The organism is Pseudomonas iridis (assembly GCF_017980685.1).
Lineage (GTDB): Bacteria > Pseudomonadota > Gammaproteobacteria > Pseudomonadales > Pseudomonadaceae > Aquipseudomonas > Aquipseudomonas iridis.
In genome coordinates, this window is sequence record NZ_JACXXO010000026.1 from 1 (window position 1) to 56,147 (window position 56,147).

Consider the following 56,147-nt stretch of genomic DNA (forward strand, 5'->3'; position numbering starts at 1 on the left):
GTCTGCTTACGTTTGCCGGCGTACTCAGCATCGGCGAAGGACATCTGTTTCATCGGGACTCAACCGTTCGATTCCTGTGAGGCGGGTATTTCACCAAATCTGGAAGCCTTTTTCAGAGTTTCCCTAGGGGTCATGAGAAAAACTCTTTTGCATATTAAAATTATTTTTTGCTCGTTAGTGGCATTTAGTTCGTTGGCACAATCTGCAAGTTTCGATTGCAGTAAAGCCTCGTCGGATGTTGAAAAAAAGATCTGCAATACGCCTTCTTTGTCAAAGCTGGATGAGCAGTTAAGTGAAGTGTTCAAGCCTCTAAAAAAACAACGTACTTTCCAAGTGCTTGAAAGTGAATGGCTAGAGAATGTGCGCAACACCTGTGAGTCAGTTGAGTGTCTAGAAGATGCTTACAATGAGCAAATTGGATTTCTGTCACCGTTACCATTGCCTGGGGCCAGTGCTTCAAATGAAGTCAAAATTTTGCCCGCTGATAAAATTTATGCTCAATCCAGTCGTCCTTGGAGAACTGTTGAACTGGCGGGCCTTCCGAATGGCAAAGATGTCGTTGAGCGTTCTTGATTTCAGCGGAAGTAATATCTGGAATGTTGCACGTTGTAGCATTCGAGGGGCATTACGATGTTCCTAATTCTATCTATAGAGGTAGTTTGTATGAATACATTGATAGGCATCCGATTGTGCAGCCAATCACGTACACGATAGCAAAGGACATAGGATTTCAGGGGGCGTTCAACTTAGGAGACAATGAAGAAGGGGAGCGATACGCTGGAATTATGGGCGGCACCTTTTACTATCGCGAAAAAATAGCAAGAAACCAGCTAAGAGGTATGGCTTATAAAGTTGGGTCAGGCACTCAACCGCAGGAAACCAGTTTGCTACTTCAGCAATGGTCGAACACTTTCGAGAATGCCAAAAGTGGTTTGCTATTTCAGGGTGATGAGGTATTTGGAGAGCTGAAAGCTTATTATCCAAACACTCCTGGGTACGAGACTATTGCACCAGTCGATAGACCCGAGGTGGGTTGGAATATTTTCAGCCCGATTTGGAGCAAGTCGCGTCCTATTTTGTATTTCAAGAATGGTGATGAAACGATTTGGCGTGCCAGTGTAGTGGATAAAACACTAATTAAAATTGTTAGTGCAAGTGATCGATTCGTTATTAAAAATCCTACGCCTGTTGATTTGAATGGTCGTGAAGCTGTTGTGTATCTCGAAGATTACATACTTAAGATAGCTATTGCGCCCGAATGAGTAGGGCATGATTTCAATAGGCAGTATTCAGCTTTTTAATGTGTAGGGATCTTGCTATGGCTAAGCTCATGGTGTGTATGTCTTTTTACGTGCTGATAACTTCTTCATCGTTACTCACGCATGCAGCATTTGCTCAAGATGCATGTGTCGATATCACTACGAACTCCCAGAGTGAAAGATGTTCTGTGAGTGCCAAGGCTGCTGCAGATGCGCAGTTGAATACCAGCTATCAAGAATTGATGGTTCGGCTCGAAGGTGGATATCAGACCGATCCAATTCTTGCGGCGAGCCAAAAGGCAACGGTTCAGGAGGCTCAGCGCGCCTGGATCAAACTGCGCGATACCGATTGCCAGGTCGATGCGTTGGAGACGGAACCGGGCTCTTCGGCGCATGTGGCAGCGGTGAACAATTGCATCGCCAGTATGAGTCGTGACCGTTCAGTGTTTTTGGACAATATCGCGTCCGATACCGGGAGTGGCCCGACAATTAGACGTGGCTCGTGCCCTACGCAATACTTTGCACAGTTTCTTCCAGCATTCTCCGCTAATGCCGAATCGCAGAAGCGACTAACTGCGCAGGCCGTGAAGCTGCTGGTATTAAAGGGGACGTCGGATATTGGGCGGATTGTGACTTACGTTACTGCGGAGGTGGGACGCGATATGGCGTTTCCCTTAATGGTGGCTGTGCCCGATGGGAAAGTGGAAGGAATAGAGATCGAGAAGGTGGATGACCGCCACGTTAACGTTGTGGATAAACGCGCCGGTAACAGCAACATCAAGATTTTCAACTTTTCGCGGAATTCCTGCTGGACGCTTGATGGGGTTGAGGACTGGTCGATTCCTGAAAAAGAGCTTTCTGTAGCCAGTACGCGGAAAATGAGTCGCGCGGAGAATTTCTGTTGGCAGCGCGGACAAGGATTTGCTGGCTTGGGCGGCCTTAAGCAATACCGACTGACAGGAGAACTTTTTGAGGCGACTTTGGAAAATTACCTGTGCGCGGCCGCTTCAGGTGATCCTATATCTAGTTCGGCTGCGGCCGGGCTGAGTCTGTCAGGTATGGCCCCGCAATTGGAATACGACAAAGTTGAGGCTCTTTTCAAAGCAGCAGCCGTTGATTCACCGAGCGGTGCTGAGTCGTTGGCTGGCTTCTATTGTTTTGGCAATGAATTGGCCGGTTCAGGACCCTGCCAGCGCCCGCTGGACGTTGAAAAAGAGTTGATTCGTGCTACCACCATGGGATCAACCCATGCTTTCGTTTCGTTAGGCGATTATTGGAAAAGCGGCGATCTAGGAAAGAAAGATACTCCTCGCGCCTTGGCCTGTTATCAGCTTGCTGCCGACAAAGGTAACGACTCGGGCATCAATGCGATTAAGCGACTTCAGTCCGAAGTGGCCGAACCGATAGTGGCCAGCAGTCGCTTTTAGTGCGGTTAAGTGAAAAAGGGCGTTTACAGCGCCCGACGCCTTTTCACCGCGATGTGATCAAACGCGTTCCGCCATCATGGCTAACGCGTTTTCATATGCGCTGAGCCAGAATCCGCAGCGCTTGAACGTTTAATACTTGAGCATCTGACGACCGCGATTTTCCTTTAAACTCCCCACCCCCAAGGAATGCGCTCAGGACACGGAATGCCAGCCCCCTCGACCTCGCTTCGCCCAGCGCTAGTGCTCTGGTTATACGCCGCCGCAATCGTGCACATTCTCGCCGGCCTTACCCTGACCTGGGCCGGGCATTCCGGATTACTCGACGGCTATCTGCAAGTTCTCGAACTGGCATTCTGGGGCGCCGACGCAGTACCCGCCGCCGGCCACGAACAACAAGTCTGGTGGCTCGCACTCTTCGGCGCGACGCTGCAAAGCTATTCGCTGTACATGCTCGCGCTGGTGCACCTCGGCAATCGCTCGAAAGCGCCGATGGTGTGGGGCTGGTTGATCGCCGGCATCCTGTTGTGGGCGCCGCAGGATATGTGGCTGTCAGCGCAACAACAGGTCTGGTCGCATCTGTGGCTCGACGGTTTTGCACTGTTGCTGCTGTTGCCCCCGCTGGTCTGGCTGTATCGCCATGACCGCAAAAAATCCCGTCCAGAAAAAGCACCGAACGAGTCCAACCCGTTTACCGGCAGCGCCTACAAACGAGTGCTGATCACCGGCGGAACCGGGTTTATTGGCGAGGCGGTGGTCAATCAATTACTCGACGCCGGCCACACCGTGAGTGTGCTGGCGCGTGATCCGTTGAAAGCAGCCAATCTGTTCGACGGTCGCGTTCGCAGCGAGCAGTCCCTGAGCGAACTCAGCCACGACGACGCCTTCGACGTGGTGATCAATCTCGCCGGCGCCCCTGTCGCCGGCCCACGCTGGACTCCCAAGCGTCAGACGCAACTGCTCGCCAGCCGAGTCGGCACCACCGAAGCGCTGATGACCTGGTTGCAGAACACCAAGCAAAAACCGGCGCTGTGGATTCAGGCCTCGGCCATCGGTTTCTACGGCGTGCGCGATGCCAGCGAAAACCTCGACGAACACGCCAACAAGGGCGACGGCTTCATGGCCGAACTCTGCGCGCGTTGGGAAGCCGCCGCGCAACCGGCCACCGAGTTTGGCGTGCGTCAGGTGGTGATGCGCCTCGGCGTGGTGTTCGGCCCCGGCGGTGCGTTGACGCCGTTGCTGCTGCCGTTCCGCCTGGGTTTCGGCGGGCGCATGGGCGATGGTCGGCAGATCATGAGCTGGGTGCATCGCGACGATGTGATTCAGGTGATCGCTCGGGCCTTTCACGATGAAAACCTGCGCGGCACCTACAACATGGTCGCCCCGGAAACGATCAGTCAGGCAGCGTTCGCCGAGAACGTCGGCAAGGTCCTCAAACGCCCGGTGTGGTTCCACATTCCGGCGGCGCCAGTGCGTGCATTGGCGGGGGAGATGGCGCAGTTGTTCTTCGACGGTCAGCGCGTGGTGCCGCAGCGTTTGACCGAGGCTGGCTACACATTCCGCTATCCAACCCTCGACGCCGCTCTGCGCGATCTGACCTGAGGATCGCTCATGAGCAAGCCCTTGATGTACTTGCTGGCCGGCAACGGCAGCGCCGCCGATTGGTGGGACGATGCGCTGCCGCACTTTCAGCGCTACGACGTGGTGCCGCTGGAATTGCCGGGCTTCGGCGCCAATCCGCAGCCGCCCTGTGAGGATCTCGCGGACTACGCGCAGACGTTGCTGGCGATGACGGAGCAGGGCAGCGCGATCATGGCGGTCGGGGTTAACGCGTTGCTGGTGCTGCATGCGTTGCAACGTCGGCCCGGGCACTTTTCCCGCAGTGTTTTGCTGGCGCCGGTCGGTGCGTTTTTGTGGCAGCGGCGGCTGCCGGCATTGATGTCGCCGCTGCCGATTCGCAAGACCATTCACTGGCTGCTGTCGAACAAACCCACGCTGTTCGCGCACAAGTTTTCCAACCAGACCTGGACTCCCGCGCAGTACCAGCGCATGGGCGCCGGCTATGCGCGCTGTCGTGCGTTTGTGCCGCACTGGGATCTGATTCGCGCCGATACCGCGTTGCCGCTGCTGGAGTGGATCAGCGATCCGGTCGAGTTGGTTTGGGGCGATCAGGACGCTGTGCTCGGCATCGAGCAAGCGGCGGCATGGTCGGCGATTCTGGCCCGCGCTGATCTGACCATCAGCCTCAAACCCGGTTGGGGGCATTACCCGTGGATCGACGCGCCCGCGCAGTTCGCGCAGTGGCTGGAGTCGGGCGAGCGCGGGTTTATCGCGCACACCAAGGGCGGGCGTTTGCGCCTGGCTGAACTGGCGCGGCAACCGGTGCCGGCGGCACTGACGCTCAACGATTGCGCTGATCCGCGCCTGCCTGCGTTTCTCGCCGCCCAACCCGACGTGACCTGGGCGGTGCGCTCCTCCAGTTATGGCGAGGATCAGGCCGACTCGGCGAATGCCGGTTTGAGCACCACCTATCTGCGCGAGCCGACCGCCAACGTGCCAACACGCATCGCCGAACTGACGGCCGAAGGTGTCGAGGAAGTGGTGGTGCAGCGCTTCATCACTCCGGTGGTTTCCGGGATAGCTTTCGTGCGACATCTCTCGGTAGAACTCGAATGGGTTGAAGGCCATCTCGAATCGCTGGCCGACGGTCACGTCAGCCCTTCGCGAGCAACGCTTTCGCGGCTCGGCGATGCGTGGCGAAGCGGCGCGTTCACGCCATCCCACGGCTTGACCGAAGAGCGGCTATGGCAATTTCTGCAAGACGTGTTGCGGGTGTTCCACTACGTCCCCGGCGACGTCGAATGGGCCTGGGACGGCGCGCAACTGTGGCTGCTGCAATACCGGCCGATCAGCGATTACGGTTGGCGCCGGCACCTCACCGCCGCGAACATTGCCGAGATCCTGCCACCGCAACCGAGCGTTTTTGTCGAGTACGCTCAGCGCCGCGCGGCAGCGAGTATTCCGGCGATCATGGCGCGGTGGGATGCGCGAGTGTTGCAGGACAACGAGCCGTTCACTGCCGTGTTCGGCGGCGCGTCCTACATCAACAACGACCTGTTCCTCGCCCGACTCGCCGACTGGGGCATCAGCGCCAGCAACTACGCCGGTGAAGTCGGCGGCGCGACCCCGCATCTGCCGTGGCAACCGCTGAAAATGCTGCGTTCGCTACCGCTGTTCCTGCGCATGCAACGCGTCGCTCGCGGTCATCTGCTGACGCTTGAGCGCGGCTTGCAGCGCTTCGATCAGGAGCTGGCCGAACTCGTCGCCCAAAGTGTCGACGGCCAACAACTGGCGGACTGGTTCACCCGGTTTTACGTGTTCGTAGTGCAAGGCAATCTGTGCATCGCCACGGCACTGGCCAGCAGCGGCGGCGACTGGCTCGGGCGCCCGCCGACCGCGTACGACAACCTTGAAAACAGTCCGCATCGATTGCCGTGGGAGACCGATCCGGCCACCCCTCGGCCGACGGCGAGCGAGTTGCCGCTCCAGCCATTCCCGCAATGGTCACGGCTGATCCGCCTCGCCAACGCGACCGGCCTGCCGGGCCTGCGCGGTTACTACCTGCAAGTGCGCGAGTGGTATCGCGACAATCTGATGCGCATCTTCTTCCGCGTGCATCACGCGATGCCGCTGGCGGATCGCGAGCACTGGTTCACGGCGCATCCTGACGTTCGAAGCCGCGACGGCAGTTTCTGGCAGGACGGCCGAGAAGGTGCGGAGCAGGCCACCGGGTTCATGATTTATCCGGGGCAGGTGCGGGGTATTCTGGGCGAGGATATTTTGCTCGAAGACACCCTCGATCCGGGGCGGCACGCGCATTATCAAGCGGCGCGGGCAGTGATTGCGCGGATGGGTGGGCGGCTGTCGCATGGCTCGACGTTGTTGCGTGAGTTGCGCAAGCCTTCGGCGGTGATGCCGCAAGTGGATACGGCGTGGGTGGGGTGTGAGGTGGTGTATCGGGATGGGGAATTGGAATTGATGGATTCGAAGGATATGAAGTGAAACCATCACCTTTGCCAGTAAGCCTTCAGTTACGGAGTGACAGCGTGAAAGGATTTTCGGTTCTTGTCGGCAGCCTGTTGTTGGCCACCGCTTCAATAGCATTCGCCGCCGACCCGGACTTCGAGGATTACCCCGTCACGCCAATTTTCAGCGGCCCCCACCATGCGCTGGTGCCGCAGGAAAACAGCAATCCGGTGATGGACAGTGCGCGAGCGAAGGCCTTGAAAGGCAAGGTCAACTTCGCCGGCCATTACATCCTCAATCCGTTGGGTTGTGGCGGCGGTGCCGTCTGCGCCGAAGTCCTTGATGCACAAACCGGAGAAGTCGCTGGCGGCTTGCCGAATGCTTACGACGGCAGCACGTTCGCCATGCTCTACCAACCCGACAGCCGCTTGATCCTTATTTCCGGCATCACCCTCGACGGTGAAGAAGATGCCCAGGGGAATTCGCTGGAAAGCGTCAACCGGGATCGCTATTACGAGTTTGTGAACAACGAATTCCGGCTGCTGACGATGACAGACGCAGAAACGCCGCCGCTTGATTAAGGATGATGGGATGAGCCTTTTCTCCAATCGACTCGTGTTCAGTGCGCTTCTGCTTTTTCCTTTCGCAATGCCGGCGAGCGCCAGTGAAGGGAGTTGCTACGGCTACCTCACCGAAATGGTCAGGAGCAGCGACTTCCCGTTTCAGTATGTCGGCAAGGACAAGGTCAATTTGCTGATCGACGACGATGATGGTGAAACCGTACGAGCCCAGTTGTTCTTCGACACAGACGGCACCGGCACCATTGGCTGGATCAAATACATCCCGGCGACGCACGTGTTGCTCAACACCTCGGCGGAACTGGACGAGCCGGTGGCGTTATCCTTCGACGCCAGGTTCGCCGATGGCTACGCAAAATGTCTGACGGAAAAACAGGCCGGATAACGGCGAAAGGGAAAAACCCACCTCATCCCGGTCTGCTCAGACCAAACGATCAACATCAGCGGCAAAGTGCTTCGGCGTGATATCGGCAAGGTTTCGCAACTCACCTCGGACGGGGTGAAGACGAAGATGCTGAGCAACGTGGTGGTGGCGATGGATTGCGTGGCGGGCTGGAGTCTGCCACTGCCTGGTTTACAGCGAATGGAAAAACGCTCCTGCTCTTCCATGACGGCATTGGCACTCAGGCCTATCCCGAATGGCTTAGCCCCGATAAGAAAATCAGATCGATCCGCTTAGTTCATGAACAGCCCGGCGGCTTGCAAGAAATTTCCCATAGGTTTGCGGGGTGGAAGATCAAAAGATCGCAGCCTTCGGCAGCTCCTACAGAAATATGTGTAGGAGAAGTGTGACTTGGTAGTCATCGTGCAGGAAAATAACAGCATCCTCTTGCAACGTTTGCCAATAGTAGCGTTATCGTCCGAATCCCTTACACTGCCCCGGCCGTTCATTTTCCTTTTGAGGCTGTGCGCATGAAATTTCGTTTTCTCCTGTGGATGATGGGTTTGTTGATGGGTAAGGCCAGTCGGACAAATCCTGCGTTCCAGCAACAGTTGGGTGATAAGGATCTGGTGTTTCAGCTGCAGACGCTGGACGGGAAAGTGGCGCGGCATTTCGTGGTGAAGAATCAGCGGATTACCAGCAAGTCTGGCGTGGTGGCAGAGCCGGCGTTTGCGATTGCCTTTAAAGATGCGGGTTATGGTTTTGCCACGATGCAGGCGAAGAACAAGCAATTGGCATTCATGCAGGGGATTCAGGACAAGTCGATCCAGATCAAGGGCAATCCGGCGCTGGTGATGTGGTTTCAGGGGGTGATGAAGTATCTGAAGCCGAGGAAGGCGAATCCGAACAAGGCCTGACAGTTGTTGCGTTCATTCGGGTGATGGCCCTGCCCCGAAAGTCATCAAATTGGCTCCTGAAACCACTAACACCTGTCATATATGACAGGTGTTTTTGTTTGCGTCGCGGTGTTTTATGGAATAGGTCCAGCGGTTCAGGGACTTAACCGATTTGGAGAGTAATCATCATGACGCTACAACCAGGCACCCTGGATACTGCTTTTGCCAATGCAGGCGTACTCGAATGGGCATTTCCTGAGTTTGCCAGCATTTCACCTGAGGCTGTTGTGCCGTTACCCGACGGCAGACTGCTTGTAGTGGCGAGTGACCCGGCTTATCCCCAAGGCTTCATCGTGGCGCGATTAACTGAAGCTGGGCGGCTCGACGTAGGCACCGGCTTCGGGGACCGCGAGCAAGGTTTTGTGCAGATTGCAATTCCGGACAAATCACTGAGGTGGAATGCCAGCGCCAGCCTGTTGGGTGATGGTCGATTGTTGGTTACATACGATTACTCTGGGCTGACAACTGGCGAACGTGGTTATGTTGTCATGCTGCTTCTATCAGACGGTTGTCTCGACGAAGGATTTGGAGAGGGTGGCGTAGTTGCTTTCCCATTCGGTTCACTGCCTGCAACACTAGAGAGAACGGGTAAGGCTGCATACGCAGATGTCAGTGCGGGTGAAGCTGTGGAATCGGTCACTCATGGGGGGGCTTACTTGGCAGGTCCGTTATTGCGTTGCCGGACGGGAAGATTGCTGTGGTCAGTTTTGGCTTTGATCTTAATACGCAGCAAACCAAAGGCTTGGTCATGCGACTCAATTCTGATGGCAGTTTTGACGAAACCTTTAACAAAACCGGCAAGGCCAGTGTTGAATTGGGGGATACGGGTGACAACGCCGCACGTGGAGTGGAAGCTCATACGGACGGAGGTTTGGTGGTGTACGGCAACTTTAATGAGGGGGGGACACTCGGTATCTACGTGGTGCGCTTCAAGGAGGATGGAACGCGGGACGAGCAGTTCTCTACAGTGATGTTGTCTGCCGAAAAAAGGCTCTCTTTTTACGATATTGCCGTGAGAAAAAAGGATGGAATCATTGCTCTGGCAGGAGGCCAGCGCGGTGAAGGAGACTTCGATGGCGTAGGCGTGATTGTGGTGCTCAAAGGGGATGGTTCGTATCATCCGGTTTTCAACAACGGCAAACCGTTATTTCAAAAAGTTTTGCCTGAGACCGGTCAGCAGTGGTCGACTTGCGCCTTTGGCGGAAAGGATGAAAACACGCTAATCATGTCCGGTACCAGTGGCGGCACATGGCTCTTGGACGATACGCGTGCGGTCTTGGCGCGCTACTTACTAACCGGCTATTTGGATACGTCATTCAACGGTCAGGGATGGGTTGTTTTTGATCAGCCTGATCGGCTGGAGGTGGCGCGAGATTTGATCATCACGACACAGGACCGAATCGTGGTCTGCGGTGAATTTCGTAATGACCGGCAAGCTATTGAGCCCCAGGGCGGTTGGATAGCACGCTACCTTGCTTGATAGATGATCAACAGACACGAAGGCCCGCTCTCACTCATTGACATGATCCAGTAAGAGCGGGTTTTTTATGCCTGGCTGAACTGCGAGGCCAGTTCGCGCAGCAGGACTTCAGCTTCCAGTACCTTGCTGACGACATCGTTGGCCTTGTCGCGCGTCAAACCCACGCGCTCGAGTAGGGCATCCGGAATATCCTCATCCGGCCCGGAGCCGATCCCGCGGCTACGCAGCAAGCGCACGGCCAAACACACGAGGTTCGGGTATTCGGCGTAGGCGCCGTCGTAGCTCGGGTCGTGCTGGAAGCGCAGAGCGGCGGCCAGTTCGTCCGGCATGTCCCAGTAGCGCATCAGCCACGAGCCGATCTGTTCGCGGCTGATCCCCAGCAGGTGTTGCTCGATGTAGCTGTGGCACAGGTGCGGGTTGACCTCAAGGTGGCGGCAGATCAACGAGAAGTGCGGTGGGAACACGTGGGCCAGCAGCAGGTAGCCGAAGTTGTGTAGCAGACCGGCCAGATACGTCAGGCCGGCTTCCGGGCGCTGGGCGCGCGGCATGGCGCGGGTCAGGCCTTCGATGACGGCAGCGGTGTAGATCGACTGCTGCCAGTACGGCGTGGTTTGTTGTGGATGGTCTTTCGGCAGGCTCAATGTCTTGCCGAGGGCCAGGCCCAGCGCGAGGTTGATCACCAGATCGAACCCGAGCACGCGGACGATCGCGTCTTCCACAGACCGAATCTTGCCCGGCGAGGCGTAGTACGGCGACGCCGCCCAGCTCACTACTTGCGCGGCCAGCGCAGGGTCGGTTTCGACCACGCCGGTGATGTCGTCGATGGTGGCATTCGGGTCGACGCGCAGCTTGATGATCTTCTGTGCGGTTTCGGCCAGCGGCGGTATCTCGATGGTCGCTTCCAGTCGCTGCTGGATGCGTCGCGCGGTGAACGCCTGCACAGCCTGAGTGATTTCCTTGCGGTCGTCATCCGGGCGGTCGAGGTTCGGACGAATGCTGGTCAGGTTCTCGCCGAAGTTGGCGGCGCTGGCCTTGGTGAGCATGGTCTTGAAGTGTTCGCTGGTGATTTCCAGCAGTACGCCCGGCTCGCCGGAGTTGATCAGCAACTTCGGCTCGCGCAGCAGGCTTTCTTCGTAAAGGCATGGCGAACTGGTCAGCGCCGGCAGCCCTGGCAACAGGCTCAGGCTGTGTTTGCCGAGCATTTTTTGCAGGCGCTCAGTCGACACGGCGGTCAGACGACGGCCCGTCAGTTCGGCGAGGCGATTGAGATCGAGCAGTTGGCTCTGTGGAAATAGCACCATCAGCGCGCCGACAGCGTCGTCCAGCAACACGGCCTGGACCTTGCGCGATGCATTCAGGCCGTGGTGGTCGAGCACTTCTTCGTAGGCGATCCCGAGCTTGTCCAGCAGCAGCCGGATAACAGACGGAGCGTGCGGGGATTCGGTGGCGAGAGCAGCTTCGGTCATGGTCTGGATCCGTTTTTGAAACAAGTGCTGGAGTATAACCAGCTCTGTAAGAGCAGGCTGTCAGAAACTGCGACGGTGCTCACACTTGGCCATATTGCTGCCCGTGGCGCAGCCACCGGTCGAGCAAGGGGCTGACGTGGGTCGGCCAGCGTTCCAGCAAGGCTTGGGCGGCGTCGCGCACGGCGGGCAGCAAGTCGGCATCGCGCATCAGGTCGGCGACTTTGAATTGCAGAAGACCGGTCTGGCGGGTGCCGAGCATTTCGCCGGGGCCGCGCAGTTCGAGGTCTTTTTCGGCGATGACGAAACCGTCGTTGGTCTCGCGCATGATGCCCAGACGCTGGCGGCCGATCTGCGACAGCGGCGGATGGTAGAGCAGCACGCAATGGCTGGCCGCACTGCCTCGGCCAACGCGGCCGCGCAATTGGTGCAGTTGCGCCAGACCCAGGCGCTCCGGGTTTTCGATGATCATCAGGCTGGCGTTGGGAACGTCGACGCCGACTTCGATCACCGTGGTTGCGACCAGCAATTGCAGGTTGCCAGCCTTGAATTCGGCCATCACCGCGGCTTTCTCTACGGGTTTCATGCGGCCGTGGATCAGCCCGACTTTCAGTTCGCCAAGGGCGGCAGTGAGGTCTTCGAAGGTGGTTTCGGCGGCCTGACAGGTCAGCTCTTCGGATTCTTCAATCAGCGTGCACACCCAGTAGGCTTGACGCCCTTCGGCGCAGGCGCCACGGACCCGTTCGATGACTTCGACGCGGCGAGTGTCAGTGACCAGCACGGTGTTGACCGGGGTTCGCCCGGGCGGTAGTTCATCAAGGATCGAGGTGTCGAGGTCGGCGTAGGCGCTCATCGCCAACGTGCGCGGAATCGGCGTCGCGGTCATGATCAGTTGATGCGGGCACATGCGCCCACCGACGCCTTTCTGCCGCAACGCCAGACGTTGCTGCACGCCGAAGCGGTGTTGCTCGTCGATGATCACCAGCGCGAGGTTCTTGAACTTCACCTCTTCCTGAAACAGTGCATGCGTGCCCACCACCATCGGCGTGCCGCTGGCGATTTGTTCCAGCGCGGCGACGCGATTTTTGCCTTTGAGCTTGCCGGCCAGCCACGCGACTTCAATGCCCAGCGGTTCGAGCCAGCGCTTGAAGGTGATGAAGTGTTGTTCCGCGAGGATTTCGGTCGGCGCCATCAACGCGACCTGATACCCGGCCTCCAGCGCTTGCAACGCGGCGAGGGCGGCGACCACGGTTTTACCCGCGCCGACGTCGCCCTGAATCAGCCGCAGCATCGGTTCGTGCTGACTGAGGTCGTAGGCGATTTCATTGCCGACGCGTTGCTGGGCGCCGGTCGGGGCGAAGCCGAGGTTGGCCAGGTACTTGGGCGGCAGTTTTTCCGCTTTCGGCATGGCTGGCGCGCGCAGGGAACGCATGCTTTCGCGCAGACGTTGCTGCGACAATTGATGCGTCAGCAGTTCTTCGAAGGCGAGGCGATGCTGGGCCCAGTGATGACCGAGGGCGAGTTCGTCGACGTCGGCATCGGCGGGCGGGTTGTGCAGGTAGCGGATCGCATCGGCCAGTGGCGCGAGTTGATAGTCGCGGGCCAGTTCGGTCGGCAGCCAGTCGGGCAGGCTGGTCGGGCCGAGCAGGGTCAAGGTCTGCATGCACAGTTGACGCAGGCGCGCTTGGGTCAGGCCTTCGGTCAGCGGATAGACCGGGGTCAGGGTTTCATCCACCGGCGGCGGCTCGTCGCCCGTGATGGCGCGGTATTCCGGGTGGTAGATCTCCAGTCCCGACGCGCCGGGCCGCGCTTCGCCGTAGCAGCGAATGCGCGTGCCGCGCTTGAGGCCTTCTTTCTGCGCGTTGCTGAAATGGTAGAAGCGCAAGCTCAGGCCGCCCGTGCCGTCCTGCAGGCGCACAACGAGGCTGCGACGACGGCCCATGACCACGTCGGCGCCGCTGACGGTGCCTTCGACCACGGCATCCTGTCCCGGGCGCAAGTGGCCGATCGGCACCACGCGGGTGCGATCCTGATAGCGCAGCGGCAGGTGGAACAGCACGTCCTGGAGATTCTCCAGACCGACCTTGGCCAATTTCTCGGCCATGGCTTCGCCGACACCCTTGAGTGCCGTCACCGACACTTGCGACAGCTCTGTCATGACGCTCGCTTAACCGGCGGTGACCGGTGCCGCAGGTCTGGCAACCGAGCACAGGCGAATGGAGTCGGCGAGAATCTCGATGGCTTTGGGCCGTGGGAAGCTCGCGCGCCAGGCAATCGCCACGGTGCGGAATGGCACCGGCGGCGACAAGGGCCGCACTTCGATCACGCCCGGGGCGTAGTGGTGGCTGTCGACCGCCGACAACGGCAGGATCGAGATGCCCAGACCGGAGGCGACCATGTGGCGAATGGTTTCCAGCGAGCTGGATTCGACGGTGGTGTGCTTGGCGCCGTCACTGCCCTTGGCCAGGGTCGGGCAGGCTTCGAGTACTTGATCGCGGAAGCAGTGGCCTTCGCCTAGCAGCAACAGGCTCTTGTCGTTGAGCAGGCCGGCGTCGATGGTTTCTTTCTGGGTCCACGGGTGCTGCGCTGGCATCAAGACGTAGAACGGCTCGTCGTAGAGTTGCAGAGTCAGCACGTCGGCTTCGTTGAACGGCAGGGCGATGATGATCGCGTCGAGTTCGCCGTTGCGCAGTTTGTCGCGCAGCACGTGGGTGAAGTTTTCTTCGATATACAACGGCATCTGCGGGGCGACCCGGTGCAGTTGTGGAATCAGGTGAGGAAACAGGTACGGGCCGACGGTGTAGATCGCGCCGACTTTCAGCGGAGCGGTCAGCTGGTTCTTGCCGGCCTGGGCCAGTTCGCGAATGCCTTGGGCCTGTTCCAGTACTTTTTGCGCCTGGGCGACGATGCCTTCGCCGACCGGCGTCACTCGCACGGCACTCTTGCTGCGCTCGAAAATCAGCACACCGAGTTCGTCTTCAAGTTTCTTCACGCCCACCGACAGGGTCGGCTGGCTGACGTGGCATTTTTCGGCGGCGTGGCCGAAATGCTGCTCTTGGGCGAGGGTGACGATGTAGCGTAATTCTGTGAGGGTCATAGCAAGCGTCCATGAAGATGCGGGCCAAGCATACCGGCTGCAATCGATAGACGCACGTTATCAGACTGAGGGAGGCGTGCGACACAGGGCAATGCCGGTTTGCCGTGCATAGATATGCAAAAGGCACCTTTCGGTGCCTGTTTGGCTGGATCTATCGGCTTGCGGATAGCCACTGTGGGAGCGAGCCTGCTCGCGAAAGCGGTGTGCCAGAAAAAATATGCTGACTGACACGGCCCCTTCGCGAGCAGGCTCGCTCCCACAGGTATTGCGGTGCGTCTTAGCGACGGCGTTCCAGCGAGTAAACAAACGGCGCAACAATTTCAATCGAGCCATTGGTCAACATGTCGGCCGGTGGCTTGGGCAGCGGTTGTGCGCGGCGGATCATTTCCAGGGTGGCCCGGTCCAGATCGGCGTTGCCGGAGCGGCTCACCAGTTCGAACGACAGCACATTGCCTTCGCCATCGACCACGAAACGCAGACGATTCAAGCCTTCCTTGCCGCGAGCCTGTGCGCTTTGCGGGTACTTTTTGTACTTGGCCAAATGCGCAAGCAGAGTGCCTTGCCAGCTGGCCTTGGCAGCCATCTGGGCTGGCGACGGGCCTGGCGCTGGCGCAGCAGATTTCTCTGTCGGCGCTGGTGTCGGTGGCGTGTCGGCCGGTTTTTCCTCGGAAGGTTTTTCCTTCGGCGGATCGGGCAGCTTTTTCTCGACAGGCTTCGGCGGTTTGGGCTTTGGCTTCGGTTTTGGTTTCTGCACCGCGATTTCGGCTTTCGGTGCTTCGGCCAGTTTCGGAATCGGCAGCTCTTCAACCGGAGCCGGTGGCTGCGGCGGGGTGACGACTTTCGGCGGAGCTGGCGGTGGCGGGGCTGGAACCGGGGCCAGCTCGACCATCATTGCCTGGGGAGGCAGTTCGATGGGCGGGCGGGTGGTCCAGTTCAGCGCCAGCGCGATGGCCAGCGCGTGAACGCCCAGCACCACGGCCAGGCTACCGCTGTAACGCGTCAGCTTATGGCGCGTCGTGATCATTTTTTAACTGCGCTCTCAAGTCCTACCAGACCAACCTTCAGGTAACCGGCAGAGCGCAGGTTATCCATCACGCTCATCAGGTCGCCGTAATCCACGCCTTTGTCGGCCTGGAAGAAGATGGTGGTGTCTTTCTTGCCTTTGGTGCGGGCGTCGAGGGTGGCGCCCAGAGTCTCAGGCTTCACTTCGTCTTCGCCCAGGAACAGGCGCTGATCAGCCTTGACGCTGAGGAACACCGGTTTCTCTGGCCGCGGCGCCGGCTTGGCGGTCGAGGCGGGCAGGTCGACTTTGATATCCACAGTGGCCAACGGCGCGGCCACCATGAAGATGATCAACAGCACCAGCATCACGTCGATGAACGGCGTGACGTTGATTTCGTGGTTCTCGGCCAGATCGTCGTCTGCGCCTTCTTTCAAATGCAGGCCCATGGCCGATTACCCCACTTTCACCATGTGCGGTTGCGAGCTGCGCTCAGGCTGGTGATCGAGGTCGCGGCTGACCAGCAGCAGGACTTCTGCCGAGGCATCGGAGACCTGCGCCTTGTAACCGGCGATGGAGCGCGCGAACACGTTGTAGATCACTACCGCAGGAATCGCAGCCACCAGACCCAGTGCGGTGGCCAGCAGCGCTTCAGCGATACCAGGTGCCACGACGGCAAGATTGGTGGTTTGGGTTTTGGCGATGCCGATGAAGGAGTTCATGATGCCCCACACGGTGCCGAACAGGCCGACAAACGGTGCGGTGGAACCGATGGTTGCGAGTACGCCGGTGCCGCTGCTCATGTTGCGACCGCAGGCTGCGACCAGACGCTCGAGGCGGAAGCTGACACGCTCCTTGATGCCTTCTTTCTCGCGGCTGTTGGTCGACAGGCGCATCTCTTCAAGGGCGTCGTGGACCAGCAGGTTGGCAAGGGTGCCTTCTTTTGCGGCAGTGGTGCTGGCTTCTTTAAGCGTGGTGGCTTTCTTCAGGGCGGCGATTTCGCCACGCAGACGACGCTTGGCACCCATCAGCTCAAAGCCCTTGGCGATCCAGATGGTCCAGGTGATGATCGACGCAATGGCCAGGCCGATCATCACGATTTTCACGATGATGTCGGCGTTCTGGTACATGCCCCAAGGCGACAGGTCGTGGGCCATGCCCAGGGTGTTGTCGGCTTCAAGGGCTTGTGGCGCGTCGGCAGGTGTGGCGTCGAGGGTTTGAACCGGAGCTGTTGCATCCCGTGCCGCCGCCGCTGGAGCGCTCTGTTCGGTGGCGGCAGGAGCAGCAGGTGCCTGAGCGTCGGCGAAAGCGGCGGTTGGCGTCAGCATCAGGCTGAGCAACAGAGCCGCCACCGCGCTCCAGGCGCGAGGTCGTTTGGTTGGCGAAGCGGGGATTTGATTACGATTCATGCTGGCCGGACCTGAGATAGAAAAACGGTAATGCTCTTCCAGGCCTCGTGAGGCCGAGAACAAAAGTGGCAGGCATTATTGCAAGTAATTCTTGTTAACAAAAGTAATAGAGTAACTTTTTTTCCTTCATTGCTAGCCGCTCGTCCTCTGCCGAGGCTAGTCTGTGCCTTTCCGATGGGAGTTTTTTGATGTCCGCGCCTTCTGTTTTGATCGCCGGTTGTGGTGATGTCGGCAGCCGTCTGGCCACGCAATTGCTGGCTGCCGGTTGGGAAGTTCATGGCTTGCGCCGAAATGTCTCGCGTCTGCCTGAAGGCGTCATCGGCGTTGCCGGCGACCTGTTCAATGAAGACTGCCCGGCGACCTGGCCAGTAGGTGCCGTGGATTACCTGGTGTATTGCGCCGCCGCCACCGATCACGATGAGGCCGGTTATCGCGCGGCTTATGTGCAGGGTTTGCAGAATGTACTGAGTTGGCTGGACGACTATGGTCAAGTGCCGGATCGGCTGATTTTCGTGTCCAGCAGCAGTGTTTTTGGACAGCTGAACGGCGAGTGGGTTGATGAAAAGAGCGAGACCGCCGCTTCGGGTTACTCAGGTCGGTTGATGCTCGAAGCCGAGCAGGTAGCGCTCAACAGTGGTATCCCGGCGAGCATCCTGCGCCTGACGGGTATTTACGGCCCGGGTCGGGAATGGCTGTTGACTCAGGTGCGGCGTGGCTATCGAGTGGCCGTTGATCCGCCGCTGTATGGCAATCGCATTCATGTTGATGACGCGGCGGGGTTGCTGGCGTTTCTGCTTGAGGCTGACCGTCGGGGCGTGGCGCTTGAGTCGGTCTACATCGGTGTCGATGATGCGCCGGCGCCGCTGGCCGAGGTGGTGGGCTGGTTGCGCGAGTTCATGGGTGTCACCGAATGGTCGGAAGATGAAAGCGTTCGGCGTACCGGTAGCAAGCGTTGCAGCAATGCGCGGGCGAAAGCGCTGGGTTGGGCGCCCAAGTATCCGAGTTATCGAGAAGGGTATGCGGCGATTCTCGAAGGCAAGTGCTGAATTTCAGGCACCTCAACACAACTGTGGAGCGAGCGTGCTCGCGAAGGGGTCGTCACATTCAACATCTCTGTTGACTGTGACGACCCCTTCGCGAGCAGGCTCGCTCCCACATTTGGATCTTCGATGATTTCAGCAGCGGGTTACTGCTTCTCGAGCAACCACTTGCGCTCACCTGCGGTGAACTGCGGTTGTTCATCCGCCAGAGCGGTGTTCACCGCTTGCAGGATTTCCAGTTCCTTTCCCTTGCGCACAAAGATCCAGTTGTTGCCTTGGCCATTCTGCTGCAGCCACATGCTGTCGTTGCCACTGCTCATCGATGCGCAATCGCCCGCCAGGCACAACGCGTAACGATCGGCGCCCGGCAGGCCGGAGACCTGGCCGTCGGCCTGAAACTGCACGGTGCCGCCTTCGCCCTGACCATTGGCGATTTTCCAGGTGCCGCCCATGTAGGTTGAATACAGTGCGCGTTCGAAGCTCGCACCGAGCGGCGCGCCTTCGGGCACCGGGATCTGCGCGCGGTCGAAGAGCTGTTCCGGTTCGTTGTCGCTGGCGGCCTGTTGCAGTTGATTGCCGTCGCGTTTCAGCTCGCTGGCGGAGCTGCCATAAAAGTCGACTTTCCAGGCACCAGACTGTTCGCCCAGCAGCCGACCTTCGACGTTCTCAAAACCGTTGGTGTAGCGGGCCTGGCCGGCCTTGGTGTTGACGTCCCACTCCAGGTTCGGGCCGTAAGCCTGAAGCGCTTCGCGCAGGGAGCCGCCCTGGGTGGCAGCATCGATCGCCACCTGATTGATCCAGGTGCCGCTGATGTCACGGTCGGCAGGGTCGCTGGCGCAGCCGCCGAGGAAAATGGCGAACAGCGAGAGAGCAAGCGCTTTGCGCATGGTGGAATCCTTTCAAAACCTTTCTTGCAGAGCAGTCGGCGCGGCGTATGAAGGCCGCGCCGTGCGCATCACTCGATGACCAGAATGGCATCCATTTCAACCTGCGAACCCTTTGGCAGGGCAGCAACGCCAATGGCGGCGCGGGCCGGGTACGGCAGGTCGAAGTATTTGCCCATGATCTCGTTGACCTTGGCGAAGTGGCTCAGGTCGGTGAGGAAGATGTTCAGTTTGACGATGTCCTTGAACGATCCGCCGGCGGCTTCGGCCACAGCTTTGAGGTTCTCGAACACCTGGACGGTCTGGGCTTCGAAGCCTTCAACCAGTTCCATGGTTTTTGGGTCCAGCGGGATCTGGCCCGACATGTAGACGGTGTTGCCAGCCTTGATCGCCTGGGAGTAAGTGCCGATGGCGGCCGGGGCCTTGTCGCTGGTGATAACTGTCTTGGTCATGCATGACTCCTTGTAATGGTGGACTTATGCACGCATGCGGGTGATGCGGATCACCCCGGTCAGTGCGCGCAGTTTCTTGATTACGCGGGCCAGGTGCACACGGTCGTGAACGCTGACCACCAGTTGGACGACGCTGATACGACCATCGCGTTCGTCCATGCTGATTTTCTCGATATTGCCATCGGCTGCGTTGACGCTGCTGGCCAGCAGGGCGATCAGGCCGCGCTGGTGTTCCAGCTCGACACGCAGTTCGACATTGAATTCGCCGGTGACATCCTTGGCCCACGAGAGCTGGATGCATTTTTCCGGGTTGTGCCTGATTTCGCTGATATTGCGGCAGTTGTCCAGGTGCACGACCATGCCTTTGCCCGCCGACAGGTGCCCGACAATCGGGTCGCCCGGGATCGGCGTGCAGCACTTGGCATAGCTCAGCACCAGACCTTCGGTGCCGCGAATCGCCAGCGGGCCTTCCGGGCTAGGCAGTTGCTCGCCTTCGCCAAGCAGGCGACGGGCGACCACGTAGGCCATGCGATTGCCTAGACCGATGTCTTCGAGCAAGTCTTCGATCAGTTCGAGGCGGTACTCGGTGAGCATCGCCTTGACGCGCTCGGCCGGAATCTTCTCCAGCGAACTGTCGAAACCGTTCAGTACCTTGTTCAGCAGGCGTTCGCCGAGGCTGATGGATTCGGAGCGGCGTTGCAGTTTCAGCGCATGGCGAATGTGCGTGCGCGCCTTGCCGGTGACCACGAAGTTGAGCCAGGCCGGATTCGGTCGTGCGCCGGGAGCGCTGACGATCTCGACCGTGGAGCCACTTTGCAACGGCTCGGACAGCGGTGCGAGGCGGCGGTTGATCCGGCAGGCGATGCAGCTGTTACCGACATCTGTGTGCACCGCGTAGGCGAAGTCGACCGCCGTGGAGCCTTTCGGCAGCTCCATGATCCGGCCTTTTGGCGTGAACACGTAGACCTCGTCCGGGAACAGGTCGATTTTCACGCTCTCGATGAATTCCAGCGAGTTGCCGGCCCGTTGCTGCATTTCCAGCACGCCTTTGACCCACTGGCGGGCGCGTGCGTGAGTACCCTTCGGCTGCTCGTCACCGCTGGATTTGTACAGCCAATGGGCGGCGATGCCGTTGTTGGCCATCTCTTCCATTTCGCGGGTGCGGATCTGGATCTCGATCGGTACGCCGTGCATGCCGAACAGCGTGGTGTGCAGCGACTGATAGCCGTTGGCCTTGGGGATCGCGATGTAATCCTTGAAGCGCCCCGGCAACGGTTTGTACAAATTATGCACAGCACCCAGTACTCGGTAGCAGGTGTCGACCTTGTCGACGATGATCCGGAACGCGTAGACGTCCATGATCTCGTTGAAGGCCCGACGCTTGCCGCGCATTTTCTTGTAGATGCCGTAGAGGTGTTTCTGGCGACCGCTGACTTCGCCCTGGATGCCGTCGATTGCGAGGCAATGGCCGAGGGATTCTTCGATCTTGTTGACGATTTCCTTGCGATTGCCCCGAGCGCGCTTGACCGCCTGGTAGATCCGCGCGGAACGCATCGGGTGCATGGCCTTGAAGCCGAGGTCTTCGAATTCGATGCGAATGGCATGCATGCCCAGCCGGTTGGCGATGGGCGCGTAGATTTCGAGGGTTTCCTTGGCGATCCGGCGGCGTTTTTCTCCGGACAGCACTTCCAGCGTGCGCATGTTGTGCAGGCGGTCGGCGAGCTTGACCAGGATCACGCGGATGTCGCGTGCCATGGCCATGGCCATTTTCTGGAAGTTTTCAGCCTGGGCTTCGGCCTTGGTCTCGAAGTTCATCTGGGTCAGTTTACTGACCCCGTCGACCAGTTCGGCCACGGTTTCACCGAACTGCGCTTGCAGCGCCTCTTTGGCGATACCGGTGTCTTCGATCACGTCATGCAGCATCGCAGCCATCAGGCTCTGATGGTCCATGTGCATGTCGGCAAGAATATTTGCCACGGCAAGAGGATGCGTGACGTACGCCTCGCCACTGCGTCGGCGTTGGCCGTCGTGGGCTTGTTCGGCGTAGAAATACGCTCGGCGGACCAGGTTGACCTGGTCATTGCCGAGGTAGGTCGATAAGCGATCGGCGAGGGCGTCTATGCTCGGCATGATGACTCCTGCCGTACGTTGTGACCCTGCGCCGTGCTACGTCGACCAGGCATAGGCTTAGACGGCCTCGTTGGACTCGTCCTCGAACGCTGCGAACAGCGGTTCATCCTGGACGATTTCCTGCTCGGCGATGAACTCGTAGCTCATCAGGCCTTCAGCGATTTCACGCAGCGCTACAACGGTAGGCTTGTCGTTTTCCCACTGAACCAGTGGCTCTTTGCCGCCGGTGGCCAGTTGACGGGCACGTTTGGTAGAGAGCATGACCAGCTCAAAACGGTTTTCCACGTGGTTCAGGCAGTCTTCAACGGTTACGCGGGCCATGGTATTCCTCGGAGCGAATGCAATATGCGCGCTGCCCGGTTGGGCGAGCGGACTGAGCAGTTTAAAAAAACACCAGCGATTAGGGAAGCGCTGATTTTTTGATCAACCTCTTCAACGCGCTGCAAGTGCCAATGTAAAGCCCTTGCAGCGCTTTTGGGAAGCGCTGATTAACCGAGCAATTCGGCCAGTAATTTGCCGAAACGCACCTGTTGGCGTTTCTGTTGCAATTGATTGGCGCGGAAAATCGCTTTCAGATCGTCCAGCGCATGAGCGAAGTCGTCGTTGATGATCAGGTAATCGTATTCGACGTAGTGGCTCATCTCGTTGACCGCTTCGCGCATCCGCCCGTCGATGATCTCGTCGCTGTCCTGGCCGCGATTGGTCAGACGCTGGTGCAAGGCTTGCAGTGATGGCGGCAGAATGAAGATCGAGCGCGCCTGCGGCATCAGCTTGCGCACTTGCTCGGCGCCCTGCCAGTCGATTTCCAGAATCAGGTCGTGGCCTTCATCGAGGGTCTGTTGCAGATGGCTTTGCGAGGTGCCGTAGAAGTTGCCGAAGACTTCGGCGCGTTCGAGGAAATCACCGTGCTCGCCCATCTTTACGAAAGCTTCGCGGGTTACGAAGTGATAGTTCACGCCGTTCACTTCACCCGGGCGCATGGCGCGGGTGGTGTGGGAGATCGACACGCGGATCTCCGGGTTGGCATCGGTCAAAGCCTTGACCAGGCTGCTCTTGCCCGCGCCCGATGGCGCGGAAATGATGTACAGGGTGCCGGTGCTGTGGGTCATGTCGGGGTAGCCTTACTCAATATTCTGTACTTGTTCGCGCATCTGCTCGATCAACACTTTGAGGTTGACGGCCGCCTGGGTGCTGCGCGGGTCGAAGGCCTTGGAGCCCAGTGTATTGGCTTCGCGGTTGAGCTCTTGCATCAGGAAGTCGAGGCGCCGTCCGGCTGCACCGCCGGATTTGAGCACCCGGCGTACTTCTATGATGTGAGTGCTCAGGCGATCCAGTTCTTCGGCCACATCGCTCTTTTGCGCGAGGATGACCATTTCCTGTTCCAGGCGCTGCGGATCCAGCTCGGCCTTCATGTCGGCAAAGCGGTCGAGGACTTTCTGGCGTTGGGTGGCGAGCATCTGCGGAACCAGTTCACGCAGGGTAACGACGTCTTCTTCGATGGAGGTCAGGCGATCGTTGATCAGCCGTGCCAGCTCCGAGCCTTCGCGCTCGCGACCGGCCTTGAGTTCCTTCAGCCCCTGATTGAACAGGGCCAGGGCTTCGGCATTGAGTGCTTGCGGGTCACTGGCATCGGCGACCAGAACGCCGGGCCAGGCCAGCACTTCCAGCGGATTGAGAGCAGCAGGATTCTGGATCAGGCCGGCAATCGTTTCGGCTGCGGCGACCAATTGCGCGGCGCGCTCGCGATCAACTTGCAGCGTTTTGCCGGTGCTTTCTTCAGTGAATCGCAGGGTGCATTCCAGTTTGCCCCGCGACAGGCCCTGACGCAGTGCTTCACGCACGGCCCCTTCGAGGTCGCGAAACGATTCCGGCAGACGCAGGTGCGGTTCCAGATAGCGACTGTTGACCGAGCGCAATTCCCAGCTCAGGGTGCCCTGTGCGCCGGCTTTTTCGACGCGGGCGAAGGCGGTCATGCTGTGCACCATGGCGGTGACCTCGCAATGCAGATCGGCGCGGAAACTGAATTCCGCAGGCGCGATATCAATGAATTTAAGCCGACTGGCAGCAAAGGCGCAGGATTGTAGCGCAGTGCGGCGAATGCGCCCAAACACACGGTGTGACAAAGGGCTGCAGCCCGTCGGTAATAAGTGTTTGAGGCCCTTCGGTCGTCGTCGCGGATTTTTAACCCGTGCCCAGTGGCGGTGCACCGCTCTATAATGCTCGGCAGTTTTCCGTCCCCAGTACAGGTATTTCCTATGAAACGTCCAAGTGGTCGCGCTGCCGATCAGCTCCGCTCGATCCGCATTACCCGCAACTACACCAAACACGCCGAGGGATCCGTACTGGTCGAATTCGGTGATACCAAAGTCATCTGCACCGTCAGCGTCGAAAACGGCGTGCCGCGTTTCCTCAAAGGCCAGGGTCAGGGCTGGTTGACTGCCGAGTACGGCATGCTGCCGCGCGCCACCGGCGAGCGTAACCAGCGTGAAGCGAGTCGCGGCAAGCAGGGCGGCCGCACCCTGGAAATCCAGCGTCTGATCGGCCGGTCCCTGCGCGCTGCGCTGGACATGTCCAAGCTGGGCGACGTTACCCTTTATGTCGACTGCGACGTGATTCAGGCTGATGGCGGCACCCGTACCGCATCCATCACCGGCGCCATGGTGGCCCTGGTCGATGCGTTGAAGGTCATAAAGAAGCGTGGCGGCCTGAAGGGCGGCGACCCGCTCAAGCAAATGATCGGCGCTGTATCGGTGGGCATGTATCAAGGCGAGCCAGTGCTGGATCTGGACTATCTTGAAGACTCCGCCGCCGAGACCGACCTTAACGTGGTGATGACCAGCTCCGGTGGCTTCATCGAAGTGCAGGGCACGGCTGAAGGCGCGCCGTTCCAGCCAGAAGACCTGAACGCCATGCTGGAACTGGCCAAGAAAGGCATGAACGAAATCTTCGAACTGCAGAAGTCAGCACTGGCTGACTGATCAGGTTGATAACCCGCAAGGAGGACGCGATGAGTGACCAAGAGCTGCTGCCCAAACCGAGCCAGGAGGCTCGGCAGTGGGCGATGTTTTGTCATTTGTCCGCCTTGCTGGGGATCTGGATTCCTTTCGGCAATCTGATCGGGCCGCTGATTCTGTGGCAGATGAAGCGTGAGTCGGATCCGTTTATCGATGCGCAGGGCAAAGAGGCGCTGAATTTTCAGATCACCGTCGCGATTGTTACAGCGATCTGCATTCTGCTGATGCTGGTCATCGTAGGTTTCTTCCTTTATGGACTGGTCACCATTGCTGCGTTGGTTTTGGCGATCATCGGTGGTGTGAAAGCTAACGAAGGTTTTCCCTATCGCTATCCATTTACTTGGCGCCTGATCAAGTAGCAATCAACGCCTATAAAATATTTGCATTTTTGCAATTAAACCCGTTTGAAAAGTGTGTAGGAATGATCTCGCTGCGATGAGCGGTAGTTGAGATTGCCATATACATCAGCCTCTTACATCTTTAGTCATAACTGCGCCAACATAGTACTGTCCATGTCCTTGGCAATCAGGCGGAGTGGTTGTTAAAGTCCCCGCACGTCATATTCCTGCAGAATATTTCGATATATTCAGGCCAGCGAAGGTCCTTGAAATCCAATTCAATCAGTGTTGAGACAGTCAGCCAATTCATGAGGTGTGGACAGGTATAAAGTTCGCCTCTGAATATCTAGCCAAGAATAATCCCAATGATTCAGCTCGATTTTTATGGAACGCTTGTGGCCGCTTCCCTGGTGCTTTTGCTAGGACGCGGACTTGTTACACGTATTATTTTTCTGCGTAATTACAATATTCCTGAGCCCGTCGCCGGTGGCCTGGTCGTGGCGCTGGCTCTTCTGTTGCTGCGAACGTTCGACATCGAGGTTCGCTTCGACACTTCACTGCAAGCACCTTTGATGCTGGCGTTTTTCGCCACTATTGGCTTGAGTGCCGATTTTGCCAGCCTGAAGAAAGGCGGGCGTGTAGTGGGCATATTCGTGCTGGCGGTCACCGGCTTGCTGGTGGTTCAGAATGCCTTGGGCATCGGTCTTGCCACTGCGCTGGGGCTGGACCCGTTGATGGGTCTACTGACAGGTTCGATAACGCTGGCGGGCGGTCATGGCACAGGCGCTGCGTGGGGCACGGTGTTTAGTGAGAAGTACGGTCTGGCATCCGCCTCCGAGCTCGCCATGGCATCTGCGACGTTTGGTCTGGTGTTGGGTGGGTTGATTGGTGGTCCCGTGGCTCGCCTGCTCATCAAGCGTGTTCGAGTGCCCGGATGCCAGCCGCAAGAAACGCCGCGATTGCCAAAAGGTTTCGAGCAGCCGAACAAGGAGCGCTCGATCACCCCGTTCTCGTTTATCGAGACACTGGCGCTGATTGCAGTCAGTCTGTTGGCCGGCAATTTGCTCAATGGTCTTCTGCACGGCACCGCATTTGAGTTGCCGACATTTGTCTGCGTCTTGTTCGTGGGTGTCGTTCTGCGTAACGGGCTGTCAGCGCTGGGCTTGTATCAGGTATTTGAGCGCGAAGTCTCGGTGTTGGGGAATGTCAGCCTGTCGTTGTTTCTGGCAATTGCCTTGATGTCGCTCAAGCTGTGGGATCTGGCGGCACTGGCACTACCGATATTCATCATCCTGGCTTCGCAAACACTGGTCATGGCGCTGTTTGCGATTTTCGTGACGTTCAGAATGATGGGCCGTAACTTCGACGCGGCGGTATTGGCAGCGGGGCACTGTGGTTTTGGGCTGGGTGCGACACCGACGGCCATCGCCAACATGCAGGCGGTGACGCAGCGCTACGGTCCTTCGCAGATTGCGTTTCTCGTGGTGCCGATGGTGGGTGCATTCTTCATCGACATTATCAATGTCATCGTGATCAAGCTGTACCTGGTCTTGCCGTTGTTTGTCGCCGTCTGAGCTTCGGACCACTTTAGTCTGAGGCACAAAAAATGCCCGTATCTCGCGATACGGGCATTTTTTTGTCTGAATCGACGCTTAGATGGTCAGCGTCCAGTCGTAGTCGACGATCAGCGGTGCGTGCTGCGAGAACCGAGGCTGACGCGGCAGGCGTGCGCTGCGCACAAAGCGCCGCAAGCCTGGAGTCAGGATCTGGTAGTCGAAGCGCCAGCCCAGATTGAGCATCTCGGCCTGTTCGTTGTCCGGCCACCAGCTGTACTGGTCGCCTTCACGGCTGACTTCGCGCAGGGCATCTACATAGCCCATGTTGCCGACAATCTCGTCCATCCAGGCGCGTTCTGGCGCCAGGAAGCCCGGGGATTGCTGGCTGTCGCGCCAGTTCTTGATGTCGAGCTTCTGCTGCGCGACATACAGCGAGCCACAATAAATGTACTCGCGACGTTTACGCCGCTGTTTGTCCAGGTACTTGCCGAAGTCGTCCATGAGCTTGAACTTCTGGTTCAAGTCCTCATCGCCGTTCATCCCCGAAGGAAGCAGCAAGGTGGCAATACTGACTTTGTCGAAATCTGCTTGCAGGTAGCGCCCGTAGCGGTCGGCCGTCTCGAAACCGAGACCGCTGATGACAGCCTTCGGTTGCAACCGCGAGTACAAAGCCACGCCACCTTGGGCGGGGACTTCAGCATCGCAGGCATAAAGGAAGTAGCCATCCAGTTGGAAGGCTGGGTCATCCAGTTCAAAGGCGGAGGCACGGGTGTCCTGCAGGCAGATGACGTCGGCATTCTGTGCTTGCAGCCAACTGAGCAAACCACGCTCGACTGCAGCCTGAATACCATTGACGTTCACACTGATGATCCGCATAAATGGCCCCAAAAATCGCGTGCGTGTATGATACACGGCGTCAAGCTAATTAGCTAAATCCGTGGTATTTGGGGTTTTTTTCATGCAAGCGTATCAGCGCGATTTCATTCGTTTTGCCATCGATCGCGGCGTTTTGCGCTTCGGTGAGTTCACCCTGAAGTCCGGGCGCACCAGTCCTTACTTCTTCAATGCTGGCCTGTTCAACACGGGTTCGGCCCTGGCGCAGCTGGGTCGGTTCTACGCCGCAGCCATTGCCGAGAGCGGCATTTCTTTCGACGTGCTGTTTGGCCCGGCGTACAAAGGCATTCCGTTGGCAGCGACCACCGCCGTCGCGCTGGCCGAGCATCACGACCGTGACTTGCCATGGTGCTTCAACCGCAAAGAGGCCAAGGCCCACGGCGAAGGCGGCAGTCTGGTTGGCGCCCCGCTGACCGGTGATGTGCTGATCATCGACGACGTGATCACCGCCGGTACCGCGATCCGCGAAGTGATGCAGATCATCGCTTCCCAGGACGGTGCCAAGGCAGCCGGCGTGCTGATCGCCCTGAACCGTCAGGAGCGCGGCAACGGTGAGTTGTCGGCAATCCAGGAAGTGGAGCGCGATTTCGGCATCCCGGTCATCAGCATTGTTTCGCTGAATCAGGTGCTGGAGTTCCTCGCTGACGATCCGCAGCTCAAGCAGCATTTGCCAGCTGTGGAAGCGTACCGCGCCCAGTTCGGCGTTTGACGCAGATTCTGGCCTGACGCAATCAGAATCAAAAGATCGCAGCCTTCGGCAGCTCCTACAGGGATCGCAGGCAAAGAAAGACCCCGTTCAGTCTGACTGAACGGGGTCTTTTTTTTCGGCTAACGCAGACTGCGCCACTTTTCTAGCAGTCTCAGCGTCAATCCTGCATTAATCAGCGCAAATGCCAACAGCGCTATAACCACCATCACGTACAGCGTTCGATCAATATCGAAGTTCCATAGATCCAGCGTACTGCTGCAAACAATGCCCACGGCAGCCGGCAGGTTGACGTAAAACAGCGCTACGAAGGCGCCTGTCAGCGGCAACGCACGCCAGTAAACAGCATTCTTGACCTTCTCGCGGCTGCGTTTTTTGTTCTGCGGGCCGGTTTGGTGTTCATCCAGCGTCAACGCCTCATTGAGCTTGGGCCAGGCCAGATTGAACATGAAGGTGGTCAGGGTCAGCAGCAAGCCGCTGACCGCGACGATGTCACTGAACGGCATTAAGCCCCAGCGTTGCGCACAACAAATCGTGGGAGTCCTCGCTGATCTCAAACTGCCCAGCGCTGCCTTTGCGTTTGGTGATGGGTTTGAAGGTCGGCTCGTTTTGCGTGATCAGCATGTTCAGTTCATCGCGGATCACGTCTGAGCTGATGACCACCAGATAGACATCCTTTGCGTGTTCCGCAGACTCGACGACTGCACGCATGCTGTGTCGCAGAATGTCGTCGAGCTGATTGCGAAAGCGCGACACGGTGTTTTTCAGCAGGGTTTTGCTTTGACTCTGAGTCAGCTGGAAGATCGTCGAGATCTGCGATTCAGTCGGTAGAGTCTGCCCGAAGTAGCTTTGAATCAGGTAAAGCAGGCGATCCTGTTTAGCCTCGTCGGCCCGGCTGGGCATCCCGCCCTCGACCAGCATTTTCAGGTATTCGGTCAGGCTCGCCTTGGCAATACGCTGGAGGGCGTGGGTGATTTCCGCATCGCCGATGCGCAAGGTCTTTTTGACCGGTTCTTTTTGCTCCTGTTCGAAAGCGTCGGCGTCGATCGTGAACGAGATCTGCATGGCTCGGGCCTCCGGGGTTATTTGTTGCTGTCTGCCGGGTACGGATCCTGAGGGGCATCTCCTTGGCCCGTGAGTACTTTCCAGCCTTTCAGAGGGTGAGAGGCTTCGGTGAAGTCAGGGCAGGGTGGCATCGATGTTTGCGAGGGGCCTGAATACTCTCGACCACAGTCCAGGCAGGCGTAGCTACCTGCTGAAATGTCACTACCGTAAGGAACACTATCTTTTTGCATGGGTAAATCTCCGGTGGATGAGGGGAGGATCCTAGGGAGATTTGTTCTGAGGGGATGTCGGACGTTTCGCTGTGTTAAGTCAGACGCTTCCCGCGCGCATAAAAAAGATCGCAGACTTCGTCAGTTCCTACAGTAATTTCATGCAAACGAAATTTGCTTTTGTAGGAGCTGCCGCAGGCTGCGATCTTTACGTTTCAGCGATCAGGGACGCTTGCGATTACTGATCAGCGTACCCACACCGGTATCGGTGAAGATTTCCAGCAGGATCGCATTCGGTACGCGTCCGTCGATGATCAGCGAGCTACCCACGCCACCCTGAACCGCTTCCAGTGCGCAACGGATCTTCGGCAGCATGCCGCCGTAGATGGTGCCGTCGGCGATCAGATCGTCGACCTGCTGGGTGCTCAGGCCGGTCAGAACCGTGCCTGACTTGTCCATCAGGCCGGCAATGTTGGTCAGCAGCATCAGCTTCTCGGCTTTCAGCGCTTCGGCGACTTTGCCTGCCACGAGGTCGGCGTTGATGTTGTACGACTCGCCGTTGGCGCCCACGCCGATTGGCGCGATCACCGGGATGAAATCACCTTTGACCAGCAGATTGAGCAGGTCGGTGTTGATCCCGATGACTTCGCCAACGTGGCCAATGTCGATGATTTCCGGCTGGGTCATCTCCGGGGTCTGGCGGGTGACGGTGAGCTTCTTCGCACGAATCAGCTCGGCGTCTTTACCGGTCAGGCCGATGGCGCTGCCGCCGTGGCGGTTGATCAGGTTGACGATGCTCTTGTTGACCTGACCGCCCAAGACCATTTCGACGACGTCCATGGTCGCGGCGTCAGTCACGCGCATGCCGTCGACAAAATGGCTTTCGATCGACAGGCGCTTGAGCAGATCACCGATCTGTGGGCCGCCGCCGTGCACGACCACCGGATTGATACCCACGGCTTTCATCAGCACGATGTCGCGGGCGAAGCCGGTTTTCAGCTCCTCGCTTTCCATCGCGTTGCCGCCGTATTTGATCACCAGGGTCTTGCCGACGTAGCGTCGGATGTAAGGCAGCGCTTCGGACAGGACTTTGGCAGTGTTGGCGGCGGCTTCGCGTTCGAGGGTCATTCAGGGCTCCGGGTGGATCAGAACGGTAGTTGGAGATCAGGTGCAACGCGTTTCAGTTGGGCGTGGAACACATCTTTGATGCGCTGCAATTCAGCCTCGTCATCGGCCTCGAAGCGCAGCACCAGCACCGGAGTGGTGTTGGACGCGCGCACCAGGCCCCAGCCTTTGGCGTAATCGACTCGCACGCCGTCAATGGTGGTCAGGTCAGCGCCTGCGCCCCACTGTGCGTCGTGCAATGCATCAATGATGCTGAATTTGCTCTCTTCGGTCACATGGATATTGATTTCCGGCGTAGAAATATCGTTCGGGAAGGTCGCAAACAGCTCCTCCGCGGTGGATTTTTCCTTGCTGAGGATCTCCAGCAGACGTGCGGCGCTGTAGATACCGTCGTCGAAACCGAACCAGCGTTCCTTGAAGAAAATGTGCCCGCTCATTTCACCGGCCAGCAGCGCGCCGGATTGTTTCATTTTCTTTTTGATCAACGAATGACCAGTCTTCCACATTAGCGGCCGACCACCGTACTCCTTGATCAGCGGTACCAGACGACGGGTGCATTTGACGTCGAAGATGATTTCCGCGTCCGGGTTGCGCGCCACCACATCACGGGCGAACAGCATCAGCAGGCGATCCGGAAAAACGATGCTGCCAGTATTGGTTACTACGCCGACACGGTCGCCGTCACCATCGAACGCCAGGCCGATGTCGGCGTTGGTTTCCTTGACCTTGGCGATCAGGTCGACGAGGTTTTCCGGCTTGCCCGGGTCCGGGTGGTGATTGGGGAAATTGCCGTCAACTTCACAGAACAGCGGGATGACTTCGCAGTTCAGCGCTTCGATCAGTTGCGGGGCGATCACGCCAGCCGCGCCGTTGCCGCAATCGACCACGACTTTCAGGCGTCGCGCCAGTTTGATGTCCTGGACGATCTCGGTGTTGTAGCGGTCTAGGATCTCGACCTGAGTGACGCTGCCGTTACCGCTGCTCAGATTGTTGGTCTTGAGGCGTTCGTGCAGGGCCTGGATCTGTTCGTTGGCGAGAGTGTCGCCGGCGATGACGATCTTGAAACCGTTGTAGTTCGACGGGTTGTGGCTGCCGGTGAGCATCACGCCGGACTTGCCGGCCAAAACGTTGGCGGCGTAGTACAGCGCCGGAGTGGGCACCAGGCCGACATCGCTGACATGGCAGCCGCTCTCGGCGATACCGCGGATCAGTTCAGCGACCAGTTCCGGCCCGGACAGGCGGCCGTCGCGACCGACGGACACATTGGGTTCGCCTTGGGCAAGGCTCTGCGAGCCGACAGCGCGGCCGATCCAGTAAGCGGTTTCGGCATTGAGGAATTCCGGCACGGTGCCGCGAATGTCATAGGCGCGGAAGATGCTGTCAGGCAGCTTTGGTGCAACTTGGGCGGGGGTGGTCATCTGCGGAAATGCTCCATCTCAAAAGTGACTGGACAGACCGACGACTCATTCGACGGCAAGCTCAAACTGAAGGGTATGACGGCGTTTTCCGCAGAGAGTTCGTGGTATGACAGGGCAAATGGCATGGCTCTCACACGAATTATTTGGTGCCGGTATGGCCGAAACCGCCAGTGCCGCGTTCGGTCTCGACGAACTCTTCAACCATCTCGAAATGCGCCTGCACCACGGGCACCAGCACCAATTGCGCCAGACGTTCACCGACAGTCATGGTGAAGTCAGTCTGGCCGCGGTTCCAGCAGGAAACCATCAGCGGGCCCTGGTAATCGGAGTCGATCAGGCCAACAAGGTTGCCCAGCACGATGCCGTGTTTGTGGCCCATGCCCGAGCGAGGCAGGATCAGCGCGGCGAGGTTCGGGTCACCGATGTAGACCGACAGGCCGGTCGGGATCAGCACGGTTTCACCCGGTTTGATCACGATGTCCTGCTCCAGCATGGCGCGCAGGTCGAGGCCGGCGGAGCCCGGGGTGGCGTATTGTGGCAGCGGGAATTCGGTGCCGATGCGGGGGTCGAGGATCTTGGCTTGCAAAGCGTGCATGTAAATTAAACCTGGTTCAGACGTTCGGCGATAAAAGTGACCAGTTGGCGAGCGATCTTGCTCTTGCTGGTCTGGGCGAAAACCGTGGCGTGAAGCTCACGGTCAATTACGCTGCAGGCGTTTTCTTCGCTGTTGAAACCGATGCTCGGGTTGGCGACGTCGTTGGCGACGATCAAATCGAGATTCTTGTCCTTCAGCTTGCGTGCAGCGTAGTCGAGCAGGTGTTCGGTCTCGGCGGCGAAACCGACACTGAACGGACGATCGGGGCGGGTCGCGATGGTGGCCAGGATGTCTGGGTTGCGCACCATTTGCAGGACGAAGCCGTCGCCGCTCGTAGGATCTTTCTTGAGTTTTTGCGGGGCGATGACTTCTGGACGGTAATCCGCAACCGCTGCCGAGGAAATGAACACATCACAAGGGATCGCGGATTCGCACGCCGCGAGCATGTCGCGGGCACTGACCACGTCGATGCGCGTGACGCGATCCGGGGTCGGCAGGTGCACCGGGCCGCTGATCAAGGTCACGCGGGCGCCGGCTTCCACCGCCGCTTCGGCCAGGGCGAAGCCCATTTTTCCGGAGCTATGGTTGGTGATGTAGCGCACCGGATCGATGTTTTCCTGGGTCGGCCCGGCCGTAATGACGACGTGCTTGCCAGTCAGCGCCTGACGCTGGAAGCAGTCCGCCGCGCACTGCGCCAGATCGGTAGCTTCCATCATGCGGCCCATGCCGACGTCGCCGCAGGCCTGGCTGCCGGAGGCCGGGCCGAACGTCTTCAGGCCGCGACTTTGAAGCAGTTGCAGGTTGGCTTGGGTCGCGGGGTCGCGCCACATCGCCTGATTCATTGCCGGAGCGACCGCCACGACAGCGTCGGTGGCCAGCACCAGCGTGGTCAACAAATCGTTGGCGATGCCTTGGGCCAGGCGGGCGAGCAGGTCGGCGGTGGCCGGGGCGATCAGCACCAGATCGGCCCACTTGGCCAGTTCGATGTGGCCCATCGCCGCTTCGGCGGCGGGGTCGAGCAAATCCAGGTGAACCGGGTGCCCGGACAGGGCCTGCATGGTCAGCGGGGTGATGAACTCGGCGCCGCCATGGGTCATGACCACACGCACTTCGGCGCCCTGGTCGATCAGGCGACGAACCAGATCGGCGCTCTTGTAGGCAGCGATGCCGCCGCCGACGCCCAGAACGATGCGTTTCCGATACAGCCGCTGCATAGGTCTGCCTTTGATTTCGTGGGTGACATACGTGGCGAAACCCCCTCCCCAGGGTGAATCCGCCCGCAAAAAAGATGGGCTAAGATATCACAGCGACCGCTACGGAACAGCGGCGCCCACAGACAGGGAAAGTGTATGAGTATTCGCGATTGGCCTGCGGCGGAGCGCCCGCGGGAGAAGCTACTTGAACAGGGCTCTGCGAGCCTTTCCGACGCCGAATTGCTGGCGATCTTCTTACGCACTGGAGTCACTGGCAAAAGCGCGGTGGATCTTGCGCGACACCTGTTGACTCAATTCGGCAGCCTGCGCGTGTTGCTGGAGGCCGATCTTGCACAATTCAGCAAGGAGTTGGGATTAGGGCCGGCGAAGTTCGCCCAGTTGCAGGCGGTGCTGGAAATGGGCCGTCGGCATCTGGCTGAGCGCATGCGCAGGAAACCCGCACTGGAGAATCCGCAGGCGGTTCGCGATTACCTCAAATCGATGCTGCGCCACGAGCCGCACGAGGTATTTGGTTGTCTGTTTCTGGACTCCAAGCATCAAGTGTTGACGTTCGAGGCGCTGTTTCGCGGCTCCATCGACAATACCAGCGTACATCCCCGTGAGGTGGTGAAGCGTTCCCTGGCCAATAACGCGGCGGCGGTGATCCTTTGTCACAACCACCCGTCGGGGAACAGCGACCCCAGTCAGGCGGATCAGTTGTTGACCAAGCGTTTGCAAAAGGCGCTGGACCTGATTGATGTGCGGGTGCTCGATCACTTCATCGTGGGGGAGGGGGAGCCGCTGTCGATGGCGGAGTGCGGCTGGATGTAAATATCCGCCGACCCTTTCTCTGTAGGAGCTGCCGAAGGCTGCGATCTTTTGACTCTGTTTTAAAGATCAGAAGATCGCAGCCTCGTTTCACTCGACAGCTCCTACAGGGGTTTGGTGGTGTGGCGATTATTTCATGTTGACCCTGGAGTAATCCTGCCGGCCAAACGGGCTTACCGAGTAACCCTGAACGTCTTTACGTGTCAGCGCGAACGCCGTTGGGTGTGCCAGCGGCAGCCACAGTGCCTGCTGCTGAATCTGCGCCTGCGCCTGCTCGTAGAGCTTGGTGCGCACGCCTTGTTCGCTGGTGGTCTTGCCGGCGCTGATCAGCTTGTCGAGATCGGCGTTGCAGTAGCGTGCGAAGTTGGTGCCGGACTTGACCGCGGCGCAGGAAAACTGCGGCGTGAGGAAGTTGTCCGGGTCGCCGTTATCACCGGCCCAGCCCATGAACAAGAGGTCATGCTCGCCTGCCTTGGCGCGGCGAATCAGCTCGCCCCATTCGATCACACGGATTTGCGCCTGAATGCCGATCTCTGCCAGATCCGATTGCAGCATTTGTGCGCCAAGGCTCGGATTCGGGTTGAGCAAGCTGCCGGATGGCCGCGTCCAGATCGTGGTCTTGAAACCATCCTTCAAGCCGGCCTTGGCCATCAGTGCTTTGGCTTTCGCTACGTCATGAGAGTAGCCCGGCAGGCTTTTCGCGTAGCTCCAGGTGTTTGGCGGGTAAGGGCCGTTGGCTGCTTCAGCCGTGTCTTCGAACACGGCTTTGATGTAGTTGGCCTTGTCGAAGGCAAGGTTGATCGCCTGACGCACTTCCGGTTTGTCCAGTGGCGGATGCTGGCTGTTGATGCCGACGAAGGCGGTCATGAACGCATCGGTTTTTTCGACTTTCAGCGTCGGCTCTTTCTGCGCAGCCTCTACGTCCAAGGGTTTTGGCGACAGGGCGATCTGGCATTCATTGCGTCGCAGTTTTTGCAGGCGCACGTTGGCATCTGGCGTGATCGCGAAGATCAGCGGATCCACGGCGGGCTTGCCACGGAAGTAGTCCCGGTTGGCCTTGTAGCGGACCGCGGCGTCTTTCTGGAATCGCGTGAAGACAAACGGGCCGGTGCCGATTGGCTGGCTGTTGAGCTTGTCGGTGGCGTTGGCCTTCAACAGTTTATCGGCGTATTCGGCGGAATAGACCGAGGCGAAACCCATGCTCAGAGTCGCCAGAAAGGTCGAGTCCGGGTGATCAAGTGTGAAGCGCACAGTCAGTGGGTCCAGCGCGTCGATCTTCTTGATGAGCGCCGATAGCTGCATCGATTGCGCGTGAGGGAAGCCGCTTTGGGCAACTTTGTGCCAGGGATTGGCCGGATCGAGCATGCGGTCGAAACTGAATTTGACGTCTTCGGCAGTCAGCTCGCGGGTTGGCTTGAAGTATTCGGTTGTATGAAATTTGACCTGCGGGTGCAATTTGAAGATATAAGTCAGGCCGTCGGTGCTGATTTCCCAGCTGTCGGCCAGGCTCGGGATGACCTTGCCGCTGGCAGTGTCGAAATCAACCAGGCGGTTCATCAGCACATCGGCCGATGCATTGGTGGTGGTCAGCGAGTTGTACTGCACCACATCGAAGCCCTCAGGGCTCGCCTCGGTGCAGACGCTCAGCGCGGCGGCCTGGGCCAGTGGGCTCAGCAGGAGCGGGGCGAACAGCAGGGGTAGGGCAGCGAGGCGCATGGTCGGTTTCCTTTTACAGATCGAAGGCCCATCTGCAAGTGCAGTCTGGAAAAGTCCTACCCTAGAGGTCGCGATTGCAAATGACTATCCCCTTTTGTATTTTCGGGGACGTTTTTACGCAGCTCCGGTGTGTGCCCGGTGCAGCGACGAGCCAGAATCGGGCGCATGAGCGGTTTTCTTCGACGAGTGGTAAAACCCCGTCCCGGCCTTTGTCCAAGGCGTTCGCGAGCAGAATCTGCGCCTTTTTGTGGATTGATTGCACACGGAAAGTTGTTGCACCCCAGTCTTTCTGGTATAAAGCAGCGCTCTTTTCTAGGGGCCCGGTTCCTTCACTGTAGGTGTAGCCGGTAAGACCTCTAAAGAAACGCGGCGCCTGGCGCCAAATGACTGAGAGATTAAGCGGCCAACCCATGCCGGGTTGGGCATGTGGTTTTAGAGGGCTGAGGCATGTCGAGAGTATGTCAAGTTACCGGTAAGGGTCCGGTGACTGGGAATAACATTTCCCACGCAAACAACAAAACCCGTCGTCGTTTCCTGCCGAACCTGCAGCATCACCGCTTCTGGGTTGAAGAAGAGAAACGTTTTGTGCGTCTGCGCGTATCTGCCAAAGGCATGCGTATCATCGACAAGCGTGGCATCACTGTCGTGCTCGCCGAACTTCGCCGCGATGGCAAGATTTAAGGGAGCTAATCATGCGTGAATTGATTCGTTTGATCTCGAGCGCCGGTACTGGTCACTTCTACACTACCGACAAGAACAAGCGTACTACCCCGGACAAAATCGAGATCAAGAAATATGATCCGGTTGTTCGCAAGCACGTGATGTACAAGGAAGGCAAAATCAAGTAATTGATTTTTCCCGACTTACAAAAAAGGCCCGTATCTCACGATACGGGCCTTTTTTGTTTCTCAGGTTTTGTCGCGTCCGTCCGGGCCTCATCGCTGGCAAGCCAGCGATGGGACCAGATCAGCCAGCGAATATCCTCAGCCCTTCTGTTCGAAAATCACATAAACCTTGCGGCAAGCCTCCAGCACCTCCCACGTGCCGCGAAACCCTGCCGGAATCACAAAACGATCACCCACGCGTAAGGTCTTGGCATTGCCGTCGCTGTCACGCAGCACCGAAACACCCTGGAGAATTTCGCAGTATTCATGCTCGGTGTAGTTCACCGTCCACTGACCCACCGCACCTTCCCACACGCCGACACCCATCTGCCCGCAAGGACTTTCATATTGATGGAACACTGCCTGCTCGGGATCGCCCTTGAGTACTTTGGCCGGGTCCGGGCGATAGCGTTCGGCTTCGCTGGAGGTCAGGCTGATGTCGACGACGTTCTGGATGTTCATTGTTGTTATCTCCCGTAAGTGCGGCGCAAGGCTGGAAAAGGCCAAAGTCTATGTTGATTAAAATCAACACTGCAAGGTCGTATAGCCGCCTTATGTCAAATATATTGAAACAAACCCGGCCGCTGGTTTAGGGTGGCGGGTGCCTCGGGCCGAAATGCAGGCTGGCCGGGCAGAATTGCTGAGGACGTCGGCGAAGATCGCGCGGCGCTCGTATTCAACAAGAGGAGGACACCTGAATGACCACCCTGACTCGTGCCGATTGGGAACAACGCGCCCGCGACCTGAAGATCGAAGGCCGCGCCTACCTCAATGGCGAATACACCGACGCCGTCTCCGGCGAGACTTTCGAATGTATCAGCCCGGTCGATGGCCGTCTGCTGGGCAAAATTGCCAGCTGTGACGCCGCCGACGCCCAGCGCGCCGTGGAAAATGCCCGCGCCACCTTCAATTCCGGCGTGTGGTCGCGCCTGGCGCCGACCAAACGCAAAGCCACCATGATCCGTTTCGCCGGCCTGCTGAAACAGCACGCCGAAGAACTGGCCCTGCTCGAAACCCTCGACATGGGCAAGCCGATCAGCGATTCGCTGAACATCGACGTGCCGGGCGCGGCGCAAGCGCTGAGCTGGAGCGGTGAGGCGATCGACAAGATTTACGACGAAGTCGCAGCTACGCCGCACGATCAACTGGGTCTGGTGACCCGCGAGCCAGTCGGCGTGGTTGGCGCCATCGTGCCGTGGAACTTCCCGCTGATGATGGCGTGCTGGAAACTCGGCCCGGCGCTGTCGACCGGTAACTCGGTGATCCTCAAACCGTCGGAAAAATCGCCGCTGACCGCCATCCGTATCGCGGCGCTGGCCGTCGAGGCCGGCATTCCGAAAGGCGTGCTCAACGTCCTTCCGGGCTACGGCCATACCGTTGGCAAGGCGCTGGCTCTGCACAACGATGTGGACACGTTGGTGTTCACCGGTTCGACCAAGATCGCCAAGCAATTGATGATCTACTCCGGCGAATCGAACATGAAACGCGTGTGGCTGGAAGCCGGTGGCAAGAGCCCGAACATCGTCTTTGCCGATGCTCCCGATCTGCAAGCCGCTGCCGAATCGGCCGCCAGCGCCATCGCCTTCAACCAGGGCGAAGTCTGCACCGCCGGTTCGCGTCTGCTGGTCGAGCGTTCGATCAAGGACAAATTCCTGCCGATGGTGATCGAGGCGCTGAAAGCCTGGAAGCCGGGCAACCCGCTGGATCCGGCGACCAACGTCGGCGCGCTGGTTGATACCCAGCAGATGAACACCGTGCTGTCCTACATCGAGTCCGGTCATACCGACGGCGCCAAACTGGTGGCTGGCGGCAAGCGCATTCTTCGGGAAACCGGTGGCACCTACGTCGAGCCGACGATTTTCGACGGCGTGAGCAACGCCATGAAAATCGCACAGGAAGAGATCTTCGGCCCGGTGCTGTCGGTCATCGCTTTCGACACGGCTGAAGAAGCCGTCCAGATTGCCAACGACACGCCTTACGGCCTGGCCGCTGCGGTGTGGACTCAGGACATCTCCAAGGCACACCTGACCGCCAAGGCGCTGCGCGCCGGTAGCGTGTGGGTCAACCAGTACGACGGCGGCGACATGACTGCACCGTTCGGTGGCTTCAAGCAGTCGGGCAATGGTCGTGACAAGTCGCTGCACGCGTTCGACAAGTACACCGAACTGAAAGCGACGTGGATCAAACTGTAAGTCGTTGAAGGGAGCCTGATTCCGTCGGGCTCCCCAGCCATGCAGAGATCCCCTGTGGGAGCGAGCCTGCTCGCGAAGCGGTTTATCAGTCAGCCCAGTTGCTGAATGTGAAACGGCTTTCGCGAGCAGGCTCGCTCCCACAGTGTTTTGGGTGAGTACAAAAAGAATATCCACAGGAGCGTGGAACATGCGGTGGGCGACGTATTTCGCCGTGTTGGCGTCTGTCTTGAGTGTCGGCCTGGCCCTGGGGGTCAGCATGCCGTTGGTGTCGCTACGTCTGGAGGGTTGGGGCTACGGCGCGTTCGCCATTGGCGTAATGGCAGCGATGCCGGCCATTGGCGTGTTGCTGGGCGCGAAAATCTCCAGTCACCTGGCGGCGCGTTTCGGCACGGCGAACCTGATGCGCCTGTGCCTGTGGGCCGGAGCGCTGTCCATTGGCCTGTTGGCGTTATTGCCGAGCTATCCGGTCTGGCTGGTGCTGCGCCTGATGATTGGCGTGATCCTGACCATCGTGTTCATCCTCGGCGAGAGCTGGATCAATCAGCTGGTGGTCGAGCATTGGCGCGGTCGACTGGTGGCGCTGTATGGCAGCAGTTATGCGCTGAGCCAGCTGTCTGGCCCTTTGCTGCTGGGCGCGCTCGGCACTGAAGAGGATTACGGCTTTTGGGTCGGTGTCGCGCTGCTGATGGTCTCCCCTTTGCTGTTGCTGCGCCGTAGCGGTGCGCCGAGCAGTGAAGCGAGCAGCGTGACCTTCCGCGACCTGTGGGGCTTTGCCCGCGAGCTGCCGGCGATTGCCTGGGCGGTGTCGTTGTTTGCCGCGTTCGAGGCGATGATCCTGACGTTGCTGCCGGTGTATTGCCTGCAGCAGGGTTTTACCGCCGAAATCGCCTTGGCGATGGTCAGTACTGTGGTGGTGGGCGATGCGCTGCTGCAATTGCCGATTGGCGCGTTAGCCGATTACCTGTCGCGGCGCACCCTGTTCACCGGGTGCGCGGTGGTGTTGATGCTGTCGAGCCTGGCGATTCCGATGCTGATCGACACGTTGCTGATCTGGCCGCTGTGGGTGTTGTTTGGCGCCAGTGCCGGTGGTTTGTTCACGCTGTCGCTGATCCTCATCGGTGAGCGTTACCGTGATGACGCGCTGGTGCGAGCCAATGCGCATATCGCGCAACTGTGGGGCGTTGGCTGTCTGATCGGGCCGTTGGCAGCCGGGGCGGGCAGTCAGTGGATCAGCGGGCATGCGTTGCCCTGGTTGATGGCGGCGGGGGCTTTTGGGCTGGTGATTCTGGTATCCCGACAAGGTGCTTTTGGCACAGTGCAGACTGCTTAAAGTCAAAAGATCGCAGCCTTCGGCAGCTCTACAGAGAGAATGCATTCCAAATGCAGGAGCTGCCGAAGGCTGCGATCTTTTGATCTTTAAAGCATCTGCTCCAGACCAACGCTGGTACTGAACCACGCATTGAACCGGCGCCACCAACTCCCCGGTTCCTTGCTCAACGTGTGCATCCGACCGTTATCCTCGGTCACCCAGACGATATTCCCGTCCTGCAATTTCGCTTCGTAGCTGAGTGCCGGCGCCATGCCTTGCAGCGCCAGTTCGCGCACATGCTCGGCAAGCTGCGGACTGTCCACCAACACGCCGACTTCGGTGTTCCACAGCACCGAGCGAGGGTCGAAATTGAACGAGCCAATAAACGATTTACGTCGGTCGAAGATTATCGCCTTACTGTGCAGGCTGGAGTCCGAGCCGCGAAACGACTTGCTGTAAAACACGTGCGGGCCGCTGCCGCCACCGTCCCCCGGTTGGCGGCGCAGTTCGAACAGTTTTACGCCATGCTCCAGCAGCGCCTTGCGATACGGCGCATACCCGCCATGCACCGCAGGCACATCCGTGGCCTCCAGCGAATTGGTCAGCAGGCTTACCGAAACCCCGGCATCAGCACGCCCGGTCAGGTAGACGAGCCCCGGCTGGCCCGGTACGAAATAGGCCGAGATCATGATCAGTTCTTTGCTGACCCCCGTAAGCTCTGGCGCCAGTTGCGTGGTCAGGAGCAATTGCGGGTCTGGCTCGCCTTTGGATAGCACCTTGCTCGGCGCATCCCACAGCGCCTGATTCCACGCCCAGATCAGCTCTTTGCGCCAGATGTCCATGCGCGGGTCGGTCTTGAACGTCATCAACTGCTGATACAGCGCGTGGTTCTGCTTTCGGGTTTCCTCCAGCGACTCTTCGAGGCGCATGCGGGTGTTTTGCAAATCCCTGGCCGTCGGTTTGCTGCTGAGGAACTCCTCGATGGGTTTGCTCAACGCGCTGTTCCAGTACTGATCGAAACTGTGCCCGAGCTGCTCGGCCACCGGCCCCACGCTGAGCATGTCGATGTCAGTGAAATTCAGATTCGGCTCGGCATCGAAGTACTCGTCGCCCAGATTGCGTCCGCCGACGATTGCCACGCTGTTATCCGCCAGCCACAACTTGTTGTGCATCCGCCGGTGTTGCAGCGACAGGTTGAACAGTCGTCCGGCAGCCCGGGTCACGCCGGTGCTGCGTCCCAGGTGCAGCGGATTGAACAGACGGATATGAATCTGCGGGTGCGCCGCCAGTGTCGCGATGATCTGGTCAAGACCGTCGCTGGTGGTGTCGTCGAGCAGAATCCGCACGCGTACGCCACGGTCGGCGGCTTTCAACAATTCTTCCACCAGCATCCGTGTGCTGACGCCGTCATGCACGATGTAGTACTGCAAATCGAGGCTGCTTTGCGCGTGGCGAATCAGTTCGGCACGGGCGGTGAACGCCTCGGTGCTGTTGGAAAGCAAACGAAAGCCGGATTGCCCTCCGTACGGCGCCGCCTGAGCTTGAACCGACCGGCCGAAAGCCGAGTCGGACGCTGGCAATGCCTGGCTCGGTTCGCGTGGGGCGTTCAGGCTCGCGCAACTGCTGAGCAGGAGCATGAGAAGTACAGGGAAAAGTAGGACCGTTCTGGATCTCAAGGAGGATCATCTCATGGCGGGTCGAAGGTCGAAGTATGGCACGGGCGTAGGACATTCTTTGTTCAGATTAAATTCACTCTGGACTTTGAGTCGGCTCTGTCGATGCCCGCTGAAATGGACTACGCAGTACGTCGAAAACGCTATGCCTACCAGGTGACTGGAACCTACAGAAAAGCCCCTCTGAACCGGGAATGATGTGCGGGCATAACGGCCGCTCAGGACTGCGCAACGTCCTGAAACGACCTGTGTATGTACCCAACCATCAACCGGTAAATAACAATGAAAAAACTCTATGCAGCCAGTGCCTTGCTATTGGCACTGTCACCCTTTGCAGCTCAGGCCGCCGCCGTCGACCTGACGGTCTCCGGCACAGTGATTCCGACGACCTGCGTTCCGGCATTCGCCGGTGGCAGCAACGTTAATCTGGGGCGTATTTTTTCCGCCAGTCTGAGCGCAACGCAGCAGAACGATCTGCCCCCAAGGGACATCACCCTAAAGGTTGCATGCGATGCACCGGCGGCGGTTGAGATCTCGGCGACTGACAACCGTGCCGCCACCAAAGTGTCAGGCCTGACGTTCAATGGCCGGACTTCTGACACGCTTTATTACGGTCTAGGCAGCACAAAGGGTGTCGGCATTGGCGGTTTCGGTCTGCTGACCGGCCAGCCACTTGCCGATGGCACGCCACAAACCTTCCTGGTACGCAGCCCACAAAACCGCGTGTGGCGTATACCGGCTGCCGGCCTGGTATCCAACGCACCTATCACTTATTCGTGGGGGCCAAGTGCTGCGGCGGGTCCTGCCGCTGCTCGGCTGCACACGTTCCCGATGCAGGTCGCGGCAGCGATTCGCCCGACCGCCGATCTGCCGCCGACCACCGATGAGTTCCTGCTCGATGGTTCGGTGACGTTCGACGTGTTCTACCTCTGAGTCGAAAGACTGACGAACCCATGCGGCTCGCTTGATGCGCCTCGCAGGGCCTGAATAGCGTTAGCGCGTATTTTTTCGCATCAAGGTATCGGCCGACATCGCCTGGCGCATTCGGCCGATGCCCGCTGGAGAATTTCATGTATCCCCTTTTTTCTTTCCAGGTGCCTGCCGCCTTCGTAGCCGTGTGCCTGTCATTCATGAGCACCAGTAGCCATGCCGCTGGCATGGTTCCGGAAACGCCGGTTGTGGTGGTCGATCAAGCGTTGGGGGAGGCGACCCTGAATGTCCGCAACTCCGACGACCAGCCGGCACTGCTCTACAGCTCCATCGAGCACATTCCCGAGGATACCGAGCCGCTGCTATTGCTCAATCCACCTGTGGCTCGTGTCGAGCCGGGCAAAAGTCAGCAGGTGCGGTTCATTTTGCGGGAGGTCGGACCGCTGAAAACCGAGCGCCTGCAACGCGTGGTATTCGAAGGGATCAGCCCGCGGCAAGTGGGGAGCGGCGCGCAGGTGAATCTGACCGTGCGCCAGAACATCCCGGTGATTGTCCGGCCGGCCAACCTGGCTATCGACCGTATGCCCTGGAAGCGCCTGGTCTGGAGCGTTGCCGGTCAGCAAGTTCGCGTGAGTAACCCCAGTCCGTATGTGGTCAGGCTGTCCAAAGCGGTGAACCTTATTCCCGGTGGCGTCACGCTCGATCTGCAACGCACTTACATTCTGCCGGGCGAAGTGCTGATGCTCGACGCATCGTCGACATTGGGCAGTCACGTACGGTTGTTTCCGGCGTCAACTTACGGTTTTGCCGTCGACAGCTACGACGCGCCGTTGACCGTTCAAAAATGAAACGCAGGGCGCTGCTCCTGCGGGTATTTTGCGCTGTCCCCGGCTGGCTGGCACCGGTCCTCCTGATGCCTTCAGTAGCCGCGGCTATGACATATACCGAATTCGACCCGGCGGTACTGGAAGCTCGCGGTATCGACCCTGCCATCGCCCGGTTTTTTGGCGTGGAACCCCGTTTCACGGCCGGACGCAGTCGAGTGGCGCTTGAGGTCAACGGCAGGGCTATGGGTTCGGTTGTGGCGAGGTTTGATGGCGACGGGCAGCTATGTCTCGACAACCGGTTGCTGGATCAGGCGTCCATTGCCGTACCTTCCGGCTTGCCCGACAACGCCAGCAATGGCAGCTGTGTTCAAGTGGACCAGCATCTGACTGGCGTGCAGGTACGGCTTGATCCCGGTTCGCAAAAAGTGATGCTGTTGGTACCGACCGGTCTGCTGCTTGAACCAAAGTCTGCCGCACGCGGCTGGCAATCGGGCGGCAGTGCCGGGTTATTCAACTACGACGCGCTAGTGGTGAGCGACTCCAGCCCTGGCCAGTCGACCCAATATCTAAACCTTGCTAGCGAGTTGGGGTTCAATGCCGCCGACTGGGTGGTGCGCAGTCGGCAGAACTACAACTCATCCGCGGGTGTCGAGCGTTTCGATCTTCTCTATACCCATGCTTCGCGCACATGGGAGGCGTATGCGGCGGAGGTGCAGGTCGGGCAGCTCAACATGCGTTCATCGTTGTTCGCGGGGGAGCCGTTCACGGGTGTGCAAATCTTGCCTGACTCGGCCTTGGCCGGGGCCGTGGCAGACGATCCCGGTAGCGGCTCGGTCGTGGAAGGTCATGCACCGTCGCCCGCGCGCATTGAAGTTCGGCAGAGCGGCGTGGTGGTCTATTCCACTGTGGTACCCGGCGGGCCGTTTGCACTGCGTAATTTGCCGTTGTTGAGCCGTCATCTGGATCTGGAAGTCACCGTCGTGGCCGAAAGTGGTGAGCGCCACGTATTTCTCGTTTCGGCCGCCTCTTTGAGAGCCCCGTCCCTGCCGGCGAAACCCGGATATGGGCTCGCGGCAGGAAAGGTCCGGCGAATGCGCAATGATGACCGCGAAGCGCCGGCCTTCGTGGCGGCCAGCAAAGACTGGTTGTTGGGCTCGACGACTGGCTTCAGCGCCGGGATCATGGGTGCTGGCGACTATCGTTCCGTAGGCTGGGAGTTAAAGCAGGCTTTGGGCATGGGGGCGGTGGTCAGCGTGCAGCAGCTCAATTCCATGACCGTGGATTCGGGCCAGGGCCGGAGGACGCAAGCGGTGCTTGGTATGCCTTTGGGCTACGGCCTGTCAGCCAGTATCAACATGAGCCGGCGCAGTGCGGGTTTTCGTACCCTGGCGCAGACGGGGCAGGGTGCCGGAGAGGAGCAGGGCCAGCAGGGCGAGCGACAATGGGGCGCCGGGGTCAACTACTCGAGTCGTGACTGGGGCGCCTTTTCCGGCTTCTGGTCGACGTATGCGGGGCAGGACAGCACGCAACATTCGCGGATGGGGGCGACATGGTCGCAGACTTTTTCCAAGGCCAATTTATCGCTCAGTGTTCAGCGCGAAAGCAGTGGTTCCGCCATGGGAGGGCGAGGTGGCAGTGCCTATCTGACCGTTGGTTTCCCGTTGGGAAGCAAAGGCAGAGTGAATACATTCGCCCGGCACGATGAGCAGCGGGGATTGCGCACGGGTACCCGTTATGCCGAACAATTGAGCGACACGCTGAATTACAGCGTGGAAATGATGCGTGTGCAGAACGGGCAAACCGACTTCAATGCCCGGCTCAGTGCATTGCCGCGTTACACCAGTGTCGACCTTGGTTACTCGCGTAACAGCGTCGGCTTGAGCCGTTATGACGCCGGGCTGCGCGGTGGTCTGGTGCTGCACGAAGCGGGCGTGACGCTTTCGCCTTATCCGGTGCGCGAGACTTTTGCGCTGGTCAAAGCAGGTGAGAATGCCGGTATCCAGCTGAGCACGCCGCAAGGTCCGGTCTGGACCGATGGCGCGGGGCGGGCAGTGGCTTCGAGTTTGTCGGCGTGGCGCACCAATCGAGTTGAAATCGACACCCGCAGCCTGCCGCGCAATGTTGATGTACTCAATGGTTATCAGGAAGTCGAAGCCGGACGTGGCGCCGTGCCGCGCCTGGACTTTCCCGTAGACACCGTGCGCCGTCTGATGCTGCAGGTGCGTACGCCTGACGGTTTGCCCGTCCCCAAAGGCGCATCGGTGCAGGATGGGCAAGGTAACTATCTCACCAGTGTCGTGGATGCCGGGCTGGTGTACCTGACCGATGCACCAGTCCTGGTGCGGTTGCGAATCGACGCCGGCATCGGTCAAGCCTGTCAGGTCGAGGTCAATGCGCCGGCAAGCAGCGACACCGATAAACTCTATGCAACGGTCGATGCGGTCTGCCAATCAGTCGAGGGCCAGTAGCCGGATCGCCGCTGCGCCAACTTTACGCACCGCCTCTTCAATTTGCGGCGTTGGTTTGGCAGCGTAGTTCATCCGCAGGCAATTGCGGTACTTGCCGGAGGCAGAAAAGATGCTGCCAACAGCGATCTGTACGCCTTCCTCGAGCAGTGCACGATTCAGTTTCAGGGCGTCGAAGCCTTCCGGCAGTTCGACCCACAACATGAAGCTGCCTTGCGGGCGGCTGGCGCGCGTGCCGGCGGGGAAGTAGCGGGTCACCCAGTCGATCATCATGTCGCGATTACGCTGGTATTGCGTGCGCATCCGCCGCAAATGCGGTTCAAAGTGGCCGGACTTGAGGAACTCGGCAATGGCGATCTGCGGCTGTGGCGCGGTCGAGCCGGTGCTGATGTATTTCATGTGCAGCACCCGTTCCAGATTTCGACCCGGCGCAACCCAGCCGATGCGCAGCCCCGGTGCCAACGTCTTGGAAAACGAACTGCAAAGCAGCACACGGCCGTCTTCATCGAACGATTTGATCGTGCGTGGACGCGGGTAGGTGTAGGCCAGTTCGCCATACACATCGTCCTCGATGATCGCTACGTCGAAGCGCTGTGCGAGGTTGAGCAGGGCGCGTTTGCGCGACTCCGGCATGATGTAGCCAAGCGGGTTGTTGCAGTTGGGCGTGAGCTGGATGACCTTGATCGGCCACTGCTCCAGCGCCAGTTCCAACGCTTCGAGACTGATGCCGGTGAGTGGGTCGGTGGGGATTTCCAGGGCCTTCATGCCCAGCCCCTTGAGTGTCTGCATGGCACCGTGGAAGCTTGGCGAATCCACCGCGACGATGTCGCCGGGTTCGCAGATCGCCCGGATACTGGTGGACAGCGCTTCGTGGCAACCGGTGGTGACGACGAGATCGCTGGCGCTCAACTGGCAGCCGGAATCGAGCATCAGCCGGGCAATCTGCTCACGCAATTCGAGGGTGCCGTGGATGTTGTCGTAGTACAGGCCGGGCATGTCCTGGCGGCGACTGATCCGCGCCAGTCCGCGCAGCAGCGGCTTCATGGTCGGTGAGCTGATGTCGGGCATGCCGCGACCGAGTTGCACCACATCCTTGCGCGGCACCGCGCGAATCAGCTCCAGCACCTGATCCCACTGCGAGATATCCACCGGTCGCTGTGCCGGCCGGCCGACGGCGGGCAGATCCGGCAGCTCGCGTCCGACCGGCACGAAGTAACCGGATTTGGGTTTCGGCGTGGCCAGGCCACCGTCTTCAAGCATGCGATAAGCCTGCTGCACCGTGCTGAGGCTGACGCCATGTTCTACGCTCAGGGCGCGCACCGACGGCAGTCGATCACCTGGTCGATAGAAGCCTTGTTCGATGCGTGTGCCGAGCAGTTCGGCGAGATTCACATAAAGCGTCATGGCACTGCCTCGATGCAGGTGATTCGAAAAACCAGTACAGATGCGGCATAAATCGACAATTCAGTAGCAGGTTTAGCAAATCTGTATGGAGGTAATACAGATGTGCTGAATCTGTAATGCTTTTGCCGACCCGCGCATCATGGAATCTCTGGCTACCCAAGTAAACAGGAGCGACAAAAATGAACGGCTTGAGCGATGTGCGGCTGACGTTACACAGTCAGGAACTGGAGTCAGGGCAGGAGGACAGTGCGTGGAACAGCGCCTTGCGCAACGCACCGTCCGGCCTAAGTCGCTGGGGCCTGTTCTGGCATCGTCTGCACACGCGCAAGGCATTGCTGAACATGACAAGCGATCAGCTCAAGGATGTCGGGTTGTCGCGCGAGCAGGCGCTGGAGGAGGGATTGAAGCCATTCTGGCGGATCTGAATGGTGTGGTGCCCTTTCGGGCCCCATCGCTGGCAAGCCAGCTCCCACAGGTTTTGGGGTGAACACAAATATCGTAAACACTCATGATCATCGTGGGAGCTGGCTTGCCAGCGATGACGGCTTCAAGGTCGCAGCAATTCCATCAGACCAGCTCTTTGAGGCGATGCCACAGCATCCCCAGCGCCAACAACGGCGAGCGCAGATGCTTGCCGCCGGGGAAGGTGATGTGCGGCACTTTGGCGAACAGATCGAACCCGCCGCTGTGCTGCCCGCTGATCGCTTCGGCCAGCAACTTGCCCGCGAGGTGCGTGGCATTCACGCCGTGCCCCGAATACGCCTGGGCGTAATACACATTCGGCTGATCCGCGAGCCGACCGATCTGCGGCAAACGGTTGGCGCCGATGCCGATCATCCCGCCCCACTGATAATCGATTTTCACCCCGGCCAACTGCGGAAACACTTCAAGCATCTTTGGCTGCATGTACGCGCCGATGTCCTTCGGGTCGCGCCCCGAGTAATGGCAGGCACCGCCGAACAACAAGCGGCGATCCGCCGAGAGCCGGTAGTAATCCAGCGCCACACGTTGGTCGCACACCGCCATGTTTTGCGGCAGCAACTGGTGAGCCAGTTGTTCGCTCAACGGCTCGGTGGCGATGATGTAGCTGCCGGCGGGCAACACTTTGCCGCTGAGCTGCGCATTGAGGTTGTTCAGATAGGCGTTGCAGCCCAGCACCAGGGTCTTGGCGCGAACTGAACCCTGGGCGGTATGCACGCGGACTTGCGGGCCGTAATCGATGCGTGTGACGGCCGACTGCTCGAACAGTCTGACGCCCAGTTGCTGCGCTGCTGCGGCTTCGCCCAGCGCCAGATTCAGCGGATGCAGATGGCCGGAACCCATGTCGATCAAACCACCGATGTAGCGTTTGGAACCGACCACACTGCCCATCTCACTGGCTTGCAGCAGCCGGGTTTCGTGGCGATAACCGAGGCTGCGCAGCTCCTCGGCATCTTCGGCAAAGCCTTCGAGGTCCGACGGCTTGTTGGCGAGGTCGCAATAGCCCCAGGTCAGATCGCAGGCAATCTGAAAACGCTCGACGCGCTGACGGACAATTTCCACGGCTTCCAGGCCCATGAGTTTCATCTGCCGCACGCCATCGGCGCCGATCACGTTTGTGAACTGATCAAGACCATGGCCAACCCCGCGAATCAGTTGCCCGCCGTTGCGACCGCTGGCGCCCCAGCCGATCTTGTGCGCTTCCAGCACCACCACGCTGAGGCCGCGTTCGGCCAGTTCCAGCGCGGTGTTCAGCCCGGAAAAGCCGCCGCCGACCACGCACACGTCCGCAATCACCTCGCCTTGCAGCAACGGATGATCCGGTTGCGGCAGGCTGCTGGCGGCGTAATAAGAGGCTGCGTGAGGTTGGCTCGCGGTGGTGTGGGCGCGGGCAGTCATGGGCGTCATCCTGAGCGGGGTGTCGAGAAAATTTGACGGAGCATAAGCCGCACGTGCGAAGTCGGGCAACACTGGTCGGCCTGCGGTGTCTGGATCACGGCTTTTGCGGCACAATTGCCGCCTACCCCACGTCGGTCAATGTTTCGATGAGCTGCAACAGCGAGAAAATCCGCACCCTGCGTCAGCAGATCCCCACGTTCGAGTGCGTGCCGGGCTGCCACGACTGCTGTGGGCCCGTGACCACCTCGCCCGAAGAGATGGCGCGTCTGCCGCGCAAGACCCGCGCCGAGCAGGATGCGGCGATGGACGAGCTGAACTGCGTGCACCTGGGGCCGAATGGCTGCACGGTGTATGGCGAACGGCCGCTGATTTGCCGGTTGTTTGGTACCACCAAAACGCTGCCGTGCCCGAACGGGCGGGGGCCGGTGGAACTCATTCATCCACGCACTGAAAAGCAAATCTTCGAATACATGGCGGCGAATCGGCAGGTGTTGGTTTAGTCAGTTGAACCGCGTTGCTGCCATCGCTGGCAAGCCAGCTCCCACAGGTTTCTGGGTGAACACAAGTATCGTGAACACCCATGATCATTGTGGGAGCTCGCTTGCCAGCGATGGGCCGGGTCAGACGCCACAAATATCAATCGGGAATAGGCAGGTTCAAGCTTTCCTTAACCTCTTCCATCACGATATAGCTCTTCGATTCACGCACATGCGGCAGCTTCAACAGGATGTCGCCGAGCAGCTTGCGATACGAGGCCATCTCGGAAATCCGCGCCTTCACCAGATAGTCGAAATCCCCTGAAACCAGATGACACTCCAGCACGTGGGGCAACTTCAGCACCGCGCGTCTGAACTCTTCGAAAGTGTCACCGGATTTGTAGTCGAGGCTGATCTCGACGAACACCAGCAAGCTACCCTTCAAGTGCTGCGGATTCAGCCGGGCGTTGTAGCCCATGATGATCCCCTCGCGCTCCAGGCGCCGCACCCGCTCGGTGCACGGCGTGGTGGAGAGGCCGACCTTTTCCCCGAGTTCGGTGAACGAAATCCGACCGTCCGCCTGCAGGATCCGCAATATGTTGCGGTCGATCTTGTCCAGCTCACGTCTGGTCTGAGTGTTGGTACGCATAGGGGATGCGCCTCCGTGAAAAGGGTTTTTGCCGAGAATTGTCGCCAAATATAGGCGCTTATACAGTGAAAAGCACTGGCAAATCTTTCTTACACTGCGCGCATCATTGCTCTAACAACAGACGTACGCGGCACGCCGCGATGAGGGATACAAAAATGCGCGTTATGGTCTTGGGTAGCGGCGTCATCGGTACCGCCAGTGCTTACTATCTGGCCCGTGCCGGGTTTGAAGTGGTGGTGGTCGACCGGCAGCCAGCCGCCGCCATGGAGACCAGTTTCGCCAACGCCGGCCAGGTTTCGCCGGGCTATGCCTCGCCGTGGGCAGCGCCGGGCGTGCCGCTCAAGGCCATCAAGTGGCTGTTGCAACGCCACGCGCCACTGGCGATCAAGGCCACCGCTGACATTGACCAGTACTTGTGGATGGCGCAGATGCTGCGCAACTGCACGGCCAATCGTTACGCGGTGAACAAGGAGCGCATGGTGCGTCTGTCCGAGTACAGTCGTGACTGCCTCGACGAATTGCGCGCCGAAACAGGCATTGCCTACGAGGGTCGCAGCCTCGGTACGACTCAACTGTTCCGAACCCAGGCGCAACTCGATAACGCCGCCAAAGACATCGCCGTGCTGCAAGAATCCGGCGTGCCGTTTGAAGTCCTCGACCGCGCCGGCATTGCCCGCGTCGAGCCGGCCCTGGCGGGCGTTACCGATATTCTCGCCGGTGCCCTGCGCCTGCCGAACGACCAGACCGGCGACTGCCAGATCTTCACCACGCGTCTCGCCGAAATGGCGGTGCAACTGGGTGTGGAATTCCGCTTCGGCCAAGACATCCAGAAACTCGACTTCGCCGGTGATCGCATCAACGGCGTGTGGATCGACGGCAAGCTGGAAACCGCCGACCGCTATGTGCTGGCCCTCGGCAGCTACTCGCCGCAATTGCTCAAGCCGCTGGGCATCAAGGCGCCGGTCTACCCGCTCAAGGGTTACTCGCTGACCGTGCCGATCACCAACCCGGCAATGGCCCCGACTTCGACCATTCTTGACGAGACCTACAAGGTCGCGATCACCCGTTTCGACAACCGCATCCGCGTTGGCGGCATGGCCGAGATCGCCGGTTTTGATCTGTCTTTGAACCCGCGTCGGCGCGAAACCCTGGAGATGATCGTCAACGACCTTTATCCTCAGGGCGGCAATCTGGCCGAAGCGAGCTTCTGGACCGGCCTGCGTCCGACCACCCCGGACGGCACACCGATCGTGGGCGCGACGCCGTTCAAGAACCTGTTCCTCAACACGGGTCACGGCACGCTCGGCTGGACCATGGCGTGCGGCTCCGGTCGTTTGCTGGCCGACCTGATGGCGAAGAAAAAACCGCAAATCAGCGCCGAAGGCCTCGATATTTCCCGTTACGGCAACAAAATTCAGGAGTCCGCAAAACATGGCAATCCAGCGCCTGCTCACCAATGAACGCATGAGTCAGATCGTCAGCCACAACGGCACTGTGTATCTGGCCGGGCAGGTCGGCGACGACTTCGACGCCGGAATTGAACAGCAGACCCGTGAGGTGCTCGCCAACATCGAGCGCTTGCTGGATCTGGCGGGCACTGACAAGCAGCATCTGCTGTCGGCGACCATCTACCTCAACGACATCGAGGCACACTTTGCCGGGATGAACTCGGTGTGGGATCAGTGGCTGCCCAAAGGCGCTGCCCCGGCCCGCGCCACCGTCGAAGCGAAGATGGCCAAACCGAGCATCCTGGTTGAGATTTCCATCGTCGCCGCACTGCCGTAATACGTTGTAAAGATCCCTCTCCCGGCGCTGTTGGCGGTTCACGCCGTCAGCCAGCGCCGGTTTTTATTCCCATGACCGCCTAGAAGTCTGCCGCCATGCGTCCAGCCCGTGCCCTGATCGACCTCCAAGCCCTGCGTCACAACTACCGAATCGCCCGTGAAGTCACCAGCGCCAAGGCGCTCGCGGTGATCAAGGCGGATGCCTACGGCCATGGCGCGGTGCGTTGCGCCCAGGCGCTGGAAGGGGAGGCCGACGGTTTTGCCGTCGCCTGCATCGAAGAGGCCCTGGAGCTGCGCGCCGCCGGCATTCGTGCGCCGGTGTTGTTGCTTGAAGGCTTTTTTGAAGCCGATGAGCTGGCGCTGATCGTCGAGCATGATTTCTGGTGCGTGGTGCATTCGCTGTGGCAGCTCGAAGCAATTGAACAGGCCGCGCTGAGCAAGCCGATCACCGTGTGGCTGAAGCTCGATTCGGGCATGCATCGCGTTGGCCTGCATCCCAAGGACTACCCGGGCGCCTATCAACGCCTGCTGGCCAGCGGCAAAGTGGCGAAGATCGTCTTGATGAGCCACTTCGCCCGCGCCGACGAACTGCACGAGCAGAGCAGCGCCGATCAGGTCGCTGTGTTCGAAGCCGCGCGGCAGGGGCTCGTCGCCGAAGTCAGCCTGCGCAACTCGCCAGCGGTGCTCGGCTGGCCGCAGATTCACAGCGACTGGGTGCGCCCGGGGATCATGCTCTACGGCGCCACGCCGTTCGAAGAATCCCACACCGTGGCCGGGCGTCTGCTGCCAGTGATGACCCTCGAATCGAAAGTCATCAGCGTGCGTGAATTGCCGGCCGGCGAGCCCGTTGGCTACGGCGCCAAGTTCATCACCGACAAACCGATGCGCATTGGCGTGGTTGCCATGGGTTACGCCGATGGGTACCCACGTCAGGCGCCAACCGGCACGCCGGTTTTGGTCGAGGGCAAACGCAGCCGCATCATCGGCCGAGTATCGATGGACATGCTCTGCATCGACCTCACCGATGTGCCAGAAGCCGGATTGGGTTCGACCGTCGAGCTATGGGGCAAAAACATCCTCGCCAGTGAAGTGGCGCAGTGGGCCGGCACAATTCCGTACCAGATCTTCTGCAACCTGCGTCGAGTGCCAAGGCTCTATTCCGAGGATTGAGGCGGCTACAGAGCCCACGTGTTGTAAATACTGAACGCTGTCGCCATGATAACGCTCAATATTTCTACAACATCAGGAGGCTCAAGCCTTGGACGTCGGTGAACGACTGCAATCGATCCGCAAGCTCAAAGGGCTTTCCCAGCGTGAACTCGCCAAGCGCGCGGGCGTCACCAACAGCACCATTTCGATGATCGAAAAGAACAGCGTCAGCCCTTCGATCAGTTCGCTGAGGAAGGTTCTGGGCGGGATTCCCATGTCCATGGTCGAGTTCTTTTCCGAAGAAATCCTGCAGGAAATACCGACCCAGATCGTTTACAAGGCCAACGAGCTGATCGACATTTCCGACGGCGCCGTGACCATGAAGCTGGTCGGCCGCGCGCACCCTAGCCGGGCCATCGCGTTTCTCAACGAAATCTACCCGCCGGGCGCCGACACCGGCGAAGAAATGCTCACCCACGAGGGCGAGGAAACCGGGATTTTGGTGGAGGGTCGTCTGGAATTGGTGGTGGGTCTTGAAACTTTTATTCTCGAAGCCGGCGACAGCTACTACTTTGAAAGTACCAAGCCGCATCGTTTTCGTAATCCGTTCGACTTGCCTGCGCGACTAATCAGCGCAGCCACGCCGGCGAATTTTTGAACAAAGAGGCGCCAAGCCATAACGGCAAAGGCATCCGAACAGTTTTTCCACAGCGCGGTATAACCCCTTCGACTATGGGGTTGTTTCAGTGTGGCGGGCTAACCGCTATACTTGCGCCCGCCTGCGAACCGTGGCCGCAGGCGTGAATAGCCACCATTGAGGGTGAACGCGTGAACCTAATTATGAAAATGCTGGCTGCACCAGCAACCGTACTGGCCCTCTGGGCTGTCAGCGCTCAAGCTGCGACGAACGACGACATTGCCAAACGCCTCGAGCCCGTCGGCCAGGTGTGTGTGCAAGGTCAGGAATGCAAAGGGATGGAAGTGGCGGCGACTGCCGGCGGCGGTGATGCCAAGACTCCCGATTCAATCATTGCCAAACATTGCAATGCTTGCCACGGCACTGGCCTGCTGGGTGCGCCGAAAATTGGTGACACCGCAGCGTGGAAAGAACGCGCCGATAAGCAAGGCGGTCTCGACGGCATCCTGGCCAAGGCGATCACCGGCATCAACGCCATGCCGCCGAAAGGTACCTGCGCCGATTGCTCGGATGCCGACCTGAAAGGTGCAATCGAGAAGATGTCGGGCCTGAAGTAGGGCGTACTGCTGATGAAAAAAACCGTCTCCGGACGGTTTTTTTGTGTCTGCAATCTCACTGCATATTTTTCGCGATGTAGGCGCCGGCAGAGTTAAGCACGGCTTTGTACACAGCATAAGCATCAGTATCTGCCGGGGTTATTGGTTCGGAGCGCCCTTCCGATATCTGTCTCAGATCACATCCCGGGATCGACATAATGAGCGGTGAGTGAGTAGCGATGATGAACTGTGAGCCTTTGCGCGATAGCTCCATTACGCGGTTGATAAACACCAATTGCCTCAATGGGGACAACGACGCTTCCGGTTCATCGAGAACGTACAGTCCCTGGGCTTTGAATCGGTTTTGAAACAGCGCCTCCATTGCTTCACCGTGTGACATGCAATGCATATCCACGCCGCCGTAATAGGTCTTTATTTCGGGATCAAAACTCCCCTCTGCATCAAGCTTGCGGATCGCAGTGTTCAAGTTATAGAAGGTCTCTGCTCTGTAGAAAAAAACGTCCTTCTCCCTTCGGTAGCCTTTTGAAAGCATCAGGGTTTCGTGCAGTTTCGAGTGGGTGTTCTCAGTCGAGAAATTGAAGTTCTTCCCACCGCCTTCTGGATTGCATCCCAACTTGATGGCAAGTGCTTCAAGCAGGGTGGATTTTCCGCAACCGTTTTCTCCGATAAATACGGTAATTCTGTTATTGAATTGAAGCGGAAAAAGGCCGCGTAAAAAATGAGCCGCCACTCTGTCTGACTTAAAGCGTATCTGCTGGATGAATAAATCATTCATATTGGCGCCCCCTGAATACTCTATCGACGGATACCTTTACTCCAATCATCGTTATACCAAGGCTTATCGAGCTCGTGCTGGCCATGGTGAAAATTCCGACGTAACCAAGATAGGCAATAAGACGCTCGCCGAATAACTCCGGCGTCGCAGTGGCGCTAAAAATGATGACTGATACTGTCCCGGCCGAGATCGCCATTTCCGGCCAGAAGCACTGAATGGCATTGGCTTTTTGATATTTATAGCGTGCTTGTATTGTGTCGC

The 56,147-nt window shown here is 59.0% G+C and carries 55 protein-coding genes and 1 pseudogene (1 of these 56 running past the window's edge); 29 read left to right on the forward strand and 27 right to left on the reverse strand.

The window, feature by feature from the left end:
- The 9 genes from IEQ42_RS27430 to IEQ42_RS27570 form a co-directional block, all read left to right on the forward strand.
- On the forward strand, positions 1-573 hold a 573-nt coding region (locus IEQ42_RS27430), incomplete at its 5' end, for a lysozyme inhibitor LprI family protein (protein WP_414704721.1).
- A gap of 23 nt (positions 574-596) precedes the next feature.
- Entirely contained in the window at positions 597-1,262 is a 666-nt protein-coding gene (locus tag IEQ42_RS27435; protein ID WP_228732046.1) for a hypothetical protein, read from the forward strand.
- Positions 1,263-1,318: 56 nt separating this feature from the next.
- Positions 1,319-2,686: a lysozyme inhibitor LprI family protein gene (locus IEQ42_RS26035; protein ID WP_210706020.1), complete on the forward strand. Its 1,368-nt coding sequence runs from the start codon at positions 1,319-1,321 to the stop codon at positions 2,684-2,686.
- Positions 2,687-2,890: 204 nt separating this feature from the next.
- Entirely contained in the window at positions 2,891-4,285 is a 1,395-nt protein-coding gene (locus IEQ42_RS26040) for a TIGR01777 family oxidoreductase (protein ID WP_210706021.1), read from the forward strand.
- A 9-nt stretch (positions 4,286-4,294) separates the two neighbouring features.
- A complete protein-coding gene (locus IEQ42_RS26045; RefSeq protein ID WP_210706022.1) occupies positions 4,295-6,745 on the forward strand; it encodes a PEP-utilizing enzyme in 2,451 nt (816 codons plus the stop codon).
- Positions 6,746-6,789: 44 nt separating this feature from the next.
- The gene (locus tag IEQ42_RS26050) at positions 6,790-7,290 is read left to right on the forward strand and encodes a hypothetical protein (protein WP_210706023.1); all 501 of its coding nucleotides are present in this window, start codon (positions 6,790-6,792) and stop codon (positions 7,288-7,290) included.
- A gap of 10 nt (positions 7,291-7,300) precedes the next feature.
- Entirely contained in the window at positions 7,301-7,672 is a 372-nt protein-coding gene (locus tag IEQ42_RS26055) for a hypothetical protein (RefSeq protein ID WP_210706024.1), read from the forward strand.
- Positions 7,673-8,199: 527 nt separating this feature from the next.
- Positions 8,200-8,586 (forward strand): SCP2 sterol-binding domain-containing protein, encoded by a 387-nt coding sequence (locus IEQ42_RS26060; RefSeq protein ID WP_210706025.1) that lies wholly within the window; start codon positions 8,200-8,202, stop codon positions 8,584-8,586.
- Between the two features lie 709 nt (positions 8,587-9,295).
- The gene (locus IEQ42_RS27570; RefSeq protein WP_269756025.1) at positions 9,296-10,105 is read left to right on the forward strand and encodes an NHL repeat-containing protein; all 810 of its coding nucleotides are present in this window, start codon (positions 9,296-9,298) and stop codon (positions 10,103-10,105) included.
- Between the two features lie 65 nt (positions 10,106-10,170).
- Here the strand turns inward: IEQ42_RS27570 and IEQ42_RS26070 are convergent, their stop codons facing one another.
- From IEQ42_RS26070 to exbB, 6 genes are all read right to left on the reverse strand, one after another.
- The gene (locus IEQ42_RS26070; RefSeq protein WP_210706027.1) at positions 10,171-11,571 is read right to left on the reverse strand and encodes an aminoacyl-tRNA deacylase and HDOD domain-containing protein; all 1,401 of its coding nucleotides are present in this window, start codon (positions 11,569-11,571) and stop codon (positions 10,171-10,173) included.
- Between the two features lie 79 nt (positions 11,572-11,650).
- Positions 11,651-13,726, reverse strand: a complete 2,076-nt coding sequence (recG, locus tag IEQ42_RS26075) for an ATP-dependent DNA helicase RecG (protein ID WP_047304172.1) — start codon at positions 13,724-13,726, stop codon at positions 11,651-11,653.
- A 9-nt stretch (positions 13,727-13,735) separates the two neighbouring features.
- Positions 13,736-14,665, reverse strand: a complete 930-nt coding sequence (locus IEQ42_RS26080) for a hydrogen peroxide-inducible genes activator (RefSeq protein ID WP_210706028.1) — start codon at positions 14,663-14,665, stop codon at positions 13,736-13,738.
- Positions 14,666-14,942: 277 nt separating this feature from the next.
- Positions 14,943-15,689 (reverse strand): energy transducer TonB family protein, encoded by a 747-nt coding sequence (locus IEQ42_RS26085; protein WP_210706029.1) that lies wholly within the window; start codon positions 15,687-15,689, stop codon positions 14,943-14,945.
- Positions 15,686-16,114: a TonB system transport protein ExbD gene (gene exbD / locus IEQ42_RS26090; RefSeq protein ID WP_103302606.1), complete on the reverse strand. Its 429-nt coding sequence runs from the start codon at positions 16,112-16,114 to the stop codon at positions 15,686-15,688. Before exbD ends, IEQ42_RS26085 begins: the two co-directional genes overlap by 4 nt.
- Before the next feature lie 6 nt (positions 16,115-16,120).
- On the reverse strand, positions 16,121-17,074 hold the full coding sequence (gene exbB / locus IEQ42_RS26095) for a tonB-system energizer ExbB (RefSeq protein WP_210706030.1): 954 nt from the start codon (positions 17,072-17,074) through the stop codon (positions 16,121-16,123).
- A 188-nt stretch (positions 17,075-17,262) separates the two neighbouring features.
- Here exbB and IEQ42_RS26100 point away from each other — a divergent pair, with 188 nt between their 5' ends.
- Positions 17,263-18,120, forward strand: coding sequence for an SDR family oxidoreductase (locus IEQ42_RS26100; RefSeq protein ID WP_210706031.1), 858 nt, complete (start codon positions 17,263-17,265; stop codon positions 18,118-18,120).
- Between the two features lie 140 nt (positions 18,121-18,260).
- Here the strand turns inward: IEQ42_RS26100 and IEQ42_RS26105 are convergent, their stop codons facing one another.
- From IEQ42_RS26105 to IEQ42_RS26130, 6 genes are all read right to left on the reverse strand, one after another.
- Complete coding sequence (locus IEQ42_RS26105) at positions 18,261-19,001, reverse strand: hypothetical protein (RefSeq protein WP_210706032.1); 741 nt, start codon at positions 18,999-19,001, stop codon at positions 18,261-18,263.
- Between the two features lie 68 nt (positions 19,002-19,069).
- Complete coding sequence (locus IEQ42_RS26110; protein ID WP_210706033.1) at positions 19,070-19,450, reverse strand: RidA family protein; 381 nt, start codon at positions 19,448-19,450, stop codon at positions 19,070-19,072.
- Between the two features lie 24 nt (positions 19,451-19,474).
- The gene (spoT, locus tag IEQ42_RS26115; protein ID WP_007920338.1) at positions 19,475-21,580 is read right to left on the reverse strand and encodes a bifunctional GTP diphosphokinase/guanosine-3',5'-bis pyrophosphate 3'-pyrophosphohydrolase; all 2,106 of its coding nucleotides are present in this window, start codon (positions 21,578-21,580) and stop codon (positions 19,475-19,477) included.
- A gap of 57 nt (positions 21,581-21,637) precedes the next feature.
- The gene (rpoZ, locus tag IEQ42_RS26120) at positions 21,638-21,901 is read right to left on the reverse strand and encodes a DNA-directed RNA polymerase subunit omega (protein ID WP_016985812.1); all 264 of its coding nucleotides are present in this window, start codon (positions 21,899-21,901) and stop codon (positions 21,638-21,640) included.
- A 167-nt stretch (positions 21,902-22,068) separates the two neighbouring features.
- Entirely contained in the window at positions 22,069-22,689 is a 621-nt protein-coding gene (gene gmk, locus IEQ42_RS26125; RefSeq protein WP_042561759.1) for a guanylate kinase, read from the reverse strand.
- Positions 22,690-22,701: 12 nt separating this feature from the next.
- Positions 22,702-23,565: a YicC/YloC family endoribonuclease gene (locus IEQ42_RS26130; RefSeq protein WP_210706034.1), complete on the reverse strand. Its 864-nt coding sequence runs from the start codon at positions 23,563-23,565 to the stop codon at positions 22,702-22,704.
- Positions 23,566-23,835: 270 nt separating this feature from the next.
- Between IEQ42_RS26130 and rph the strand changes: the two genes are divergently transcribed.
- The 3 genes from rph to gltS all read left to right on the forward strand — a co-directional run bounded on the left by rph (position 23,836) and on the right by gltS (position 26,506).
- On the forward strand, positions 23,836-24,558 hold the full coding sequence (gene rph / locus IEQ42_RS26135) for a ribonuclease PH (RefSeq protein ID WP_042561757.1): 723 nt from the start codon (positions 23,836-23,838) through the stop codon (positions 24,556-24,558).
- 29 nt (positions 24,559-24,587) lie between these two features.
- Complete coding sequence (locus IEQ42_RS26140) at positions 24,588-24,953, forward strand: DUF4870 domain-containing protein (RefSeq protein ID WP_210706035.1); 366 nt, start codon at positions 24,588-24,590, stop codon at positions 24,951-24,953.
- A 344-nt stretch (positions 24,954-25,297) separates the two neighbouring features.
- Positions 25,298-26,506, forward strand: a complete 1,209-nt coding sequence (gltS, locus tag IEQ42_RS26145; protein ID WP_210706036.1) for a sodium/glutamate symporter — start codon at positions 25,298-25,300, stop codon at positions 26,504-26,506.
- A gap of 78 nt (positions 26,507-26,584) precedes the next feature.
- Here the strand turns inward: gltS and IEQ42_RS26150 are convergent, their stop codons facing one another.
- Positions 26,585-27,364 carry an exodeoxyribonuclease III gene (locus IEQ42_RS26150; protein ID WP_007920349.1) on the reverse strand — a complete coding sequence of 260 codons (780 nt, stop codon included), beginning with the start codon at positions 27,362-27,364 and terminating at the stop codon, positions 26,585-26,587.
- 82 nt (positions 27,365-27,446) lie between these two features.
- Here IEQ42_RS26150 and pyrE point away from each other — a divergent pair, with 82 nt between their 5' ends.
- Complete coding sequence (gene pyrE, locus IEQ42_RS26155; RefSeq protein ID WP_041071932.1) at positions 27,447-28,091, forward strand: orotate phosphoribosyltransferase; 645 nt, start codon at positions 27,447-27,449, stop codon at positions 28,089-28,091.
- A 119-nt stretch (positions 28,092-28,210) separates the two neighbouring features.
- Here pyrE and IEQ42_RS26160 read toward each other — a convergent pair whose 3' ends face one another.
- The 6 genes and pseudogenes from IEQ42_RS26160 to coaBC all read right to left on the reverse strand — a co-directional run bounded on the left by IEQ42_RS26160 (position 28,211) and on the right by coaBC (position 33,714).
- The gene (locus IEQ42_RS26160; protein ID WP_210706037.1) at positions 28,211-28,594 is read right to left on the reverse strand and encodes a hypothetical protein; all 384 of its coding nucleotides are present in this window, start codon (positions 28,592-28,594) and stop codon (positions 28,211-28,213) included.
- Positions 28,581-29,153, reverse strand: coding sequence for a hypothetical protein (locus IEQ42_RS26165; protein ID WP_210706038.1), 573 nt, complete (start codon positions 29,151-29,153; stop codon positions 28,581-28,583). The genes IEQ42_RS26160 and IEQ42_RS26165 overlap by 14 nt, the downstream gene beginning before the upstream one ends.
- A gap of 431 nt (positions 29,154-29,584) precedes the next feature.
- A complete protein-coding gene (gene argB, locus IEQ42_RS26170) occupies positions 29,585-30,490 on the reverse strand; it encodes an acetylglutamate kinase (protein WP_210706039.1) in 906 nt (301 codons plus the stop codon).
- Positions 30,491-30,507: 17 nt separating this feature from the next.
- A pseudogene (locus tag IEQ42_RS26175) lies at positions 30,508-31,884 on the reverse strand (phosphomannomutase/phosphoglucomutase); the annotation flags it as partial.
- 160 nt (positions 31,885-32,044) lie between these two features.
- Entirely contained in the window at positions 32,045-32,500 is a 456-nt protein-coding gene (dut, locus tag IEQ42_RS26180) for a dUTP diphosphatase (RefSeq protein WP_016985816.1), read from the reverse strand.
- A gap of 5 nt (positions 32,501-32,505) precedes the next feature.
- Positions 32,506-33,714, reverse strand: coding sequence for a bifunctional phosphopantothenoylcysteine decarboxylase/phosphopantothenate--cysteine ligase CoaBC (coaBC, locus tag IEQ42_RS26185; RefSeq protein WP_042561751.1), 1,209 nt, complete (start codon positions 33,712-33,714; stop codon positions 32,506-32,508).
- Positions 33,715-33,849: 135 nt separating this feature from the next.
- On the opposite strand from coaBC, the gene radC reads away from it, so the two are divergent.
- Entirely contained in the window at positions 33,850-34,524 is a 675-nt protein-coding gene (gene radC, locus IEQ42_RS26190; RefSeq protein ID WP_042561750.1) for a RadC family protein, read from the forward strand.
- A 126-nt stretch (positions 34,525-34,650) separates the two neighbouring features.
- Here radC and IEQ42_RS26195 read toward each other — a convergent pair whose 3' ends face one another.
- Positions 34,651-36,237, reverse strand: a complete 1,587-nt coding sequence (locus IEQ42_RS26195; RefSeq protein WP_210706040.1) for an ABC transporter substrate-binding protein — start codon at positions 36,235-36,237, stop codon at positions 34,651-34,653.
- 447 nt (positions 36,238-36,684) lie between these two features.
- On the opposite strand from IEQ42_RS26195, the gene rpmB reads away from it, so the two are divergent.
- Complete coding sequence (gene rpmB / locus IEQ42_RS26200) at positions 36,685-36,918, forward strand: 50S ribosomal protein L28 (RefSeq protein ID WP_007920377.1); 234 nt, start codon at positions 36,685-36,687, stop codon at positions 36,916-36,918.
- An 11-nt stretch (positions 36,919-36,929) separates the two neighbouring features.
- Positions 36,930-37,085, forward strand: coding sequence for a 50S ribosomal protein L33 (rpmG, locus tag IEQ42_RS26205; protein ID WP_016772554.1), 156 nt, complete (start codon positions 36,930-36,932; stop codon positions 37,083-37,085).
- Positions 37,086-37,220: 135 nt separating this feature from the next.
- Here rpmG and IEQ42_RS26210 read toward each other — a convergent pair whose 3' ends face one another.
- The gene (locus IEQ42_RS26210) at positions 37,221-37,583 is read right to left on the reverse strand and encodes a cupin domain-containing protein (protein ID WP_042561748.1); all 363 of its coding nucleotides are present in this window, start codon (positions 37,581-37,583) and stop codon (positions 37,221-37,223) included.
- Between the two features lie 236 nt (positions 37,584-37,819).
- Here IEQ42_RS26210 and IEQ42_RS26215 point away from each other — a divergent pair, with 236 nt between their 5' ends.
- Entirely contained in the window at positions 37,820-39,313 is a 1,494-nt protein-coding gene (locus IEQ42_RS26215; RefSeq protein ID WP_210706041.1) for an aldehyde dehydrogenase, read from the forward strand.
- A gap of 187 nt (positions 39,314-39,500) precedes the next feature.
- On the forward strand, positions 39,501-40,643 hold the full coding sequence (locus IEQ42_RS26220) for an MFS transporter (protein WP_210706042.1): 1,143 nt from the start codon (positions 39,501-39,503) through the stop codon (positions 40,641-40,643).
- 86 nt (positions 40,644-40,729) lie between these two features.
- On the opposite strand, the gene IEQ42_RS26225 is transcribed toward IEQ42_RS26220, so the two are convergent.
- Positions 40,730-42,298 (reverse strand): phospholipase D family protein, encoded by a 1,569-nt coding sequence (locus tag IEQ42_RS26225; RefSeq protein WP_395593234.1) that lies wholly within the window; start codon positions 42,296-42,298, stop codon positions 40,730-40,732.
- A 279-nt stretch (positions 42,299-42,577) separates the two neighbouring features.
- On the opposite strand from IEQ42_RS26225, the gene IEQ42_RS26230 reads away from it, so the two are divergent.
- The 3 genes from IEQ42_RS26230 to IEQ42_RS26240 all read left to right on the forward strand — a co-directional run bounded on the left by IEQ42_RS26230 (position 42,578) and on the right by IEQ42_RS26240 (position 46,520).
- Positions 42,578-43,228 carry a DUF1120 domain-containing protein gene (locus tag IEQ42_RS26230; RefSeq protein ID WP_210706044.1) on the forward strand — a complete coding sequence of 217 codons (651 nt, stop codon included), beginning with the start codon at positions 42,578-42,580 and terminating at the stop codon, positions 43,226-43,228.
- A 137-nt stretch (positions 43,229-43,365) separates the two neighbouring features.
- Positions 43,366-44,073: a fimbria/pilus chaperone family protein gene (locus IEQ42_RS26235; RefSeq protein ID WP_210706045.1), complete on the forward strand. Its 708-nt coding sequence runs from the start codon at positions 43,366-43,368 to the stop codon at positions 44,071-44,073.
- A gap of 86 nt (positions 44,074-44,159) precedes the next feature.
- Positions 44,160-46,520, forward strand: a complete 2,361-nt coding sequence (locus IEQ42_RS26240; protein WP_210706046.1) for a fimbria/pilus outer membrane usher protein — start codon at positions 44,160-44,162, stop codon at positions 46,518-46,520.
- Here the strand turns inward: IEQ42_RS26240 and IEQ42_RS26245 are convergent.
- Positions 46,503-47,921: an aminotransferase-like domain-containing protein gene (locus IEQ42_RS26245; RefSeq protein ID WP_210706047.1), complete on the reverse strand. Its 1,419-nt coding sequence runs from the start codon at positions 47,919-47,921 to the stop codon at positions 46,503-46,505. The two genes, IEQ42_RS26240 and IEQ42_RS26245, sit on opposite strands and share 18 nt — an antisense overlap.
- Before the next feature lie 179 nt (positions 47,922-48,100).
- On the opposite strand from IEQ42_RS26245, the gene IEQ42_RS26250 reads away from it, so the two are divergent.
- A complete protein-coding gene (locus tag IEQ42_RS26250; protein ID WP_210706048.1) occupies positions 48,101-48,346 on the forward strand; it encodes a DUF1127 domain-containing protein in 246 nt (81 codons plus the stop codon).
- Between the two features lie 142 nt (positions 48,347-48,488).
- Here the strand turns inward: IEQ42_RS26250 and IEQ42_RS26255 are convergent, their stop codons facing one another.
- Entirely contained in the window at positions 48,489-49,799 is a 1,311-nt protein-coding gene (locus tag IEQ42_RS26255; RefSeq protein WP_210706049.1) for an NAD(P)/FAD-dependent oxidoreductase, read from the reverse strand.
- A 146-nt stretch (positions 49,800-49,945) separates the two neighbouring features.
- On the opposite strand from IEQ42_RS26255, the gene IEQ42_RS26260 reads away from it, so the two are divergent.
- Complete coding sequence (locus IEQ42_RS26260; protein WP_210706050.1) at positions 49,946-50,299, forward strand: YkgJ family cysteine cluster protein; 354 nt, start codon at positions 49,946-49,948, stop codon at positions 50,297-50,299.
- Positions 50,300-50,435: 136 nt separating this feature from the next.
- Here IEQ42_RS26260 and IEQ42_RS26265 read toward each other — a convergent pair whose 3' ends face one another.
- Positions 50,436-50,924 (reverse strand): Lrp/AsnC ligand binding domain-containing protein, encoded by a 489-nt coding sequence (locus tag IEQ42_RS26265; protein ID WP_210706051.1) that lies wholly within the window; start codon positions 50,922-50,924, stop codon positions 50,436-50,438.
- A gap of 155 nt (positions 50,925-51,079) precedes the next feature.
- On the opposite strand from IEQ42_RS26265, the gene dadA reads away from it, so the two are divergent.
- The 5 genes from dadA to IEQ42_RS26290 all read left to right on the forward strand — a co-directional run bounded on the left by dadA (position 51,080) and on the right by IEQ42_RS26290 (position 55,111).
- Entirely contained in the window at positions 51,080-52,384 is a 1,305-nt protein-coding gene (dadA, locus tag IEQ42_RS26270; protein ID WP_210706052.1) for a D-amino acid dehydrogenase, read from the forward strand.
- Positions 52,356-52,709, forward strand: coding sequence for a RidA family protein (locus IEQ42_RS26275; protein ID WP_210706053.1), 354 nt, complete (start codon positions 52,356-52,358; stop codon positions 52,707-52,709). The genes dadA and IEQ42_RS26275 overlap by 29 nt, the downstream gene beginning before the upstream one ends.
- 95 nt (positions 52,710-52,804) lie before the next feature.
- Entirely contained in the window at positions 52,805-53,878 is a 1,074-nt protein-coding gene (alr, locus tag IEQ42_RS26280; RefSeq protein ID WP_210706054.1) for an alanine racemase, read from the forward strand.
- 88 nt (positions 53,879-53,966) lie between these two features.
- Positions 53,967-54,515, forward strand: coding sequence for a cupin domain-containing protein (locus tag IEQ42_RS26285; RefSeq protein WP_025112726.1), 549 nt, complete (start codon positions 53,967-53,969; stop codon positions 54,513-54,515).
- Between the two features lie 170 nt (positions 54,516-54,685).
- Positions 54,686-55,111: a c-type cytochrome gene (locus tag IEQ42_RS26290; RefSeq protein ID WP_181818469.1), complete on the forward strand. Its 426-nt coding sequence runs from the start codon at positions 54,686-54,688 to the stop codon at positions 55,109-55,111.
- A gap of 55 nt (positions 55,112-55,166) precedes the next feature.
- Here the strand turns inward: IEQ42_RS26290 and IEQ42_RS26295 are convergent, their stop codons facing one another.
- The gene (locus IEQ42_RS26295; protein ID WP_210706055.1) at positions 55,167-55,886 is read right to left on the reverse strand and encodes an AAA family ATPase; all 720 of its coding nucleotides are present in this window, start codon (positions 55,884-55,886) and stop codon (positions 55,167-55,169) included.
- Positions 55,879-56,147, reverse strand: the final stretch of a protein-coding gene (locus IEQ42_RS26300) for a 6TM ABC transporter family protein (protein ID WP_210706056.1). It continues 592 nt past the right edge of the window; 269 of the gene's 861 nt are visible here — the last part of the coding sequence; the start codon falls outside the window, past its right edge; it ends in the stop codon at positions 55,879-55,881. Before IEQ42_RS26300 ends, IEQ42_RS26295 begins: the two co-directional genes overlap by 8 nt.

Bases quoted from the DNA above. Each gene is read 5' to 3' on its own strand.
- IEQ42_RS26045 (WP_210706022.1), top strand. From the start codon at position 4,295: ATGAGCAAGCCCTTGATGTACTTGCTGGCCGGCAACGGCAGCGCCGCC.
- recG (WP_047304172.1), bottom strand. From the start codon at position 13,726: ATGACAGAGCTGTCGCAAGTGTCGGTGACGGCACTCAAGGGTGTCGGC.
- IEQ42_RS26060 (WP_210706025.1), top strand. From the start codon at position 8,200: ATGAAATTTCGTTTTCTCCTGTGGATGATGGGTTTGTTGATGGGTAAG.
- IEQ42_RS26110 (WP_210706033.1), bottom strand. From the start codon at position 19,450: ATGACCAAGACAGTTATCACCAGCGACAAGGCCCCGGCCGCCATCGGC.
- rph (WP_042561757.1), top strand. From the start codon at position 23,836: ATGAAACGTCCAAGTGGTCGCGCTGCCGATCAGCTCCGCTCGATCCGC.
- IEQ42_RS26230 (WP_210706044.1), top strand. From the start codon at position 42,578: ATGAAAAAACTCTATGCAGCCAGTGCCTTGCTATTGGCACTGTCACCC.
- IEQ42_RS26245 (WP_210706047.1), bottom strand. From the start codon at position 47,921: ATGACGCTTTATGTGAATCTCGCCGAACTGCTCGGCACACGCATCGAA.
- argB (WP_210706039.1), bottom strand. From the start codon at position 30,490: ATGACCCTCGAACGCGAAGCCGCCGCCAACACTGCCAAAGTCCTGTCC.
- gmk (WP_042561759.1), bottom strand. From the start codon at position 22,689: ATGACCCACAGCACCGGCACCCTGTACATCATTTCCGCGCCATCGGGC.
- IEQ42_RS26195 (WP_210706040.1), bottom strand. From the start codon at position 36,237: ATGCGCCTCGCTGCCCTACCCCTGCTGTTCGCCCCGCTCCTGCTGAGC.
- IEQ42_RS27435 (WP_228732046.1), top strand. From the start codon at position 597: ATGTTGCACGTTGTAGCATTCGAGGGGCATTACGATGTTCCTAATTCT.
- alr (WP_210706054.1), top strand. From the start codon at position 52,805: ATGCGTCCAGCCCGTGCCCTGATCGACCTCCAAGCCCTGCGTCACAAC.
- IEQ42_RS26220 (WP_210706042.1), top strand. From the start codon at position 39,501: ATGCGGTGGGCGACGTATTTCGCCGTGTTGGCGTCTGTCTTGAGTGTC.
- spoT (WP_007920338.1), bottom strand. From the start codon at position 21,580: ATGCCGAGCATAGACGCCCTCGCCGATCGCTTATCGACCTACCTCGGC.
- exbB (WP_210706030.1), bottom strand. From the start codon at position 17,074: ATGAATCGTAATCAAATCCCCGCTTCGCCAACCAAACGACCTCGCGCC.
- IEQ42_RS26240 (WP_210706046.1), top strand. From the start codon at position 44,160: ATGACATATACCGAATTCGACCCGGCGGTACTGGAAGCTCGCGGTATC.
- IEQ42_RS26085 (WP_210706029.1), bottom strand. From the start codon at position 15,689: ATGATCACGACGCGCCATAAGCTGACGCGTTACAGCGGTAGCCTGGCC.
- IEQ42_RS26080 (WP_210706028.1), bottom strand. From the start codon at position 14,665: ATGACCCTCACAGAATTACGCTACATCGTCACCCTCGCCCAAGAGCAG.
- IEQ42_RS26165 (WP_210706038.1), bottom strand. From the start codon at position 29,153: ATGCAGATCTCGTTCACGATCGACGCCGACGCTTTCGAACAGGAGCAA.
- pyrE (WP_041071932.1), top strand. From the start codon at position 27,447: ATGCAAGCGTATCAGCGCGATTTCATTCGTTTTGCCATCGATCGCGGC.
- IEQ42_RS26140 (WP_210706035.1), top strand. From the start codon at position 24,588: ATGAGTGACCAAGAGCTGCTGCCCAAACCGAGCCAGGAGGCTCGGCAG.
- IEQ42_RS26210 (WP_042561748.1), bottom strand. From the start codon at position 37,583: ATGAACATCCAGAACGTCGTCGACATCAGCCTGACCTCCAGCGAAGCC.
- dut (WP_016985816.1), bottom strand. From the start codon at position 32,500: ATGCACGCTTTGCAAGCCAAGATCCTCGACCCCCGCATCGGCACCGAA.
- dadA (WP_210706052.1), top strand. From the start codon at position 51,080: ATGCGCGTTATGGTCTTGGGTAGCGGCGTCATCGGTACCGCCAGTGCT.
- IEQ42_RS26265 (WP_210706051.1), bottom strand. From the start codon at position 50,924: ATGCGTACCAACACTCAGACCAGACGTGAGCTGGACAAGATCGACCGC.
- IEQ42_RS26070 (WP_210706027.1), bottom strand. From the start codon at position 11,571: ATGACCGAAGCTGCTCTCGCCACCGAATCCCCGCACGCTCCGTCTGTT.
- IEQ42_RS26235 (WP_210706045.1), top strand. From the start codon at position 43,366: ATGTATCCCCTTTTTTCTTTCCAGGTGCCTGCCGCCTTCGTAGCCGTG.
- IEQ42_RS26150 (WP_007920349.1), bottom strand. From the start codon at position 27,364: ATGCGGATCATCAGTGTGAACGTCAATGGTATTCAGGCTGCAGTCGAG.
- IEQ42_RS26250 (WP_210706048.1), top strand. From the start codon at position 48,101: ATGAACGGCTTGAGCGATGTGCGGCTGACGTTACACAGTCAGGAACTG.
- IEQ42_RS26275 (WP_210706053.1), top strand. From the start codon at position 52,356: ATGGCAATCCAGCGCCTGCTCACCAATGAACGCATGAGTCAGATCGTC.
- IEQ42_RS26255 (WP_210706049.1), bottom strand. From the start codon at position 49,799: ATGACTGCCCGCGCCCACACCACCGCGAGCCAACCTCACGCAGCCTCT.
- rpoZ (WP_016985812.1), bottom strand. From the start codon at position 21,901: ATGGCCCGCGTAACCGTTGAAGACTGCCTGAACCACGTGGAAAACCGT.
- IEQ42_RS26100 (WP_210706031.1), top strand. From the start codon at position 17,263: ATGTCCGCGCCTTCTGTTTTGATCGCCGGTTGTGGTGATGTCGGCAGC.
- IEQ42_RS26055 (WP_210706024.1), top strand. From the start codon at position 7,301: ATGAGCCTTTTCTCCAATCGACTCGTGTTCAGTGCGCTTCTGCTTTTT.
- IEQ42_RS26035 (WP_210706020.1), top strand. From the start codon at position 1,319: ATGGCTAAGCTCATGGTGTGTATGTCTTTTTACGTGCTGATAACTTCT.
- gltS (WP_210706036.1), top strand. From the start codon at position 25,298: ATGATTCAGCTCGATTTTTATGGAACGCTTGTGGCCGCTTCCCTGGTG.
- IEQ42_RS26260 (WP_210706050.1), top strand. From the start codon at position 49,946: ATGAGCTGCAACAGCGAGAAAATCCGCACCCTGCGTCAGCAGATCCCC.
- IEQ42_RS26040 (WP_210706021.1), top strand. From the start codon at position 2,891: ATGCCAGCCCCCTCGACCTCGCTTCGCCCAGCGCTAGTGCTCTGGTTA.
- IEQ42_RS26130 (WP_210706034.1), bottom strand. From the start codon at position 23,565: ATGGTGCACAGCATGACCGCCTTCGCCCGCGTCGAAAAAGCCGGCGCA.
- IEQ42_RS26160 (WP_210706037.1), bottom strand. From the start codon at position 28,594: ATGCCGTTCAGTGACATCGTCGCGGTCAGCGGCTTGCTGCTGACCCTG.
- radC (WP_042561750.1), top strand. From the start codon at position 33,850: ATGAGTATTCGCGATTGGCCTGCGGCGGAGCGCCCGCGGGAGAAGCTA.
- rpmG (WP_016772554.1), top strand. From the start codon at position 36,930: ATGCGTGAATTGATTCGTTTGATCTCGAGCGCCGGTACTGGTCACTTC.
- IEQ42_RS26295 (WP_210706055.1), bottom strand. From the start codon at position 55,886: ATGAATGATTTATTCATCCAGCAGATACGCTTTAAGTCAGACAGAGTG.
- coaBC (WP_042561751.1), bottom strand. From the start codon at position 33,714: ATGCAGCGGCTGTATCGGAAACGCATCGTTCTGGGCGTCGGCGGCGGC.
- exbD (WP_103302606.1), bottom strand. From the start codon at position 16,114: ATGGGCCTGCATTTGAAAGAAGGCGCAGACGACGATCTGGCCGAGAAC.
- IEQ42_RS26105 (WP_210706032.1), bottom strand. From the start codon at position 19,001: ATGCGCAAAGCGCTTGCTCTCTCGCTGTTCGCCATTTTCCTCGGCGGC.
- rpmB (WP_007920377.1), top strand. From the start codon at position 36,685: ATGTCGAGAGTATGTCAAGTTACCGGTAAGGGTCCGGTGACTGGGAAT.
- IEQ42_RS26215 (WP_210706041.1), top strand. From the start codon at position 37,820: ATGACCACCCTGACTCGTGCCGATTGGGAACAACGCGCCCGCGACCTG.